Source organism: Burkholderia sp. Ac-20384, assembly GCF_017104605.1.
Classification (GTDB): Bacteria; Pseudomonadota; Gammaproteobacteria; order Burkholderiales; family Burkholderiaceae; genus Burkholderia; species Burkholderia lata.
The window spans coordinates 1-57,671 of sequence record NZ_JAAGPE010000012.1 but is presented as its reverse complement, the minus strand read 5'-3'; the positions used below and the strand labels follow the sequence as shown (position 1 = coordinate 57,671).

Here is a 57,671-nt window from a genome sequence, read left to right as displayed (position 1 = left end):
GCTATTGGTCGAATCAGATCGTCGGGCCCGGCAACAACGCGTATGGCGTCTCGACCGTCCATCCGAAGAACGGCGGGCAGTATGGCTTTTCCATTCGCTACCAGCCCGCGGGAACGGACCTGAATCTCGGTTTCTACACGATCGCGTACCACGACAAGTTCCCGCAAGTCTCGCTGAGTTCGACGGGCGGGACGATCTTCCGGTTTCCGGAAGACCGTCACATGATCGGTGTCAGCGCCAACTTCCCGGTTGGCGACTGGGCGATCGGCACCGAGCTCTCGTACCGTCCGCGAGATGCCGTTCCGCTGAATCCGGCCAGTGGATGCGTCGCGCAAGGGGGGAACTGCTGGGTCGACGAGAAGCGATTCCAGTGGCACCTGACGACCCTCTACTCGCTCCAGCCGGGCAATTCCGGTGCATTCCTCAAGCTGCTCGGCGCCCAGACCGCCACCCTGACGACCGAGACGGTGATCATTGCGTATCCCGGGCTTCACAAGAGCTATGGCGGGTCGCCGATTTCTCCGGGTGCGCTTCTGTGGGGGAATGAGTTCAATGACCTGTTCACGACCGGCGCACTCAACTCGCCGGGTAGTGCGCAGGGAACGAAATACTCCGGCGGGATCGACGTCGATTTCAACTGGGTTTACGACGGCACGGTCATTCCCGGGTGGCAGGTCAATCCGGGGATCTACCTTCGGTACGGCCTCTTCGGCAATACGCCGAACGTGAATGCCCAGTTCATGCGCGGCGTGACGGCGATGAACCTGTATGTGAATTTCATACAGAACCCGGCGAACTGGCAGGTCGCCTTGAACTACACGCGCTTCATGGGCCCGACCAACCCGCTGGCCAACCCGCTACGCGATCGAGACTTCGTGGCAATCGTCGCATCTCGCAATTTCTGAGGTCAATATGAATCAAACGCCTGTTCCCGACGCAGCCCGGCCCAGCAAGCTGCTAAGAACTCTTCATTCGCTGGAAAATACGCTGTTCGGTCACAGGCGTCTCGTTCTGGGGCTTCTGGTTCTCTTCACGGTCGTCATGGCCTGCTTCGCCGTCAAGCTTCGCATGGACGCCGGGTTCGAGAAGCAGCTTCCGCTCGGCCACGAATACACGCAGACGTTCAACGAGTATCGCGGCGACCTGCTCGGCGCCAACCGTTTGATCGTCGTCGTCAAGGCCCGCAAGGGCAGCATCTGGACGCCGGATGCATTGAAGCGCCTGTATGAAGTCACCCAGGCGGTCACGTTCCTGCCGAACGTGTCTCGCAGCAGCGTTCAATCGCTGTGGACTCCGAATTCGTTCGTCAACGAGATTACCGAAGACGGATTCCGGGCCGACCCGCTCATTCCCGGCACCGTGACGCCCGATCAGCTCGACAGCAACACGGTCGGCGCCATTTCGCGCTCGACGGCCCAGGGCGGCTTCGTCGGCAGCCTCGTGTCGCGCGACCAGAGCAGCGCAATGGTCACCGCCGACCTCAACGAGCTCGATGCCAAAGGTGAGCGGGTCGACTATGTGGCATTCGATCAGGCGCTCGAAGCGCAGTTGCGATCGAAGTTCGAGGATTCGAACTATGAAATCCAGATCATCGGTTTCGCGAAACAGATTGGCGATATCGCAAACGGCGCATCGTCCGTCCTGAAGTTCTGCGCGATCGCCCTGCTCCTGACCGCGTTGGCCGTCTACTGGTACTGCCGCTCCATTCGCCTGACGATCCTGCCGCTGACCTGCTCGCTGGTCTCGCTCGTCTGGCAGTTCGGCACGCTGCATCTCCTCGGCTACGGGCTCGACCCGTTGGGCGTGCTGGTTCCGTTCCTGGTGTTCGCGATCGGGGTTTCACACGGCGTCCAGCAGATCAACTTCATCGTTCGCGAGATTTCCCATGGGAAATCCGTGGAGCAAGCCGCTCGGTCCAGCTTCAGCGGGCTGCTGATTCCCGGCACGCTCGCCCTGGTGACCGCTTTCGTTTCCTTCGTCACGCTGATCCTGATTCCGATCCCGATGGTTCGCGAGCTCGCGATCACCGCTTCGCTCGGCGTGGCGTACAAGATCGTCACGAACCTGGTGATGCTCCCGCTGGCAGCGTCGATGCTCAAGGTCGACGGCAATTATGCAAAGAATGCGGAGCTGCATGCCGCTCGTCGTGGCCGCGTGCTCCGGGTTCTCGCAAAAGTCGCCATTCCGCGCAATGCCGCGATCATCCTGCTGGCGGCCGTCGTGGTGTTCTGCGTGGCGGCCTGGGAAAGCCGGGATCGCGTCGTCGGCACGCTGCAGGCAGGCGCGCCCGAGCTTCGCGCCGACGCCCGGTTCAACAAGGATTCGGTGTCCATTGCGTCGAGCTACGACGTCGGCCTCGACTGGATTTCCATCGTCTTCGAAGCGCCTCCCCAGTCTTGCAACAACGTGGAAGTCGGCGCCTATCAGGATCGCTTCGTCTGGTCGATGCGTGCCGTCCCCGGCGTGTTGTCGGTCGTTTCGTTCTCGTCGTTGCTGCGGCAATACAACGAGGGGTACAACGAAGGCAATCCCAAGATGTCGGCGATCCCCATCGACCCCGACAACTATTCGTCGCTGGCCGGCGAGGTGGCCCGCACGCCCGGCGTGATGCGCAAGGACTGCAGCATGACCGCGGTGAACATCTATCTGGCCGACCACAAGGCGACCACGATCACCCAGGTGATCAACGCCGCGAAGCATTTCCGCGATACGAACAAGCTGCCGGGCGTGAAGATCCGGCTCGCCTCCGGAAACGCCGGCGTGCTGGCCGCGGTCAACGACGAAATCGAGCGCAGCGAATTGCCGATGATGCTTTACGTCTATACGACCATCGTCCTGCTCGTCCTCGTCACGTACCGTGACCTGCGCGCGGTCCTCGCATGCTGCCTGCCGCTGACGATCGGCACGTTCATCGGCTACTGGTTCATGAAGGAGCTGCAGATCGGCCTGACCGTCGCCACGCTGCCCGTGATGGTGCTGGCGGTGGGCATCGGCGTCGACTATGCGTTCTATATCTACAACCGCCTGCAGCTGCATCTCGCCAACGGTGTCGGCATCGTCAAGGCGCTCGAACAATCGATCCTCGAGATCGGGACGGCCACCATCTTTACGGCCATCACGCTCGCGATCGGCGTCGCCACCTGGTCGTTCTCCGAGCTCAAGTTCCAGGCGGACATGGGCAAGCTCCTGGCGTTCATGTTCATCGTCAACATGGTCATGGCCATGACGGTTCTGCCCGCCTTTGCAGTCTGGCTCGAGCGCATCTTCCCGCGCCGCCGGCCCGCGCGCGCGCCCGGCCTGCTCGCACATTGAAGAAGAAGAGGATTCCATGACCCTGAATCGCAAGGTTCTCTCCCTGTCGGCCAGTATCGTCGTCTTCGGCGCGCTGCTGGGCGGCATGCAAAGCGCGGTATCCGCATCGGAACTCAAGCCCGTTCCGGCCGTCCAGTCCAGCATCGCGACGCAGTCCCCGGTGCTGGATGCGACGTGGGCAGGCCAGCGCGTGGTAAGTGTCGGCGCGAACGGCATCATCCTGCTGTCCGACAACCACGGCGCGACGTACCGCCAGGCAAAGGCGGTGCCCGTGAGCTCGACGCTGACATCCGTCAGTTTCATCGATGCACGGACGGGGTGGGCAGTCGGCCACTGGGGCGCGATCCTGAAGACGACCGACGGCGGCGAGACGTGGGAGGTTCAGCGTCTCGCGACGACCGAGGATCGCCCTCTGTTCGGCGTTCACTTCATCGATGCCGACCACGGCGTGGCCGTCGGGCTCTGGTCGCTGATCCTCGTCACCGATGACGGCGGCAAGACCTGGACAAAAAAGGAAGCCGTTCTCCCGAACGGCAAGAAGTCGGACCTGAATCTGTTCGGTCTTTTTTCGAACAGCAATGGCGAGATCTTTGCCACGGCCGAGAAGGGACAACTCTTCATCTCCAAGGATAAGGGCAACACCTGGGAGAACGTGGAGACCGGGTACAAGGGGTCGTTCTGGTGCGGCGTGGCGCTGCCCAATGGTGTGCTGCTGGTCGGTGGGCTGCGCGGCACGTTGATGCGAAGCGAGGACAACGGCCACACCTGGTCACGCGCGACGCTCGACACCAAGAATTCCATTACCGCGCTTGCGTCCCGAGGCTCCACGGTATTGGCCGTGGGCGTCGACGGGCTGCAGGCTCAAAGCACCGATGATGGAAAGACGTTCCAGCGCCTGAACACCCAGACCGGGACGACGTACACCGCGGCACTCCCCTCGCCTGGCGACAAGTGGCTGGTTTTTTCTCGCGACGGGGTCGTCGCGCAGTAACTGCCGGATGTTTGATTCGCGCAGCGAGCCGTGATCGTGAAACGCGGCTCGCTGTGTCGAAGCCTGCCTGACCTGAGTTGGAAGGTGGAGCCAAACGGCGATCGAGTTCTCGTACCCTGGAGAGCAACGGTAACGCGACGAATAAGCGGGATACGGACGCGCCGCCCGCCAGCATCCCTCATGACGCGCAGGGCCAATAGATTAGATCGGTGATCTGCGCAACCGCCGCAACGGCTCCGAACCGACGATCTACCGATGGCGCACCCACCTCTGCGGCATACACCTGAGCGCCGCATACACACGCGACGAACAACGGATTCGAACAACGAGCGACGCGCTCCCCCGTCAGCCGGCTTTTTGCAGGCGATAGCCGACGCCGTGCACGCATTCCAGGATGCCCGACGCCCCTGCGGCCACCAGCTTTTTGCGTAGCCGGGTCATGTGGCTGTCGACGGTGCGTGTGGATGCACTGACGTCAGCCATGCACGCATTGAGCAATTCGATGCGCGTAAATGCCCGATTCGGCAGCCTGGCCATGTGAGCCAGCAGGCGGAATTCGACGAGCGTCACGGAAACCGGCGTTTCACCGGAGGACGTCCGTATGCAAACCCTATAGCTTTCCGTGTCGACTTCGAGCGCGCCAACCCGGAGACGACGTTCAGGCGCGAGCGCACCGGAGCGGCGAAGCATCGTGAGCAATCGCGCGACGACTACATCCGGGTTGAACGGCCTGACGATGTAGTCGTCGGCGCCGGCGTGCAGTGCGCGCAACCGCTCCCCGTCCAGATCACACGCCGACATAACGACGATGGGGGTATCGCTTTGTCGTCGAAGCCTGGCCAGCATGTCCAGGGTATCCGCACACAGTTCACGGACGTCGAGAATGACCAGATCCGGCTTCAGGTTCAGTTGCGTGGCAAGCACGGCCTGGGAGGTGTTGGTCTGAAAGGTTCGAAACCCGTTGCGAGTCAGGCAGGTATCGAGCGTTGACGCCATTTCCGGTGCGTCATCCGCGATGAGTATGAGCGAGTGCATGTTTGAATTTCCGAGTCGTCGCCTTTCGTGCGCGTGAACACCTTCCGGGCAGCGTTCGACGCCGGATGGGGTCAAGGTTCGCTGGCACGACTCGACGAGTTGAAAGCAGCGTTCGGCGTGACGCATGCCGAAGCCATCGGGATAGAGGCGGGGGAAGACTATTTCCTGCACCCGGACAGGCCGGACGCCGGGCAAGGTCGATCGGCTGATGGGTTCGTTGGTTCGTTGGTTGCGGCGACGCATCGCCGCGAAGCAAGCACCGGTCTTTCTCCGGTGGTTGGCACACACAGGTCGCCACCCGGCATCCGACATCCGGGCTTCGGGTGGCGACATCGCGTTCCTCGTGCGCGCATTGCTCTTCCAGGAACAAGGATGCTTTTACGGTCGGCTGTTGGCTGCGTCGCCCGACCTCGCGGCTCAAGCGTTCGACGCCAGAAAGCTCGCGATGCCCCAGCGGCGTCCAGCCTTGCGTCAACCGGCCAGCGAGCCCTTGCATTCAGGCAGCGGACGTCGCTGCATAAACCCTGCCCGCAACGTCCGTGTCCGGTCGAGGCCATCGTGCCGGCGCATGTCGGCACGAGAGAGGGCCAGTCAAACCGCCCTTCCGGTTTTCACGCCGACATCGCAACCGGGAATCGCGAGATCCTCCGGATCAGATCCGAGGCTTTCTCCCCAATCATGATCGTCGGCGCATTCGTGTTCGCACCCACCAGCGTCGGCATGATGGAGGCATCGACCACACGCAAGCCTTCCGTTCCCCGTACGCGCAGCTCAGCGTCGACGACGGCGTGCGCGTCGTTCCCCATGCGACACGTTCCTACCGGGTGGTACACGGTGTCGGTCCGCTCGCGCAGCAACGCACGAATGTCGTCGTCCGATCGCGACCGGGACGCGAACAGGTCCTCCGTCACGAACTGGGACATGGCGGGCGCCGCCATCAACCGCCGGGTCAGCTTGTAGCCCTCGAGCAGGACCTCGAGATCATCCGCGTGCTCGAGGAATGCCGGGTCGATCAACGGCGCGTCCAGCGGATCGGCGCTTCGCAGCTTGACCGATCCACGGCTTTTCGGCCGCAGCAGGCACACGTGACACGAAATACCGTGTCCGAGCTGCACCTTCCTGCCGTGATCGCTGACGGGTCCCACGACAAAGTGCATCTGAACGTCCGGCCGCTCCAGATCGGGACGCGTCTTCAGGAAGGCGCCGCCTTCGGCGAAGTTGGTCGTCATCGTGCCGTCCCGCGACGCGCGGTATTGCCGGATGTCGCGCAACGTCTTGATCCCGCCGCGTACCGATACCCCCAGCGCGTCCAGGCTGTTCGTCTTGTAGCTGACAACGAAGTCCGGGTGATCCTGCAGGTTCTCCCCCACGCCCGGGAGATCGGAGACGGCCTTGATCCCGTGACGCTCGAGCTCGTCCTTCGGCCCGACGCCGGACAACATCAGCAACTGAGGCGATTGAAACGCGCCCGCGGAAAGGATCACCTCCTTCTTCGCCCAGACCGTCTCGACATTCCCCCCACGCGTGACCTCGACACCAACGGCCCGCTTACCGTCGAACACGATGCGCCTGACCTGCGCGCCCGTCTCCACCGTCAGGTTGCCGCGCGCCTTCATGTGCGGAAAGAGATAGGCCCGTGCCGCACTCCAGCGCTCGCCATTCTTCTGGGTCACCTGGTAGATGCCGACGCCTTCCTGCTCCGCACCGTTGAAATCGTCCGTGATGGGCAAGCCGCACTGACGTGCGGCCTCCAGCCAACGGCCCTGAAACGGATTGCCCGTCCTCAGGTCGCTGACCCACAGCGGGCCGCCGCGCCCGTGCCATTCATTGCCGAGGCGCTCGTTATGCTCGCTTCGCTTGAAATAGGGGAAGACGTCGTTCCAGGCCCAGCCTTCGTTGCCAAGCGCGGCCCAATCGTCGTAGTCGGCATGATGGCCGCGTGTGTACACCATCGCATTGATCGCCGACGATCCGCCCAACGCCTTGCCGCGCGGCTGGTAGCCGCGTCGCCCCTGCAACCCCTTTTGGGGCACCGTCTCGAACGCCCAGTTGTTCAACCGGGACGGGACCATCAGCACCAGGGCGGCCGGCACGTTGATGGGCCATCCATCGCCGGTGCCGCCGGCTTCGAAGAGGCAAAGCGTCACATCGGGGTCTTCGGTCAAACGCGAAGCCAGCACACTGCCTGCCGAGCCGCCGCCTACAACAAGATAATCGAATGAGTTCTTCACGGGTCTGTGTCCTGGATAGATGCCTGAACGCTGCACAAGCAACTACCTGATGCATCGATTCCGCCACTCACGTCGCGGCCTCACCGAGCCGTTGCGCAATCGGCTTCATTCCGTCATGCATCAGCACTGCGTGGCCGCACCGGCAGCGTTGGAGGTCATCCATCGAACCGCGTGCGGCCACGAAATGGCGAAAAGCGAAATCAAGTCGCTCCCGCCAACGTATCAATGGTGCTGCGCGCCGCCGAGTACCTTTCGAAAGCTCGCGATGCCCTTCTCGATCCACGCCTGGGCGCCCGGGGAGATCGCCCCCATGTCGAAGAACCCGTGAATCATGCCGTCGCACCGGATCGTGTCGACCTTGACGCCGCTCGCGTGGAGCAAGCGGCCATAGGCCTCGCCCTCGTCGCGCAGCGGATCGACTTCGGCGGTCAGGATGACGGCGGGCGGCAACCCGGCAAGGTCCTTCGCACGGATCGGCGCCAGTCGCGGATCCTCCCGGTCGGTACCGTCGAGCACGTAATGTCGCTCGAACCACGCGATCGTCTCGAGGTCGAGAAAGTAGCCTTCGCCGTTTTCCTTGAAGGAAGGAAAGCCGGCGCGATCCTGCGCGACCGCGGGGTAGATCAGGAACTGGGCGGACAGCGAAATGCCGTCGGCGTGCAGTTGCTGGGTCACGACCGCGGCCAGATTGCCGCCGGCGCTGTCTCCGGCCACCGCCACCACGTCGCTGCCGCCCAGCTCACCCGCGTTCGCGATGACCCATTTGGTGGCGGCAATCGCATCGTCCGCCGCGGCCGGATACGGATGCTCCGGCGCCAGCCGGTAATCCACCGAGACGACGACCGCGTTGGCGCCGCGCGCCAGCTCCCGGCAAATGTTGTCGTGCGTATCCAGATCGCCGATGACGAATCCGCCGCCATGGAGATAGACGACCGTCGGCAGATTGCGCTCCTGGGTCGGACGGTACAGCCGCGCCCGCAGCGATCCGGTCGCGCCGGGAACGGTCAGGTCTTCCACGCCGTGAACGTCGACCACGGCCTCCGGTGCGCGAACGGCGCGCGCCAGATGCTGCATCAATCCGCGAGCCTCTTCCGGGCTGGACTGCGGCAGCGGTTTCGCGCCGGACCCGGCAAGGGATTCGAGAAAACCAGCGAGGTGCAAATCGAGTGCCATAACTTCACCTTTAATCGAACGTTGCTCGGAGATCAGCGATACACGAGGACTTCGGCATCCGGGCTCAATTCCGGAATGGTCTGGCGCTCCTCCTCGTACTCGAAGTGGTGCTGCCACGGCATGCGATCGCCACGCGAGTGCATCTGGTGTTGCGACCGCATCACGTACCCGGCATTGAAGTTGTTCGGGTCCGTCCACGGCAGCCGCTGCATGTCGGCGTCTTCGGCGCGCAGGCGCGGTTCCACCGTCTTCGCCCCCACCTTGTCCATATGCGCCAGCACACGGCAGGTGAATTCGCAGACGAGATCGGCGCGCAGCGTCCAGCTCGACCGGTAGTAGCCGTAGATGAACGCCATGTTCGGGATGCCTTCGATCATCATTCCGCGATACGAGACCCGCTTGGTCATGTCGACCGGATCGCCGTCGACGTGAAACGCGATCTGGCCGAACGCGCTCATGTCGAAGCCGGTCGCCGTCACGACGATGTCCGCCTGCAGGTGCTCGCCCGACGCCAACGTGATGCCGTTTTCGTCGAACGATTCGATGGTGTCCGTCACGACGGACGCTTTCCCGTCCCGGATGGCCGTGAAGAGGTCGCCCTCGGGCACCGCCGCCACGCGCTGCTGCCACGGGCGATAGCCGGGGTTGAAGTGCTTGTCGACGTCGAACCCTTCCGGCAGCTGTTGCCGGGTCTCGTTGATCAGCCAGTCGCGAACGGCGTCCGGGTTCGCTGCGGCCAGGTTGATCAGGTCGAACGTTTGCTTCAGGTGCGCACGCCGCAGAATCTCGGAGCGCCATTCTTCGGGCAGGCTCAGTTCGCGAAGCGTCGCGTCCAGCTGGTGGGTCCAGGGAACCGCCGTGAAGAACGTCGGCGACCGTTGCAGCATCGTCACGTGCGCCGCGGTGCCGGCCATCGCCGGAATCAGCGTCGCGGCCGTCGCGCCCGAGCCGATCACGACCACGCGCTTGCCGGCATAGTCGAGGTCTTCCGGCCAGTGCTGCGGGTGAATGACCGTTCCCTTGTAGCGATCGAACCCGTTCCACTTCGGCGTAAAGCCCTGGCGATGGTCGTAGTACCCGGCCCCCAGCCACAGGAAGTCGGTGGTGATCGAGAAGTGTTCGCCCGTATCGTTGCGCGATACCTCGACCGTCCAGCGCTTCTGTTCACTTGACCAGCTCACCGTTTGAACACGATGCCCGTAGCGGATCCTCGAGCCGAGGTCATACTCGTTGATGACATCGCCCAGATAGCTGTGGATCTCGTCTGCCGTCGCGATCGAGCGGCCCTGCCACGGGCGAAAGCCGAACGCATACGTGTACAGGTCGCTGTCGGAACGCGCGCCGGGGTAGCGATGGGTCCACCACGTACCGCCGAATCCATCCATCGCTTCCAGGATGGCGAACGAGCGGTCCGGCAGGTTCATGCGGAGATGGCAAGCGGCATCGATCCCCGAGATCCCCGCCCCGATGATTAGTACCTCTACGTGCTCAGGCGAACACGAATCTGCTTGATTCTTAGTCATGAGATCCCTCCGATGACCAGTTATTGAAAATATCCGTAACGCCGCATGACTAGATCACCCGACTTGGTCATGTGACTACAGAGGAAAAATACGCCCACACGTGTATGCCAGCGACACCGCTTCAAACCAGCACGAGACAACCATCCGCGCACCCGACCGGACATGCGCGTGAGTCATTGACGTGCGCGTCCCGATTTGACCGGTCACTCCGAACATGATCAATTGACCAAGTCCAACGGTTCCCAGTCTATGCAGTCGAGGGATAATTTGAATCAGGAGTTTCCATTACACGATCGATCGCGAAGGTTGCATGCGCCATGCCCGCGCGACGATCGAAGCGTCACGCATCGCAACCGTCTTTTTCAGCAAGCCGTCGAACAAAGGAAGCAGCGCGATCCAGCAGGTATCTCGCTGCCGGGATAGCACGGGCTGCGGTGACGATGCCGTGATGGTGCCCGGGCAGATGGTGATGCTCGACCTGGCTCCCGGCGCGGGCCGCACATGACGCGTAGGCGATGCCTTCGTCACATAGCGGATCCAGCCCCACCGTCGCCATGAACATCGGCGGCTGCCGCCGCCCCTCCGCATGCAGCAGCGGGGACAGGCGTGGAAGATCAAATGGCGTGCCGGCCGGCACGTAGTGCTCCCGGAACCAGAGCATCGACTCGGCAACGAGCGGAAATCCGCCTTGAATGCGCTGATATGACGGGCGTGACGCCGTCAGGTCGGTCACGGGATAAAACAGGACCTGCCCGATGATCGCAGGTCCCGCCGCCGATGCCGCATTGGCGATGAGGGTCGCCATATTGCCGCCGGCGCTGTCGCCCGCCAGGATTACCCGGGATGCATTGATGGAGAGCGCGGAAGCGTTGGCCATCAGGTAGTCCAATGCCTGCTCGCAATCTTCGAGCGGGACCGGCCACCGGTGCTCCGGCGATAGCCGGTACTCCACCGAAGCGACGGCACACCCGCCATGCCGTGCGAGATGTCGGCAGATGCCATCATGCGTGTCCACGCTGCCGATCACCCACCCGCCGCCGTGAATGAATACGACGAGCGGGTTGCCGTCGGCACCCGCCCCGGCCGGCGGACGGTAGATCCGTACCCGGATGCTGCCGTCCGCGACGGGAACATCGATGTCTTCGTGAACAACCGCATCATCACCCGTGAGGCCGTTCAATTCGCACGCCCGCACGAAGTTCACGCGCGACTGGTCGACGGAAAAGCTGCCGTAGTGTCGTCCGCCCAGTTCGCGGAACGCCCGAACGGCATCCCGGGCATCGTCAGCCACCTCCGTCAGCGGCAACCAGTGCACTGATGTCATGTGCCTCTCCGCTCAGATCGCCGCGAACACGCTTTGATCCCATTGCGTCGCCGCGCGGTACTCGTCCACCGTGCCCGGCCAGTTGTTGATCACCTTGCCTTGTGCGTTCTTGTACCAGCTCGAGCAGCCCGCCGAAAACGCCGAGCCGGCCATCGCCGATTGCAGCTTGTCGTTGTATGCGTCGAACACGCCGCTGTCGACGCTGACTGCCTTCACGCCGGCGGAAGCCATGCCGCCGATCGCGTCGATGATGTAGTTCTGCTGGATCTCGAGCATCGACACGATGGAGTTGTGGTTCAGGTTGGTATTCGGCCCGTACAACATGAACATGTTCGGGAAGCCCGGCACGGTCATGCCCAGATAGGCTTCCGGGCCCTCTGCCCAAGCCTGGGCCAACGTGCGGTCCGTCCCGCGAACCTGCAGGCTGCCCTGGAATGCCTGGCTCTCGAACCCGGTTCCGAACACGACCACGTCGAACGGGAGCAGACGGCCGTCCCGGGTCACGATGCCCTCATCGACGAACGACTCCACCCCCGCCGTTTCCAGCGCGACGTTGTCGCGCATGAGCGCCGGATAGTAGTCGTCCGATCGCAGAATCCGCTTGCACGCGTATTCATAGTCCGGCGTCAGCTGCTCGCGCAGGACCGGGTCGGGCACCTGACGATGAAGGTGGGCCAACGCGAGACTCTTGCCTTCCAGCTGCGCGTTCGAACCCATCCGTGTCCGCTCGAACCCGGACTCGCGGAACGCGTGCAGCGATTTCCTGCTTTCTTCGAAAAGATGGGGCTCGCGCTCGTAGGTATCGAGCTGCTCCGTCGAGAAGACGATCTGGTTGCGCGGCATGATCCAGTTCGCGCTGCGCTGGAATATCGTCAGGTGATCGACCTTCGGCGCGATGAGCGGCACATACTGCACGGCGCTGGCGGCGTTGCCGATGCTTGCCACGCGCTTGCCGCTCAAGTCCACGTCGTGACGCCACTCGGCGGAGTGGAAATACTCGCCGTTGAAATCCGCCAGGCCGCGCACCGCGGGAATCATCGGGCGATTCAGCTGCCCCCAGGCCGGCACGAAGAATCGGGAGGTCATCCGGGAACCGTCGTTCAGCTCGAACCGCCAGACGCTTGCACTTGCATCCCATTCGGCACTGCGAATCTCGGTGTCGAATCGCAGGTGTTCTGCGAGGTCGAACCGCGCGGCAAGCGATTTCAAATAGTGCAGCAGCTCATTCCGGCCGGCATACATGGCGCTCACGCGCAAATGCGGATGGAAGCTGTAGCAGTACAGGTGCGATTCGGTATCGCATGCCGCGCCGGGATACGAGTTGTCCAGCCAGACGCCGCCGAGATCGGGACGCTTCTCCAGCACGACGAAGTCGTCGATGCCCGCGATCTTCATGCGAGCGGCCATGCCGAGGCCTCCGAAGCCTGCACCCAGGATAACGATCTCGTGGTGCTCAATCCTTTCTACATTGTTCACGGTGCACTCTCTCTATTTACATTACGGCGACTGCGGATTTTCTGGCGTCGGTTCAATAGGCCTGTTCATACAGGCGCAATGCGTCCGACTCCGTGACAACGACCGGATTGTTCAACAGCAAGCGCTGCTGCTTCATCGCATCGGCCGCCAGGGTCGGCAGGCTCACCTGCGTGACACCCACGTCGCGCAGACGGCGCGGCGCGCCGGATCGGTCCATCAGGTCTTCCAGGAATGCGATGAACGCCGCCGTGCGCGCCGTGGCGTCGCCCTTTCCACCCACGCTTACGACGTCTGCCAGTTCCGAATAGTGCGAAGCGGCCGCTTCGGCGTTGAATCGCAACACGGGGCCAAGCATCAATGCGTTGGACAAGCCATGCGGGATATGGAAATGGCCCCCCAACGGATACGCGAGCGCATGGACCGCGGCCACCGGGGCATTGGCGAAGGCCTGCCCCGCCAGCGTGGCGCCCAGCAGCATTGCCTCGCGTGCGTGCCGGTCGTGGCCGTTTTCGCAAGCCGGGATCAGGTTGCCCACCAGCAACCGCAGTGCCTCACGCGCAAGCGCGTCGGAGATGGCATTCTTCTTGTGCTTGCTGGTGTAGGCCTCGATGGCGTGAACCATCGCGTCGATGCCCGTCGCGGCGGTATGGCTGCGCGGCAGACCGACCGTCAATTCGGCGTCCAGGATCACTTTGTCGGCATACAGCTGACGTGCGACGATGCCCATCTTGGTTGTTTCGTTAACCGAAACGATGGAAATGTTGGTGACTTCCGACCCGGTGCCGGCCGTCGTAGGGATCTGCACCAATGGCAGGCGCGCGCCCTTCACGTTGCCGATCCCGTACATTTCCGCGAGCGACTGCTGCGAGACGGTGAGCACGGCGGCCAGTTTTGCAATGTCCATCGACGAGCCGCCGCCCAGGCCGATGACGATATCCGCCTCCGCACTGCGCGCGAACTCGACGCAGCGCGAGACCACGCTCTCCGGCGGGTCGGCCACGACCTCGTCAAAGACCGCCACACGGAATCCTTCGGCCGCCAACGACGCTTTCGCCGGCTCCAGCACACCGGCATTGTGCAGCCCCGCGTCGGTCACGATCAGGACATGACGGCGCTCCGTCCAGGCCGCCATCACCTGACCCAGGCGGCGCACACACCCCCATTCCTGGAGAATGGACGGAACAGTTTCGAAGAGCATCGATTGCGGGGACATTTCCATTGACGTTTCCTTGATGCAGACTTTGGCAGTTAGACCTGGGTGCACATGTACTTGATTTCCAGGTATTCCTCGATTCCATAACGGGAACCCTCGCGGCCCAGGCCCGATTGCTTGACTCCGCCGAACGGCGCGACCTCGTTGGAAATCACGCCGGTATTCAGGCCGACCATGCCGTACTCGAGTGCCTCGCCCACGCGCCAGATGCGGCTGTTGTCACGCGTATAGAGATAGGCGGCGAGCCCGTACTCGGTGTCGTTGGCCATCGCGATCGCTTCTGCTTCATCGTCGAAGCGGAACACCGGGCCGACGGGTCCGAAAAGCTCCTCGCGTGCGAGACGCATGGCCGGCGTCGCATCGGCAATGACGGTCGGCTCGAAAAACGTGCCCCCGAGCTGATGACCTTTCCCGCCGGTGACGATGCGTGCGCCTTTGCTTACCGCATCGTCGATCAGCTGATTCAGGTGGTCACAGGCGGACTTCTGGATCAGCGGCCCCTGCTGCACGCCCGGCTCGATGCCGTTCCCTACCTTGAGCGCCTGGACTCGCCGGGTGAGCGCCTCGACGAAGCGATCATGAATGCCTGCCTGGACAAGAAAGCGGTTGGCGCACACGCAGGTCTGACCGCTATTCCGGTATTTCGACGCCATCGCGCCTTCAATCGCTGCGTCGAGATCCGCGTCGTCGAACACGATGAAAGGTGCGTTGCCGCCGAGCTCGAGAGAGAGCCGCTTGATCGTTCCGGACGATTGGCTCATGAGCACGCGGCCCACTTCGGTCGAACCGGTGAACGAAAGCTTGCGCACCACCGGGCTCGCCGTCAGCACCGCGCCGATCTCGCGCGACGGGCCGCACACCACTTGAAGGACACCCGCCGGAATGCCCGCTCGCTCGGCGAGGACGGCAAGCGCAAGCGCCGTGAGAGGCGTCAGGTCGGCCGGGCGCACGATGATCGAACAGCCCGCCGCCAGTGCCGGCGCGACCTTGCGCGTGATCATCGCGGCCGGGAAATTCCACGGCGTGATCGCGGCACACACGCCGATCGGCTGACGGATGACGAGGATGCGTTTGTCACCTTGCGGATGAGGCATGACGTCGCCGTAGACACGCTTCGCTTCTTCGGCGAACCACTCCACGAAAGAAGCGGCATACGTGATTTCGCCGCGGGCCTCTGCCAGCGGCTTGCCCTGCTCCGACGTCATGATCAAGGCGAGGTCGTCGGCATTCGCCAGGATCAGGTCGAACCACGCGCGCAACAGCTTTGCGCGCTCGTGACTGGTCCGCTTCTGCCAGCCTTTCTGTGCAAGCGCCGACGATTCGATGGCTTGCTCAACCTCCGCAGCGCCGAGGCTGGCCACGCGGGCGAGGATGTCACCCGTGGCCGGATTCGTGACGGGAAACGAGCGACCATCCGTCCCCTCATGCCATCCCGACGCGAGCCAGGCGCGCGTCTCCAGCAAGGCGCCGTCCCGCAGCCGGGCGCGTAACGCCGAGGGGTCAATCACTTCGTTCTTCCTGCTGTGCATTTCATCCACGAGCACTGTCTCCAGAAATTCTTGTTTTTCAACCGAGGCGCTTTCAGCCAGCAGGCGAAAACGGCTCAGGTGTCGATACGCGGATGCCTGCTCCATCCCCCCAAGATTTCGCCGGACTTCAGGTGGCCGATGTGCGCCGAATTCCGCGCCGCCCCTGAAGCGTTCACACAATCTTGCTCACCGTGGGAACGTCCGCGCTCGAGCGATGACGTCCAATTGGGGATGAAACAGGCATGTAGATCATTTGACATGGTCATTTGACCATAAACCATTTTTCGCGGCAACTCAGTAGTTGCACGGGCTGTCGGTGACGCGTGGGAGATAGCCGCGCAAGGTGGTGACCGCCAGGCAAGGGGAGCGCTCGGGGCCTGCGCTGGCAACGAGAACTCGACAGATTTGCTCGGCGGCGTACTGCGTGAAGGAGACGCTGCCTGCTTTGAAAGGCAGGTAGACATTAGCCCGACCAGTGCCACGGTCCGATGAACCGGGTAAGTCAGCGCATGGAATGGACGCCTCAGTTGCCGTGCGAGCGCCGAACCAACGGTTCAAGAGATGGCAGCATGTGGCACGACACCCGCCACGATCGGGTGCCAGAGTGTGCTGGCGAGACCTTGGGCGCCACGGCAAGCAGGGCGCGCGGCGATGAATACGCCCAGGCCGATGACGGTGCGCACGGCGCGTTCGATCGGGTTTGTACGCGAAAACGCGCTCTGTCACGCCCCTTGCGGATGGCAAAGCCCCGTAATTTCAGTGTAATATCCGCGGCAGAAGACCATTTGTATTATCAATCGAAATAATGAAAACGGTCAGCCGGATTCAATCCGGCGACTGATACGGGGAAAGCTTGAACTCGCCATTCAATACCGGGGCATCCGGATCCGTTGGGCCGCACGTGCCAATTCACGTCGGCCGGATCTCTTCTTCTCTACGCCGACACTTCCCGCGCGGCCGAACCCATTCCGACTGATATCCCGCGCTGAACGGCCCGCGCCGCGTCGCTCGCCTTCGTAGCACGCGTCGATACGCCGCCATCCCGCGATTCGGACAAACGTGCGCATGCCCGCACGGCGACGTCACGTCGATCGATCAAAAGAAGAGGATTACTTATTATGACTGCGTGTACCCACTGCGGAACCGATCTGCCCGGCGGGCTCAAGTTCTGCAAGCAATGCGGAACACCGGTTGCGGCCATCCGGACCGAAGCGGCCGGCGCACCGTGCCGGAGCTGCCACGCCGTTCTGATGCCGAACCAGCGTTTCTGCAACAAATGCGGGACGCCCGTCGCATCGGCCGATGACGCCGGGGCGATCGAGGTCGAGGTGCCCGCGCCGCCGGTCGAGCCGGCATGGCAACCCGCATACGGGGCTGTGGAATCCGCTCACGAGCCGGCACACGGCGCCGTCGACGCTCAGGATACGCAAACGGACATCAGTGTCGAATCGCTGGTGGTGAACACCGCAGACACGGTATCGGATCGTGCAAACACCCCGCTGCAATCGCACGACGCTGCGGCGACCGCCACGCACATGACCGCGGCAGACCATCGCGGCGGCGCGGTCGCTGCGTCGCATGTCTCGCCTGTCATCACGGATGCCCAGCCTGCGGCAGCCGGCGCATCGGCGAACATCGAAGCAGCACTCGTCGATGACGAAACAAACGGCGTCGAAGCGGTTCTCGAACCTCACGACGCTTCAGATGCCGATGTAACGTCGGCGTCGGCCGAACCCACGCGTCCGGCATCCGGCGTGGTGCCCCGGCCGATTTCGCAGACCGCGACGACAATCGACGATACGTCGGCAAAACTCAAGATCATCGCAGCCGGCGTCGCAGTCGCCATCGCCTGCGCAGGCGGCGCATTCTGGTGGCACGGCCGCCAGGCGAGCGCACCTGCAACGCCCGAACCGGTCGCCGCATCCACGAATCCTGCCTTCACGGCCGACGCCGCATCGGGCATCACAGGATCGGGTTCCGTCACCGCCGGCGCGGTCGTTGCGACGATGCCGGCCGATGCACCGGCGTCCGCGCCGATCGATACGGCCACTGCCGCCGCAGCCATGACCTCGCCTGCCTCGGGGCCGGCCGTCGTCACGAACATCGCGACGGCTCCGGTGCCCGCGACGCCACCGGCGTCGAACGCGCCGCCAGCATCCGCGAACGCGCAGCAGCCGTCGCCCTTCGCGAAACTGCAGGACGACACGCCCTCGCCGACCGCATCCGCCGCCGTGGCGGAGGCACCGCGCAGCAAACCGCATCCGACACCGCCTGTCCGCCCGTCCACGGCGGCCAACCCTGCCGCACCCGCCGTCGATGGCCTGCTGAAACGCGCGCAGGGTGATCTGTCGCGCGGCCAGTACGACAAGGCTATCGCGACCGCGGAGAGTGTCCTTGCGATCGAGCCCGGCAACCGTCCGGCAAAGACGCTCATCGACAAGGCAAAGGCGCGGCAGATGGATGCACTGCGCAACAACAGCACACTTGAATGAAGCGCCGGAGAAGACCGACATGACAATCCAGAAAACCCTCGCCGCGGCCTGCGCGGTTACCTTGCTCGCCAGCGGCTGCGCCACCCAGAACGGCACCGGCGGGATCTCGTCCGAATCCGTGCTGCGCTGTACCGCGCTCGGCGCCGGCGGCGCGCTGGTCGGCGCGCTGATCGGCGGCACCAAGGGTGCGATCGGTGGCGCGGTCGCCGGGCTCGCCGCGTGCGCCGTGATCGAAGTCGCGACGCGGCAGACGAAGACGGCAGCCGAAGTCGATCGCGATTACCGCGCGAGCAACCGCAACAACCTGCCGCCCTACGCGAAGATCGATGCCTACACGACGGTCGTGACGCCGCGCTCCGCCGTCAAGACCGGCGAGCCGATCAAGCTGGCCTCGCAAATTCGCGCGGTATCCGGCACGAACGAGCCCGTCCAGGAAGTCAAGGAAGTCGTGACCGTCTACGCGCCGTCGGGCGAGCAGTTCAAGCGCGGCGAGAAGGTCGTCAACGCGGCGCCGGGCAGCGGCGAATTCGACAACAGCTTCACGCTGAAGCTGCCGTCCGGAGCACCGCAAGGCACGTACACGCTGAAAAGCCAGGTCTACCTGAACGGCAAGCCGGGCTCGACCCGGCAATCCAGCATCCAGCTCGCGCAGGTCGACGGCGTCACCGTCGTCGCGCTGCTCGATGCGCCCGCCGCACACTGACCGGCCCGCACCTGCAAGGAGATTCAACGATGTCAACACTCGATCAAGCCCCCGTGTCGGGGAAGTTCGGTCTGCTGCGCGCCGCCGAGGCCGTCACGAACTGGCGCGCACTCGCGATGTCCGCTTTCGCGCTCGTCGCCAGCATGCTGATGGGCATGCTCACGATCCAGGCACTCGGTCACAGCCCCGTGCTCGGCCTGCTGTTCATCATCGCGACCTTCGCGGTCTCGCTGATCGGCTATTCCGCGGTCGGCATCGTGCTGATGCGCGATGCGCAGGGCGAGTCGGTCGGATTCGTCGATGCGCTGCTGCAGGCGACGTTCAGCGTCCACCGCCTCCTCGGCATCGGCGTGCTGCTCGCGGTCGGCTGGATACTGCTGCTGCTCGCGTTGCTGATCGTGTTCCTGGTCTGCAAGATTCCGGGCGTCGGCCCGCTGCTGTACGCGATCGCGTATCCGGTCGCGGCGATCGTCGCGGGCGCGATCTTCGCCGGCATGGGGTACGTCGGCTATCCGCTCGCTGCGCCCGCCATCTGGCAAGGCAACTCGACGCTGCAGACCGCCGCCCGCCTGCTGCAGATCGGCCGCCGCCAGTTGCTTGGCGTGATCGTCCGGATGTTCGGGCTGCTGCTGCTCGTCGGCGTCCTGTCCGCAATCGTGTTCGGCATTCTCGGCGCGGGCGCCGCGATCGCGTCGTCGATCTCGGCGGCAACCGGCACCAGCCCGTTGGGCGGCCTGATGGGCACGCTCGGCGGCTTGGGCGGCCTCGGCCGGCACGCCAGCGCCTACGGCCTTGGCGCAGATGCGGCAGGCGGCGGATTCGACTACCGCAGCATGGCCTATCTGGGCGCGTACGGCTTCGGCAACGGCCTGCTGTTTGCGATCGGTCTCGTGATTCCGTTCCTGACGTTCGTCAACGGCACGTGCCTCATCTATCTGCAGACGGTCAGCGGCGTCGATTTCTCCGCAACGGAAGAGAAACTGAGCCAGCACGTCGCGGACGCGAAGCGCCACGCCGAACAGGCACGCGAGCGCGCCGCCGATCACCTCGCGAAAGCACGCGACTCGCACGCCGCCGGCACGGCGAGCGCAGCGGGGACGGCATCGCTGCCGGCGTCGAATACGGAATCGCCTGCCGCGGACGCAGCCACGGCGTGCTCGCAGTGCCACAAGCCGATGGCCGCCGATGACCTGTTCTGCGGCGAATGCGGTGCGCGCCGTCACGCTTGACGGCTGCATGATCGCGCGTCGAAGCGCGGCTCGTGGTCAAGTATCGCCGCGAGCCGCGGGCTTCGGGCAGACAACAGGCACGTACCGGCAACTGAAGTAGTCGTTCCCGGTCTCTGCGGCGGGTTCTCGTACCACCTCGGCCGTGAAATGCGGTGTGCTGTCCGGGGCGGAGATCTGCACCGATCATTGAGCGCCGGCTCGCTCCCCCGCACGGCCTCGACTTCCACCACCTTTCAGCGCCGCTTGCCCGCATCCCGGTCAAGCCGGCGCAACCCGTCGAGCCGCTCCGCGATCCTCGCCTCGACGCCACGCGGTGCCGGCTCGTACCAATACGGTTCCCGCATGCCGTCCGGCAGGTAGCTTTCGCCTGCCGCGTAGCCGTCACGCTCGTCGTGAGGATTCCGGTACGCATGCCCGAGCGCTTGCGTCAATTCGGCACGCACGTCGCGCAGATGCGCCGGCACGTCGCGAGGCCGGTCCTGCCGCACGAAGGCCCGCGCCTGCATCAGCGCCATCCCGCCGGCATTGCTTTTCGCCGCGCACGCGAGATACAGCACGGCCTGCGCGAGCGCGAGATCGCCTTCGGGTGCGCCGAGCCGATCGCTGGTCTTGGCCGCATCGTCGGCGATCCGCAACCCGGTCGGGTCGGCCAGCCCGATGTCGTCGTACGCGATCGCAACGATCCGGCGTGCGAGGTAGCGGCGGTCGGTGCCGCCGTCCAGCATCCGGCACAGCCAGTACAGCGCGGCGTCCGGGTTCGAGCCGCGCACCGACTTGTGCAGCGCCGAAATCTGATCGTAGAAATGCTCGCCGCCCTTGTCGAAGCGACGCGCACCGGTCGTTGTGGCGCGCTCGACGAAACGGCCGTCGATCGTCGTCACCCCCGCCGAGGCTGACGCTGTCCGCACCTGTTCGAGCAGGTTCAGGAAGCGTCGCGCATCGCCGTCCGCCTGGTCGATCAGCTTGCCGAGCGCATCGTCGTCGAACGAAAGCGTGCCGAGTGCGGTCTCGTGCGCACGTGCAAACAGCGCGCGCAATGCGTCGTCGCCCAGCGGCTTCAGCACGTACACCCGTGCGCGTGAAAGCAGTGCGCGATTGACTTCGAAACTCGGGTTTTCGGTCGTCGCGCCGATGAACACGACGGCGCCGGACGTGACGGACGGCAGCAGCGCGCCCTGCTGCGTTTCGTTGAAGCGGTGGATTTCGTCGACGAACACGATCGTCCGGCGCCCGGCTTCGTCGAACAGCTGCTGCGCACGAGCCGTGACGGCGCGAATGTCCTTGACGCCGCCGAGCACCGCGGACAGCGCGGCGAACTCGCAGTCGAACGCCTGCGCGGTCAGCCGCGCAAGCGTCGTCTTGCCGACGCCGGGCGGCCCCCAGAAAATCATCGAATGCGGCTTGCCCGATTCGAACGCTCGGCGCAGCGGCATGCCCGCGCCGAGCAGATGCGCCTGCCCGATCACGTCGTCGAGCGACGTGGGGCGCAGCGCATCCGCCAGCGGACGGTGCGGTTCAGCGGAAAACAGGTCGGACATGGGCATTGGTGGGCACGCGCATCCGGCGGCAGGCGTTGCCGCCGGATGCGCGGATTATGACAGCGATGCGGCAAGGGCGTCGGGTGGCGACACGTTGCCGTCGAGCATGCGGATACTGCACCCGTCGTTGCCGCTCGCCGCGCCCCCGCCATGCTCGCAATCAGAACCGCTTGTTGATCCCCAGAACCGCACCGACTGTCGTACCCGGTACGCCGTACAGCGCATTGTCGATCGACAGGCCGAGGCGCTCATGACCGTGATTGTTGGCCGCCCCGATCTCCGCATACAGCGATGTCGATTTCGACAGGAAGTATCGCGCGGTCAACGCCCCGACAAGGCCATGGTTGGCCGAATCATGCGGATCCCGGACATACCACAAGCCAGAGTTGAGATTCAGCTGCGGGAGCACGTAGCAGTCGAACCCCACGTTCCATACGTTGTTGCCGCCCCCGCTCGCGACACCGTTGGCGACGGTTGTCGGGACCTTGTAGCTGGTAAACGAGCCCTTCGCCGTAAATGCGCCGAAGTTGTAGAGCACGCCGATCATGCGGCCGGAGAACGGCTGCTGGAACGTTGTCAATCCGGCGTTGTTCTTTCCTTCGCTGGAGTCGTACATCGCCGCATTCACGACCAGCCCGCTGTACTGGTATCGAACGGCGACCGAATACTGCTGCCCCGCGCGGAAATCCCCGGGCATCCCGCCGGGCGCATACATGATGCTGGTGGAGAAGCCGGCGAACTGCGGGCTCGTATAGGTGACGGCGTTCGGATTGAACGTGCCGGAAAACGTCTGGTCGGCGTACACCGAAAACGCGGTGACGAACTGTCCGGCGTTGCGCGGATCCGACTCATAGATCGCGAGCACGAATGGCGAATACTGCACGCCGGCCTTCAACTGGCCGAATGCGCCATCGAGCGCGAGCCACGCCTGGCGACCGAAGAAATTGCCGTTGCTGTTGTCGAAACCGCCATTGACGAGGCTGACGCCGCTCTCCAGCTTGAACGTCATCTTCATCCCGCCGCCCAGGTCCTCCTTCCCCTGCAAACCGAACGAGGACGGCTCGAGCCCCGCGTTGATGAGACTGAACTGCTTGCCCGCGTTGCCTTGGGCCGTCGAACCCAGCGTCTTGTTCGTGAACAGAAGACCGACATCCAGCGTTCCGTAAAGAGTGACGCTGCTCTGTGCGCATGCGCAAGCAGGCAGCATCGCGATACCGAACGCGAACAGCTTCTGCGTCGACGAAAGGTGACGATCTCCGAACCATTTAATCATTTTGATATCCGAAATAAATCGGTTATGTAAGGTGAAGCCGAATCGATGTACATCCCGTCCTGCTTCCTGCCGCCTGCCGTCGCCCTGCCGGTCAGGCACGGGCCACGCATCGGCGGCCCGATTTCCGTCGCACGGCCGATGGCCGGCGTTCACGGGGCCGGCCGCGATGGCCCGCCCCGCTCTCTGCGCTCAAGCGGTGGCACATGGCCTGGCGCGGCAATCATCCGCGACGTCGTCTCCGCGACTTCGGCCAGTGCCGCCCTGCGTCATGCGAGCAGCTTCTTCCCCATCGCCTGAAGCTCCTCGAGAATGTGCGGCGGCGTCGTGCGATAGGCGCCAGCGACCGCTTCCGACTTGGTCAGGCCGATGCTCCGTCTCAGGTCGACCATCGACTCCGCCAGCTTCACCATGGCCGCGGGGCCGACGATCACGGGCACGCCCGTCCCTCGCACCTCGGTGTAGCCGGCGAGCGCAAGCAGCGCGCCGCCGGGATTGCAACCGCACAGCACGGTATCGGCACCGTCCCGCACGCATGCCTGCGCGGCTTCGTCGAACATCTCGATCCATCGATCCGGCTTGCCGTTCGCGGCATCGACGATCGCGGGCCAGCACGACGGATCGAGCGCCCGCACCGGCTGGTTCCGGATGGCCCGGTGCTCCCAGCCATGGAGCCGGATGTGCGCTTCGAACGGCTCGATGAAGGCGGGCGCGATCGTCACCCAAGCAAACTTCTTGCCGACCAGCTGCGCCATCAGCATCGTCGACTCCGCACCGCCCAGCACCGGCATCCTGACCGCCTGCCGGCATTCCTGCGAATACGCATCGATGATGCAGACGCCCGCCAGCGCGGCGTCGAAGCCCTCCTTCTCCGCATCGACGACCTTGTTCACCACCTGAACCTTCGTGACGGCGCGCGGATAAAGCAGGTTGTTCGCAAACGACCGCGGCGCGTCCTCCATGTAGCGCAGCGTGATCTCGGTGTCCGGCCGCGCAATCTGCTGCGCGAACTTCAGCATCGCGCCATAGGTCTCGCGCACGCCGCCGAAGTCCGCGTCGTTCGAACGGTTTTCCGCCTGCCATACCATCCTGATTCCCATACGTGTCTCCTCCTTGGATCAACCTGCCGGGCGATCGGCGATCGCCCGGGCCTACAGATCGAGCACCAGCCGTGCCGATTTCGAACGCGAGCAGCACGGCATCAATCGATCGTTGTCCGCCCGCTCCGCGGGCGTGAGGCACATGTCGCGATGATCCGGCTCGCCGGCCAGTACGCGCGTCTCGCACGTACGGCATACGCCCTGCTCGCATGAGGTCTCGATCTCGATCCCCACCCTCGCGAGCGCCTGGACGATCGACTCGTCCGCTTCGACCGTCACCACCTGCCCCGAACTCGCCACCTCGACCTCGAAGCGCTCGCAGTCGGCCGCCACGCGTTCGCCGGCCGCAAAGAACTCGTAGTGCAGCTGCGCTTCCGGCCAGCCGGCCGCGCGGGCCGCGCCCAGCACGGCGTCCATGAATCCGGTCGGCCCGCACACGTACAGGTGCGTTCCGCTCTCCGGCCGTGCGAGCCGGGCGGCGATATCGAATGCCGGGGTATCCGGTTGATCGTCGAAATGGAACTGCACGTGGCGCGCATACGTTGCGCGGGAAATACGATCGAGAAATGCGGTGCGTGCACGCGATCGCGAGCAGTAGTGCATCTCGAACGGCGCCCCGATCGCTGCCAGCCGCTCCGCCATGCAGAGAATCGGCGTCACGCCGATGCCGCCTGCCATCAACAGGCTGCGCGTCGCATCGTGCGCGAGCGGGAAATTGTTTTTCGGAACACTGATCGCGAGCGCGTCGCCGACTTGCACCAAATCGTGCATGCCCGCCGATCCGCCGCGCGAGTTCGGGTCGCGCAGTATCGAGATCTGATAGCGATGCCCTTCTTCGGGCGCGTTGCAGAGCGAATACTGTCGCGTCGGCCCGCCCGGTACCGCCACGTCGATATGCGAGCCGGCCGAAAACGCCGGCATCGGCCGGCCGTCCGTGCTGACCAGCTCGAAACTGCAAATGCCGACGGCTTCCTCACGTTTCGCCGCCACGCGGACTGTCAGCCCGCTCACCCCACTCGTCATGCCTCCTCCTGGAACGGCGAGCGCGAACACGCGCCCGTCCGGCGCGGCCAGTGACCGCCACCTTCGGGGCCGAGCCGGCCCGCCACTTCACCCTGATTTTTCTTGCCCGATTGACGATGCGATCCGGCAACCGGTCGGCCGACGATGCGACGCCACGCGCTCGCCGGCCGCCTCGCCCCCTCGCCCGATCCGTTGCCGTTGCCGTTGCCGTTGCCGTTGCCGTTGGCGTTGGCGCTGGCGCTGGCGCTGGCGCTGGCGAGATCGACGAGATCGGCGCCTTTCCGGTCAGTCGAGCGCGCCCTTCGCCGTCGGCGCCGCCGACCATTTGACGACCTGCTCGATCCCGTGACGGCACAGGACCTCGCTCTCGTTGAAGTAGATGACCGGCTTCGCACCGGACGCCATGCCGACCTGCATGCTCTCGATGTTGCCCAGGTCCTCGAGCATCGAATCGGTGATATGGGACGTGAAATGCTCGAGCTGCAGGCGCTCGCGGACCGTCGTCGCCTTCTTGTAGTAGAAGCGCGCCTCCCAGACGGTCGTCGACGCCGACGTCGGCCAGAACTCGTGCGTCCAGAACTGATTGGCCGAGATCTGCAGGTGCCAGTTCGGGAAGAACCAGTTGACGTCGCTCGCCCAGTGCTCGTGCTTCGTCGGGTTCACGCCCTTGTGCTCGACGACCGAGTTGACCTGCCCCGCCTTGCGGGTGCCCGTCACCGAATGGTCGGCCGAGAACAGCCATTGCGCGACCTTCGATTTCGCGAACGGCTGCGCGATCGGGTTGAGCCACCACGACATCGAGCGATGCGGGCCGTGAAGCCGGACGCTGATCGGCCTGCCGAACGGGTTCTGTTGCCCGATGTAGAACGGCGCCAGCGTCTTCGGGTGGATCGATGCCACGTGATAGGCCTCGCTGAAATTCTCGGCGACAGCCTTCCAGTTCGCGTTGAATTCTCCACGCAGCACGATCGGGTGATCCGGGTTCTGGTACTCGATGCCGGTGAGCGCGTCGGCAATCGGCCCGAGGAATTCCGCGAGGCTGACTTCCGGTTCCGTCGCGAGGTTGATGAAGATCCAGCCTTCCCAGATCTCGAGGGCAACCGGCGTCAGCCCGCATTTCTTCTTGTCGAGGCCGAAGAACCCGGATTCGTCGGGCACATGCGCCAGTTGCCCGGCATTGTCGTATCCCCAGCTGTGGTATCGGCACACGAAGCGCTTCGCATTGCCGGACGCGCGGTGCTCGACGATGTTCGCGCGGTGTGCGCAGACGTTGTGAAATGCGCGAATCGTGCCGTCTTCCGAGCGCGCGACGATGACCGATGCGTTCAGCACCGCAAGCTGCTTCACGAAGAAATCGCCCGGCTTCGGGATGCGCTCGGCGCGTCCGACCATCAGCCACGCGCGACGAAAGATCCGCTCGCGCTCGACTTCGTACTGTGCGGCATCGGTATAAATCGACGTCGGCACGGCGCCGGTTTCCAGGCCAACCGATTCGGTAAAGCTTCCGTTGAAATCCATCGGATTATTCATTTGCATTCCTTCATTTTTTGTGCAGCGCGATTCCCGTCGATGACGGCCTGGAGTCATCCGTGAGGCTGGAAGCCCGTCACGATCTGCAGTGCATGTTGCGGCGGTGCATGCTTGATACCGGGCGCCTGGTGCATCTCGACCGCAACGGATGCGTGGCACAGTGAAAGCAGCAGGCGAAACAGGTTCCCGGCCGGCTCCGGCATGTCGTCCAGCGGGAACTGCTCCAGGTAGGCGGTCGCCTCCTCCGCCCGCGCGAACATCGCGTCGTAGAACCTGACGATCTCGTCATACGGCATCGCAGCCCGGCGTATCCATCGTTCGTGCGACGTCGGCGTGCTCCATGCGGCCAGGAACGGCTCGAGATCCTCGAAACCTTTCGGCAATTGGCCCGAATCGGGTGCTGCATCGTGATTCATCACACTCCTCCTTGTTCTGTCTTCGCTGATTCAAGAATGATTGCTGCCCGGCATCGATGATCGACGCCGGCACTTCACCACGGATTCCTAAATATTTAATAGATTCATGACTCGCCCGGGCAACACCGAACGATGCTGGCGTTGCCGTCGAATCAGCGCATCACCCGCCGATGTTTTCCTTGAAGACCGGGCTGACCGTGTCGAAGCTCGCGAACTTCAGGTAGGTCGTCTTCCACTCGCTGGCGATTCTCGCGAACCGGAACGCGTATGTTCCCGAGAGCAGTTGCAGCACGCCGTCGTCGGTTTGCCGGTAATAGATCACGTCGGTCTTCGCCGTCGCGCGGTCGCCGTCGATATCGATCAGCGGATTGGTGATGTGGTGGTGGCACTTCGGCACTTCGCGCCACACCTTGTGGACGAGTTGCCGAATCCCGTCGATGCCGGTGGTCTGCCCGCGCGGCAGTTCGTACACGCCGTCGTCGGCCCAGATGCTCATGAAGGTGGCTTCGTCCTTCTTGTCGATGCCGTGGCAGTACTTCGACATCAACGTCGTGATCTCGTGGCCGTCGACGAGTCGACCGATCTTCGCCTCGAGGCTCATATCCTTGCTTGCCATTCCGCTGTCTCCTGATCTGTACTTTTGTGTGTCGCTCAGGCTTCGGCATGCATGCCGAAGCCGGTCAGCCGGCGTCCGATGCCCGACTTCCGCAGGCTTGCCTGATCGAACACACCATGATGTTATTTTTTGCCGGGCTCGCGGGCATTGCTCAATAGTCCGCTTCTATTTTCCGATCGTACGAATTTCCGCCCTGTCCGCATCAGGAGGCGCCCCCAGGTTGCCCGGGAACAGTCGCGACCTGCCCGCGGCCTGCGCGCTGCGCGCCGCCTGACAGAGCGAGGGGGAATGGCGCCGGCAGAATCCGGCGCGACGAGTGCCGTCGCGACTTCGACGGCCATGCATCGCCGCACCGGTGCGCTACGGCTGCCGGCGATATTGCGTCGGCGAACAACACATCGTTCGCTTGAATGCCGTGCAAAAGGCACTCTCGGATTCGTAGCCGAGGGAGAACGCAATCGACGCAATGGTGTCGTCGCCGCTGCGCAGCCGGTTCGCCGCCGTCAGCATGCGCCAGCGCGTCAGGTAATGGATCGTCGTGGCGCCCACCAGATCCTTGAAGCGTTGCGCGAAGATCGTCCGCGACAGCCCGGCGACGCGCGCCAGCTCCTCCAGCGTCCAGTGATGGGCCGGATTCGAGTGAATCGCGCCGATGGCCGCACCGATGCGCCGGTCGGATAGCGCCATGAACCATCCGTCCGCCGCGCCGTCAGGCGACGTCATCAGGTGAAGCCGCAGCACCTGCACGAGCATCAGGTGCATCAGGTGATTCGACACCAGTGCGCCACCAGGCTGCGGATCGCGCAGCTCGGAGGTCAACTGGTCGAGCGACCAGCGCAGCACCTCTGCCTGGCTGGACGTCCGGGGCGTGCTGATGAGCGGCGGCAGTGCGTCGAACGGCATCGCGGCATGCCGGTCGGAAAACCCGAAGAACCCGCTGATCAGCAGGACTTCGCCGCCGCCGTTATGAACGGCGATGCCTTCGCGCGCAACCGCCTCCATCACGGCCGTCGAGTCTTGCGGTTCGAGTGCGAGGTCGGTGGACAACACGATCCTGCGTCCGCGGTTCAGCAGGAAGCAATCCCCTTTCTCGAAGCGGATGGGCGCCTCCACGCCGTCGATGATCGCCCAGCAGCCGCCTTGCAGCACGGCGGCGAACTTGATGCCCTCATATTCGGGAAACGCGAACGACCACGCGCCGGCGGCATCGAGCCCGGCGTGGAACTGGCTGCCGGGCTTCAGCAGCGAAAGAATGTCCGATAGCGGGTCCATGGGGAATGCCGTCCGCTGCATCGAGTCAGCCCATCCATCGCACGACGGTTTCAATCCCGCACCGGCCGGTGAAACGCGGGCCAGCGTTGCATCACAAGTTCCCGCGACGCACCGTACGCATAGCAACTGTCGATCTTGAGCGGCTTGCCGCCGGCATCGGTCGCATCCAGCAACGTTTGCGAGCGCAACGGATTGACGGCCTGAATGGCCGCCGTCGCGAGCGGCATCAGGATTTCCCGCAGATGCGTGCAGGTGTCGCCGGGCGGCAGGCGCTTGCGTACTTCGCCGCTCCAGCCCGCGCCGATGCGCAGCCCGACGAGGGCCTGCAGCGATTCGCCGCCGCCCGGACACTCGCGGTACGGGTACGCGCGAATGAACGTGCTGACCGCTCGCACGATCATGTCGAGATCGAATACGACCCGCACGCCGATATCGTGGATCGGCGCGTTCGCCGGCACCACGCGCAGGCCGCTCGGCGGGGTGAAGTCGCGCGGCTTGCGATCCGTGACCTGTCCTTCGACTTCGAACAGGCCGTCGCTGCGCCGGAACGCCTCGAACGCGATATGCCTCGCATGGAGCGGCTCGCGGGTCACGTCCGGCGTCGATGGTGTGGTCGACTCGATGCTCATGATTGCCTCCATTGCCGGCCCGCCTCATGCGACGCCCGGGCGAATGCGTGCGCCAGCGCGCGACTGCCCTGGGCGCCGTCCCACAGCAGCGCGGCCAGTTGCGTGCCGGTGGCCGCCGATGCCGGGGCCCGCGACGCGAGGCCGTCGCCCTTCGCGAGGATCTGGTCGACGGTCAGCGGCCGCGCGGGTGTGCCGACGCTGTCGATCACGATCGCCGAGCGTGCCGCGCCGTCCTCGAAACGAATCGCCGCGCCGCTGGCGAATCGCGTCGGGTAATACTGCGTCAGCGCTTCGCTGAGTTCGAAGCGCACGAGCCCAGCGATTCGCCGGATCTGCGGATCGTCGAGAAACGCGTCGTCGTAGACGTCGTAGCGATACGGGCCGTAAGCGAGCGTCGCGCCCACGATATACGGGCAACTGTACTGCGCGGCCATCGTCGACGTCGGCCGCGCGAGCATGTGCTGATCGGCGATCAGTTGCGGGCCGCTGATGACGATCTCGCGCAGGCCGGCGGTCGGCACGCTGAAGTTGTCGGTCAGCTCGCCAAGCGCGTCGATGGTCGAATGGAACAGGCGACAACACGCGTACGGCTTGAAGCTGATCTCGTGGATCTGCAACTGCGCCGAGGGCACGACCGCTTGCAGCGGGCCACCGAACAACGCGGCCAGCCCGTAGACGCCTTCGACCGCGAGCCGCGGCGCCGTAACCGCATCCATCTGCGCGAACGCCGCGGCCAGTACGCCATTACGGGCCGCGAAGCCCGCATGAACCCGCTTCACCTCGCCGCCGGATGCTTCCGCGGAAAACTGCATCGATCCGCTCGCCTGCGACAGCGCGTGGCCCCATGCGCGAATCAGCAACGCATCGGTCACCGGCTCGCCGCGTTGAAAGGCGTACAGCGCCGCGCACGCCGTGGCGGCGCCGAATGTCCCGAAGATCGCCGTCGGGTGGAAACCGCGATGCACGGTCTCGAGGCCGCCCGCCGCGATGCCGACCAGCGCCATCGCCTCGTAGCCCGCTGCCACAGCACGGAACAACTGTGCCTGCGACGCGTCGATGTCCGCCGCCACGGCGAGTGCCGCGGGAATGACGGCCGCGCCCGGATGGCTCAGCGTAGCGTTATGCGTGTCGTCGAGTTCGTAGCTGTGCGATGCCGTGCCATGCACCAATGCGGCAACGGAGGCCTCCGCCGTCCATTCGCAACCCGGCACGGGGCTCGCGCCGGTGTTCGCGAAGCGGCGCGTCCACTCCGCGATCTGGCCGGTCCACGGCCGGGTCACACCCCATTGCGACACGACGAAATTGTCGAGGAATAGCCGCCGCAATGCTTCAGTGTCGGCGGCGGTCAGGTGCCCGTTCGCAACCTGCGCGACATGGGCGGCGATCGTTGCGGTGACGTCGGTTGATACGGGGGCCGACGCAACGGCGCCGCGCTCGAACTTCATTGCCTGTCTCCTGCCGTGACGTGCCGGTCGATCGCTTCACGCTGCGGCGTCGAGTGCGTTGCCCGATGCGCGAAGGAATGCGGGTGGCGCGCCACGCAAATGTATTGTGGCCGGCGATGTGAAATCCGCGCCGGATATGCAGCGAACTGCGCGTTGTCAGGATGATTCGTGCGTCGCGGCGAAGTCAATTCGAGCGGCGCGAGCATTCCGTACTTTGGAAACATGGCCGCGTCGATCCGGGCACCGGCATTCATCGACAAACCGCACGCGATGCCGATTTGTACGATCTAGCAATAAAAGCGGACGCAGCCGCATGCCCCGTTCGGCACCCGTCACTTACGATGCCATGCGGCGCATTTGTCCGGCGACGCGACAACCGCCCCGGAATCCGGTCGACGGGTTCCCGATCGAGATCGGCCCGGGATCCGCGTTCGACGCATTCAGACACGACATTCGGAACAAGCGATCACCGGCACCGGGCGAATTCATCGCGTTCGTCGGTTGCTTCGCGTCAGCCCCAACGCAATAAAAAAACCCAGGAGACATCATGCAGATAACGTTGAACGGCAAGGTTGCCGTCGTGACCGGCGCAGCCCAGGGCATCGGCCGCGCCATTGCGAAGCAGCTCGCGGAATGCGGCGCCGACGTCGTCGTGAACGACATCGACGAGCAGCGGATCGCGGCGGCCGTCGCGGCCATCAAGGCCGAGATTCCCGGTGCGAAGGTGCGCGGCGCGGCGGCCGATCTTTCAACCGCTGCCGGTTGCGACCGGCTCGTCACACAAGTGCCCGACTGCGACATCCTCGTCAACAACGCGGCCATTTTCGAAACCGCCGATTTCTTCGACATTCCGGACGCCGCCTGGCAACGGTATTTCGACGTCAACCTGATGTCCGGCATCCGCCTGTCGCGCGCCTACCTGCCGGCGATGGGCAAACGCGACTGGGGCCGCGTCGTGTTCATCAGTTCAGAGTGCGGGATCAGCACGCCGCCCGACATGCTGCACTACACGATGACCAAGACCGCGCTGCTCGGTATCTCGCGCGGCCTCGCGAAGCGCATGGCCGGCACGGGCGTCACGGTGAACGCGGTGCTGCCGGGGCCGACGTTGAGCGAAGGCGTCCAGACCTTCCTCGAAGCGGAGATCCGTCGCACCGGCAAGACCATCGAGGAACAGGGCGCGGAGCTGGTCAATGCGCTGCGCCCGTCCTCGATCACGCGTCGCTTCCAGTCGGTCGATGAAGTGGCCAACCTCGTGCTCTACACCTGCTCTCCGCTCGCGTCGGCCACCACGGGCGCGGCCTTGCGCGCGGACGGCGGCGTGGCCGACACGCCCATCTGAGCACGCAACTGCGTCGCGGGCTCGGCACCGGTCGCGACACGCGGACCGGCATCGAGCCGAGCCACGACGCAACGTATCGACGCTGCGACAGCGGCAAGCGACGGCCGGCCCCGGTGTTTGCGTTCGAGCCGAAGCCTCGCAGCAGATATTCCCGAACGACGTACGACTTATCCGGAGTATCGAATGTTGAATGAATCGCTCGCCACGACAGATCATGCGCCGCTCAGGCGCCATGAACATCTGTACATCGACGGTGCGTGGGTCAAGCCGATCGACGGCGAACTGGCCGAGAGCATCGATCCGGCGACCGGCCGGCCCTGGGCAATCGCGCCGATGGGCGGGCCCCAGGACATCGATCGAGCGGTCGAAGCGGCGCGCAGGGCATTCCACGGCACCTGGCGCAGCACGCCGGGGCATGTCCGCGCGGCACTGCTGCGCCGCCTGGCGGAATTGTTCAGCGCGGCGATCCCCGAGCTGGCGGTCATCGAATCACGCGACAACGGCAATCTCGTCCGCGAACATCGCGCGAGCCTCACCGCGCAAGTGCAGTGGTACCAGTGGTTCGCATCGCTCGCGGACAAGGCGCAAGGCGCGACCATCCCGATCGACGACAGTGTCCATGCGTTTACGACGCGCGTCCCGATCGGCGTCGTGGGCGCGATAATTCCGTGGAATGCGCCGCTTCTCGCTACCTGCCTCAAAGTCGGTGCGGCGCTCGCGGCCGGTTGCACCGTCGTCGTGAAGCCCGCCGAGCAGACCCCGGTATCGGCACTCGAGCTCGCGCGGCTGGTTCACGAAGCGGGCTTTCCGCCGGGCGTGTTCAACGTCGTGCCCGGCTATGGGCGTACCGCCGGCGCGCATCTGGTCAGGCATCCCGACGTCAACAAGATCTCGTTCACGGGCGCCAGCCAGACGGCGAAGCACATGGTGCGCGACGGGGCCGACAACCTGAAGCGCTTCACGTTCGAACTCGGCGGCAAGGCGCCGCATATCCTCTTCGCGGATGCCGATCTCGACAACGCGATCAACGCCGCCACCGCATCGGCCTGGCGGCTCACCGGCCAGAGCTGCGCACTTGGCTCGCGCGTGCTGGTCGAGCGGCCGATCTACGATCGCGTCGTCGAAGCGTTCCGAACCCGCGCGAAAGCGGTGCGCGTCGGCCTGCCCTCGATCGACTCGAATCACATGGGTCCGCAGTCGCACGAAACGCAGTTGGCCAAGACGCTGTCCTACGTCGACGCCGGCAAGCAGGACGGCGCCGAGCTGGTTGCTGGTGGCCGACGGATCACCACGCCGGAGCTTGCCGCGGGTTATTTCGTCGAGCCAACAGTGTTTGCTGGCGTGACCAACCAGATGCGGATCGCACGCGAGGAAATCTTCGGGCCGATCGCCTCGCTGATTCCGTTCGACGGCGAGGACGAGGCCATCGCGATCGCAAACGACACGCCGTACGGGCTGACTGCGGGCCTCTGGACGCGCGACGTCGGACGGGCTCATCGCGTATCGAACCGCATCGACGCCGGCATGGTCTGGGTCAACACCTACTCGTTCCTGCGCTGGTCGACGCCTTACGGCGGGTTCAAGGCCAGCGGCTGGGGGCGTGAGAACGGCATCGATGCGCTCGATCCGTATCTGGAAACGCGGACCACCGTGATCAGTACGACGGGGCAGTTTCCGAATCTGTACGAGGATTGAGCAGGTTCATGCGATGAAGGCATGCCCCGCCGCCGAGCGGCTGGGGCTGTCGCAGCATCATCGCGCCGGGGCCGTGCATTCGCCACGAGCCGCGGCACAATTTCCCCGTCATTCCTGTCGCCCCTTTTTGCGGCGAATCGCGATTTGCCGCGCGAGATCACGCTGACGCCTCGCGCGATATCCTGCATCGACGATTTTTTTCAACGTCGCAGTGCTTGTCATTTTCTCCGACTCGATCCGCACACCACATCAAGTCAATCACGCATGCCGCGCAGGTTGCACCTCCGTGCGCCATCGTTGCCGCATTGCCGACACCTGAGATTCAGGCCGGCATTTTTATTTTCGATCATCGACTTCCGTACCAGAACGCGATCCGGTTGCGCCCGCAACCGATGACGTATCGCGTCTGAACGATCGAGCGCTGCACGCATGCTCAAAACTATCGACGCCTGAACCCGCATCGCTGCGCGTGCCGCATCGGAATATTCATTCGTCAAATGCTTGGTTCATCACGCATCGCGGCGTTGCTATCTTCGAGCGCTGCTCCGGTGCCGCGATGCATTTCAGAAGGCGTCGACGACGCTCGCCCAGCGTCTCGACAACCCGTGACGCCACGCCCGGACATTGCCCGTCGACGAACCCGGAAGGCGATGCGATACGCGATGGCAATGCGCATGTTCCGCACACACCGGACCACCACCCATTCACAAACCGAACAGACCGTCAGGAAGGAAACGTCATGTCACGCCAGATGCACCTCGTAGCGATTCTCTCGACCGGACCCGCGCTCCATCACCACGGCATGTGGCGCCATCCGACGACGGAGAACCGTTTTCTCGATCCCGACTGGTGGGCACGGATGGGCAAGCTGTTCGAGGATGCGTGCTTCGACGCCGTGTTCTGCGGCGACTCGCAGAGCTTCCACAACGAAACCACGATCGCGAAGGGCGGGCAACTGAGCTTTCTCGATCCGCTGCCGGTCGCGATGCTGATTGCGCAGGCCACGCGTCATCTCGGCATCGGCGTCACGGTATCGAGCAGCTTCTTCGAAGCCTATGGCGTGGCGCGTGCACTCGGCACGCTCGATCTGCTGAGCGGCGGACGGATCGCATGGAACGTCGTAACCTCGACGTCGCAGGAAGAGGCCCGGCGCTACGGCCGCGACCTGCTCCCGCGCGACCAGCGCTATGATCGCGCCGACGAAATGCTCGAAGCATGCTTCCGGCTGTGGGACAGCATCGCACCGGACGCATTCATCGTGGACAAGGCGAGCGGCCGGTTCATGGATGCGTCGAAGGTCAGATCGTTCGACTATGCCGGCCGATACGTGCAGACGAAAGGGCCGCTGACGGTACCGCCGAGCCCTCAGGGCCGCCCCGTCATCATGCAGGCCGGTTCGTCGGAGCGCGGCCGCCAGTGCGCCGCACGCTGGGCCGAAATAGTCTTCACGTTGCAGCACGCACTGCCGGACATGCAGGCGTTCTACACGGACCTGAAGCGCCGCCTGCCGCAGTACGGCCGACGCGAAAGCGATTGCGCGATCCTGACGTCGGTGGACCCGATCATCGGCGAAACCGAAAACATCGCGCGCGAGAAGCAGGCCTACATCAACAGTCTCGTCGACGAGGAGCTTGCGGTCAGCCTCGCATCGGCGCATCTCGGCATCGACTTCACGCACTTCCCGATGGACAGGCCGCTTCAGGACATCGAACTCGACTCGGGCTCGCGCGGCGCATTCGACATCATGCTCAGTGCATCGAAGGCCGGCAACCTGACGCTGGGCGAGGCATGCCGGCTGTACGCGACGAGCGAGTTGTGCCCGCAACTGGTCGGCACCGCCGAACAGGTCGCCGACCGGATGCAGCAGATGTTCGAGCAGCGCGGCTGCGACGGCTTCATCGTGACGCCGGTCGCGATGCCCGCGTCGTTCGAGGATTTCAACCGGTCGGTCGTGCCGATTCTTCAAGAGCGCGGGCTGTTCCGTACCGAATATCCCGGCACCACGCTTCGCGCGTCGCTGGCGCAATAGCCGACAGCCGATCTCGACATTCGCCGCCGGCAGCCGACAGCGCCTGCCCGCTCGTGCCCATGCGCGCACGGCCGGCGCATGGCGCCCGGTTGAGCCGGCGCGCTCCGCCTCATCGCCTTTTCCTTCCAGCCGACACCATGACAATCGCCCGATGGGTCTGCCTGTCGCTCGTATCCGCGTGCACCGCCGACCTGGCGCACGCGGACGGTTCCGTCACGCTCTACGGCGTGCTCGACGAATCTATTCAGTACGTTCGCAACACCGGTGGCCAGCGCACGCAGATCGGCCTGCAGCACAACAACTGGCTGGTCTCGCGGCTCGGCCTGAAGGGCAGCGAGGATATCGGCGGCGGCAACAGCGTCATCTTCCGGCTCGAAAGCGGCTTCAACATGAACACCGGCGCGCTCGGCGGCAGCAACCAGCTATTCGGGCGCGCGGCCTATGTCGGCATCAACAGCACGCGCTACGGTGAACTGACGTTCGGCCAGCACTTGCTGCTGCTCAATGCGCTCGTCGGGCCGATTCAGGGCAACTGGTATTTCGGCTTTTCCGCCGCACCTGGAGACGTCGATCTGGCCGACGGCGCGATCAAGATGAGCAACGCGGTCCAGTGGCTCAGCCCGGTGTGGTCGGGGCTCCAGATCGGCGCGACGTACGCGTTCGGCAACCACGCCGGCGGCGCCGGCTCCGACCAGTCGTATGCCGCGGCGTTCAACTATACGTCCGGGCCGCTCAGGATCGCGGCCGGCTACGTCCACGCGGACAACGGCAATCCGCTGGTGTCGGCGCGCGGAACCGGCAATGCGTCCGCCGTCTTTTTCTCTCCGGCGAACTCGGCCTATTCGAGCGCCCGCGCCTACGACGTCGTGCGCGCCGGCATCGCCTACGACGTCGGCCCTGTCACGCTCGGCGGCTACTACAGCCTGTCGGACTATCACCCCGACTCATGGTCGTCGTTCCGGCACCCGGAGATCTACAACAACGTCTCGCTCTACGCGTACTGGAAGATGTCGCCCGCATGGTCGAGCGAGATCGGCGTGGACTACATGCGCTCGCACGGCGATTCGTCCGCAATCTATCGAACCGTCGTCGTATCCGCCGGCTACAGCCTGTCCAAGACGACAGATCTCTATGCAGCGATCGGCTACGGACGGGCATTCGGACAAAACGGCAACGGCGAGGCGCGCGCGGCCATCGGCGACGACTGGCCTGCCGCCGGCGGCGCATCGCAAGCACTCGCTTTCATCGGAATCAATCACCGGTTCTGATCGGCGCTCGATTGTTTCATCAGGATAGCGGCGGACTTACCGTCGTACCGGAACCGTTTATCAACCGCCTCGCACATCCGCATCGCGTGACGGGGCATTCATCGAAGGCAGTCAACATGAACTGGATCAACAGAAAATCCCTGGCTGCGGCTTGGATCGCCGCGCTACTCGGCATCGGCTCCACTCACCCCGCGCAAGCAGCCCAGGTTGTGCGCGTGGGGATCATGTCGGGCGGAGACGACGAAGTCTGGCGGGTAGTTGCCGCCAATGCGGAAAAGCGGGGCCTGACAATCAAGGTGACGCAGTTCTCCGACTACACGCTGCCCAACGAAGCGCTGGCGACACATGACCTCGACGCCAATTCATTCCAGCACGTCCCGTACCTCGATGCGCAGAAACAGGCGCGTCATTACGCGATCGTGCCGGTCGGCTTCACCTATGTCGGGCCGATCGGGTTCTATTCACGGAAGGTGAAGCGCGTGCAGGACCTGCCCGACGGCGCGACGATCGGCGTGCCCAACGATCCGAGCAACGAGACGCGCGCGCTCCGGCTTCTGCAGGCACTTGGCCTCATCACGTTACGGACCGGTTCAGGTGCCCTGCCGACGATACGCGACATCGACCGCAATCCGAAGCACATCCGGATTCGCGAGCTCGACGCGGGCATCGTGGGGCGTGCGATCGACGATCTCGATGCCGCCGTCATCAATACGGACTGGGCGATCAAGACAGGCATCCGCATTCCGCAGGAGCGCATCGCCCAGGAAAACGTGGCCGGCAATCCGTATCGCAACGTCATCGCCGTCAATGCTAGCGATGCGAATGCATCGTGGGTTCGTGCGCTCGTCGAGAGCTATCAGCAACCCAACGTGGCGGCAAAGATCATCGGCGTCTATCACGGCGAGGCGTTGCCCGCATGGTCCGGCGCACTGCAACCGTGAACGCGAATCGAGCCCGGATCGTCGGCGCGACAGGACCGGGGCGCCGCGCGGGGCGGCCGCAGTCGGGTGCGCGCCGTGTCGCAGGCGGCTCGCACTCAGACAGGTCGACATGGCAAGGACGTGCTTGACCGATGAACCCGACCAGCCCGACGCGGGCAGCCCCATCGATCATCAGTCGCGCGCATCCGGCGACTGTGCGACACGCATGTTCACGCCATCACCACGCTGCAAACACGTCCTGCGCGATCCCGAAGCCCGTGCTCATCCCCGCCCCGCTCGTCACGACGACGACGCGCGTAGCGTCGTCCGGTGCCTCGATCACGCAATCGGCATCGGCCGCCGACGGATAGCTGCCGGTCCAGCGTTCGACGATGTCCAGTTCCGGCATCTCGAGCGTCTCGTGCAGCAGGCGCAGGATCTGCGCATCGATCTCCTGCGTCGCAAACGGTAGCGGTGCAGCGCCGTATTCATGCGAATCGCCCACCACGAGGCTGCCGTCGGCGCTCTGCACCGCGATCAGGTGGATACCGTATCCGAGGCACACGGGCTCTTCCGCCTTCAGGCGCGTGCGCAATGCGTCGGCGGCCGGCAGCGCCGCGAAACCCGAGTAACGCAGCAGGCTGAGGTCGCTCATCACCGCGGCGCGCAGCGCCAGCGGGCGGCGCGGCCGCACGCGCAGCATCTGCAACTGGCACAGCCGCACCTTGTGCCGCGCGAACCAGTCGCCATACAGGTGACGGCTGTCCGCATTGCCGCAGACGATCACGCGCTCCGCGTGCACCACGCCGCGCGACGTACGCACGGTCGGCGTGCGCACCTCGTGCACCATCTCGCCGTAGCGGAACCGCACGCCGAAGCGTTCCGCCAGCCAGGCGGCCAGCTGCGGGATCGCGGTACGCGGCTCGATGCGCAATTCATGCGGGCTGTGCAGCACGCCTTGCGCGCCGTCCAGCCGCAGCTCCGGTGCAACGGCCGCCGCTTCGCCGGGCGTCATGACCCGGCAGCCGTCGGCCATGCCGGTCTGCATGAAGGCATCGATCAGGTGCATCGCCTCGGGGCGACGCGCAATCAGGTGCAGGCCCTTGTGCAGCACGTCGATGCCGGCTTGCGGTGCGACGTCCGCCCAGACCTCGCGGCTCGCCCGCGCACGCCGCCAGCTGTGTTCGGCGTGCTGCCCGGTGACGGTAATGAAGCCGAAATTGCGGATCGACGCGCCCACGCAGGCGGCGTCGCGTTCGATCACGCAGACGCGCAGCCCCTTGAGTGCCGCCGTATAGGCATGGGCGAGGCCGACGATACCGGCGCCGACGACGACCACGTCATAAGAATCTGCCGCTGCGATAGCGTTCACGATTGCACTTTCCTTCTGTCGAGATGACACGCGCCGCCCCTTCGGGGCGAGCGCATCGGTTGCTGCTGGCCGCGTCCCATGGACGTATTCCCGGGTGCGAGGCGAACGAACCCGTTCGCTCCCGGGACTGGCGCCCGATTCCACACTATCGCGACGCGAGATGACATCCAAATGAAAAACCACAAAAAAGCATGAATTGGCATATTTTGCCATTTCACGACACGGAGGAAGTTTACGTCGAACCGTCGGCTCGCTGTGTTCGCACGCGCTCCAATCACGTTGATCGATTCCACCGTCGACATAGGGATAACCGGTCGAAAAGCAGTGACTGTATCGCTCGAACACGATTCGCTCGCCCATCGGAACAGCAATCCATGCAACACACCCGCAGCCGTGTCACGCATCCGAAGCGAATCTCCGTCGCCCGCAACGCGACGTGGCAATTTCAGCCAATTCATGCTCTTTTGTGGTTTTTCATGTGTATGTCACCAAGGGCCGCAACACTGCCGTGTCTCCGGAAATCGCGTCATCGGGAATCCGGCCGACGGACACAACGAAGGGTCGACTGAATCGCCGCGAGCGCTCGTATCGACCTTTCAATTGATTCACAGTCCTTAATTAAACAAGCACCGCTCTCGCATGAAAAATTCAACGATGAAGAAGTTCGCACTGTCCGCTCTCTCGCTGTCGCTGCTGGGTGTCGCCGGCGTGGCGCACGCACAGTCGAACGTCGCGCTGTACGGCGTGATCGACACGTCGATCACGTACGTTCACGGCAACAGCGGCACCGGCAACAATCTGTGGCAAATGGGCAGCGGCAACCTGTCGGGCAGCCGCTGGGGCATGAAGGGCAGCGAGGATCTGGGCGGCGGCCTGAAGACCGTGTTCCAGCTCGAAAGCGGCTTCAATTCGGGCACGGGCCGCCTCGGCCAGGGCAGCCGCATGTTCGGCCGCCAGGCGTTCGTCGGCCTGCAGAGCAGCCAGTACGGCACCGTCACGCTGGGCCGCCAGTACGACCCGATCGTCGACCTGGTTCAGGGTGTCACCGGCGACAACTATTTCGGCGGCATCTTCGCGACGCCCGGCGACGTCGACAACAACGACAACAGCCTGCGCGTGAGCAACACGGTCAAGTACACGTCGCCGGTGCTGTCCGGCCTGCAGGTCGAGGCGATGTACGGTTTCGGCGGTGTCGCCGGCTCGACGGGCTCGGGCCTGACGTACGCAATCGCAGCCGCGTACAACAACGGCCCGCTGGGCATCGCCGGCGGCTACTTCTACACCAACAACGTGAACGGCGCCGCACGCGCCACGGGCTGGAGCGGTTCGTCCGACGCGATCTTCGACGGCCCGATCAACAGCGGCTACCTGAGCGCGAAGAGCATCGGCATCGCGCAGGTCGCGGGGCAGTATGCGATCGGCCCGGTCACGCTCGGCCTCGGCTACAGCAACGCGCAGTACCGGCGCGACGGCGATTCGCTCGCCGGCTTCGCCAACACGCAGAAGTACAACACCGGTCGCGCGTTCGTCACGTACCAGGCATCGGCGCCGCTGCTGCTCGGTATCGGCTATGCGTACACGAAGGCGAGCGGCAACGTCGACGCGAAGTATCACCAGGTGTCGCTGGGCGCCGACTATTCGCTGTCGAAGCGCACCGACATCTATCTGATCGGCGCGTACCAGCATGCGAGCGGCCAGCAGCAGGTCGTGAATGCGAGCGGGCAACTGGTCACGCAGGATGCGCAGGCATCGATCGGTTCGTACGGCTATGCCGGCACGAAGTCGCAGGAAATCGTCGCACTGGGCATGCGTCACAAGTTCTGATCGCGACGCCGGACGGTCCTGGGTGCCGGCGTGCATCCGGGGCCGCCCGGCGGCCTCACGCGCGACCTTGCTTCCCCTTGGGTCCGCGCTTCGCATCGCCCTGTCTGGCGATCATTGCCCTCGCGGTTTCCTCGCCGACTTCGTCACGGCAGATACACGCACGTCACGACGCAATGACCGACGGCAAGTCGCCCGCCAGCAGTTGCTGCGGCACCTGGCTGAACGCGTAGCGCCCGGTAGCCGGCTGCAGGTCGAACACCCAGACGATGTCGAAGCGATCGCCCGGCCACTTCGACGGCACCGGTCCGTTCGACAACGGCAGATGGGCGGCGATCGCGGGGATGTCCTCGTGCTGCCAGCAGATCAGCACGACGCCCTGGCTGCGCTGCGCCGCCGTCGCGACGTCGGCCTCCTGCCCTTTCGTATAGGTCGTGTCGAGCTCGAGCGGTATGCGCTGGCTCAGCGGCGTGACCGTCTCGGTCGGCCGCCGGCTCTTCGCATGCGGCGCGACGCCCGCCGCGAACAGCACGCCCGGCTTCGCGAGCGCCGCGCTCTGCAGCGGGCCTCGCGCGGGATCGAACAACGCAACCAGCGCGCCGGCGCGTTGCCAGCCCAGCGGAATCAGGCTCTCCTTGTCCTGCTCCCCATTCGCGTTCACGCCGTACGGCTTGCCGTTGTCGTCCGGCTTTTCCGCATGACGAATGATCATGATTTTCTTGGCGATGGGCGCAGTCACAGTGATCGATTCCTTTCGTGGACAGGTTCACGCAGATGAAAAAAGCCACGCCCGTAGCGGCGTTGCGATCCGTGTCACTGTGATAGCAATGGATCCATGCGAACGCAAGCGAATTCCATGCACGAGCCCGCGCCGTACGGAGCCGAAACCCGGTCAAAGGGATTCGCAATACATCGTTCTGCGGCGTCATGCGCGCTACACGCGCGTCGTGGCGTCGTGATCGAGCGACTCGCGCATCAGCCGGCTCCGCGCGATTCGTTCGAGCACGTCGCGATGCCAGTGTCGTCATCACTTCACTGCCGAAGCGATCGCGCTCGGCGAGACACGACACGATCCTGCAGACATCCTCCGACAGGGATGCCAGACCATCCACGTTGACGCAAAACATCGCGAGCGTGTGAACGCGCGAAATGGCCGCCGATTCGCCCGACAGAAATCGGCGTCGCGGGCGGCCCGTTCCGCGGCTACCACGCGACGCTCGACCGCGATGAGGCGGTCAGGACCGACGCGCGCGCGGCAGGCACGTCCGCTTCGCCATGAAGAAGCCCGTCATCCGCGCCCCGCCGCTCACTCGAACCGGCAAGCCACGCGCGGCAGCGCCGAGAGCGTGTCGCTCGACAGTTTCAGAATGCCGTCGAAATTGGCCTGATTGTCCGCCGGGCAGAAATCCGCGAGTTTCATGCCGTCCGGACGCGTGTACTCGACATTGAACACGGCCTTGTTCAGTGCGATGAAGCTCGCGTAGTCGCCGCACTCGTGGAATCGGTTGCATTGCTCGTTGAGCGCCCAGTCGGCCACTTTCGCCATCGCGGTGGCGATACCCGAGCCGTTCTTGAGGCCCATCGACATCCCGCGATCGTGCGCGGCGGCGATCAGCGCCGTGTTGTATCGCAGCTGATCGTCACGCGTCAGCGGAAAGCCGGTTTCCTGGCGATAGCTGTCGTCGAGGTCCGGCTCGATGCCGTCGCAGCCCTTTTGCTTCGCCTGGTCGAGCCGCGCCAGCATCAGGGGCATCAGGATCGCGGTCTGGCGAATGTCCAGCCAGCGCTCGTGATCCTCATATCCTTCGACGGGGTTGCCGAGCACGCTGTCCGGAAACTTGCCGGCGTCTCCTCGGGTGTCTTCCCGCCCGCCCACCTCCATGTAGCAGACGACATAGATGCCCTTCGCCTTCAGGCGCCGGATCGTGCCCGCATCGGTCAGCTCCATGTCGACGTCGAACATCTTGCGCGGGTTGTTCACGCCGTCCAGCACCGTCTCGTTGATCCGGTTGCCGTCGATCTGCCATTGCCAGCTCGTGCCCGGCACGAGCGGCTTCCACGCGGCGGCCTGCGCCGCACGCGCCGAAGCGGCCGCAAACGCGCTGCCGGGCACGGACGAATCGGAGTCGCCTCCGCACGCCGCAAGCAGCAGCATCAGCACGAATGAAGCGAACGATCTTGCGGACATGGCGAATCCTTTGCCTGTTGGCGGCTTGTCAGGATGCGAGGGTGTGGGGAAGACGCGTGCAGCGAAATGCGGGCGAGGCATCTGCCGATGCTGCAGTGGTACGGGAATGCGCGAGATACGTGCGGATGGTAGGCGGGAACACCACGCCCATCTGTTCCGATTTGTCGATTTTTGTCGGCATCGCGGACGGTGGCAGGCCGTCAACCTCGCGATGACCGGGAACTGCCGAAGCGCGTCGGCCGCGGCCGGAAAATTGAAGGTTTTATAGGAACGCCACTAATTCATAAAAAGTAAAAATAAAACAAGCGCGTTTCGTAAAGCAATAATTGGAACCGATGTCACACGAAAATTTATTTACACCAATCCAATCACTCGACCGAATTATTCAATCTCGGAGCAGCAATTCTCGCGCTCCAGTTTTATTTCTTGATCGCTTTTTCAGGCGACCTGAGACACCCAGCCTCTAGACCAGCCACAGAAGCGACTCTCATCCATCCGCCCTCCAACTCCACTCTCATTTTCGACAACCATCACCTTCATCATTCAAATGAAATCAACAATGGTTATGCCGATTAAATTTGTTTGACAATTAAACGTAATGCTAATTAAAGTCGTCGCCGACGATGCGCAGGTCGCCACCCGACTGGCGCAGCCATCAACCATCACCAGGGCAAGCAACGCGATGAATTCAATTGGCAGCAACATGGCAGGCAGGAATAGCGTCAAGCCCGACGACAGCGGCCACCGGCAATTGCGGATACGTCGCGGAACGGTGTCGGACACATCACGCATCTGCGCGCTGTTCGAACGGGAATATGGCGACTCTTCGCATCCCTGTCTCGATGCGGGCTACGTGAGGAGCGCCGTATCGAACAAGTCGGAGCTGTGGTTTGTGGCCGAAGAGGAGACGCAAGCCGCGATCGGTTGCATGAGCGTCAGCTACAACGCACAGAATCGCTCGTGGGAATACGGTCGCGCAATGATTTCCCGGCACCATCGTCACCTGGGCGTACTGTCGGCGCTGATGCAATCCGCGATCGACACGATGCCGGCCGCGGATCATGACCTGGCATTCGCGATTGCCCGCACCGATATCGCGCTGCGCGCGTTGCAGCGTCATGTCGATGGCGTCGTGGTCGGACACGACGGGTCGCCCGACAGCGCGCATGGCGTGCGTGAACATCACGTCGTCGCGATCGAAAAATTCCGCTCGCCGCGCTTCAGGCATTGCCTGCCGCGCTCTCCGATATTCCGCGAGTCCGAGGTTCTGCGCAGCGCGATCTTCGAACCGCTCGGTCTCGCGGGTACGCCGGAACCCTACCCCGATACCTGCTTCTGGGGGCATGGGGACGATTGCTCGGATGGCTTCACGTTTCGCGCCGACGAGCGGGCCGATGCGATCTATCTCTGCCAGCATGCCGGCGGCCCGTTCATGACCGAGCGCGATGTCGCAGCCGATCTGCTTCGCTTCCTGAAACGGCGCAGCACGACGACCTATGTGGGCGCGATCGTGCTCGCCGACAAGCTGACACTGGTCAAGGCGATGCTTGAAGCCGGATTCCGCATCACGGCCTATCTGCCGGCGTGGCACTGGAGCCGCGGCGCGCGCTACGACTGCCTGCTGCTCGCCCGGCGAGATAGCGGCTTCGCGAGCAAGAACGGACTCGACGAACACATCGACATGCTCGATGCCGCCTACCGCGAGATCGGCCAACGCATCCTGTCCGTCTGACACCTCCCCAATCCATCCACTCAATCGAGGTAGTACATGACCAAAGACGAATGGCGCGCGGTCAAGGCGACATTGCCGAACGGCCCCACGGGATACGTCACGCTCGCGCTGTGGCTCGCCGATATCGCATTGCTTGGCGCTGCGTGGATGCTTTGGCTTGCCGGCGGGCTCGGACGTCCCGCGGCACTCGTCCTCGCGATGCTCGCGCTGATTCACCTCTATCTGATCATGCACGAGGCACTCCATAACGCCGCATCGCGTTCGCACGGTTGCAACGAGGCCATCGGACATCTCTGCGGATGGATCATCGGCTTGCCGTACCTGCCGCGGCGCAGGACGCATCTGGGCCATCACGCGTGGACCGCGCATCCGTCACGGGATCCGGAGAATCGCAAGATGATCCAGAAGTTCTCCGTGATGACGGAACGCGGCGCACGTACGCTCGAATTCATCTGGCGGCACTGGATCCCGATGATGGCGTTCAATCATTTCCTGAGCCACTGGATTACGCCGTTCCTGCAACGCGATACGCCGGCGAACCGCGCGAAATCGAACACCGAGATTGCATTCAGCGCGGTCTACCTGGCCGGTTATGCGGCGGTCGGCGCGCTGGCGTATCGCGCGGGTGTGCTCGGCAGCCTCATCGCGTTCTCGACGATCCTGTGGATCGTGTTGCTGATGGCCGTCGAACTGCTCAACCTTCCGCATCACGCCGAGATCCCGCTGCTGGCCGACGACGCGGCACGCCCGCCGCTCTGGGAGCAGGACGTGGTCTCGCACAGCTGCGCCAACGTGCCCGTCTGGTCACGCTGGGTGATCCTGAATTTCAATCTTCACGTCGCCCATCATGCGTATCCGTGGTTGCCGTGGTATGACCTGCCTCGCGCGCAACGGCACCTCGATGCGGTCTCGGCCGCCGAGGTGCCGCGCCAGACCCACGAGTGGTCCTTCGCCTTGACCAAGCGACGCCGGCCGCTGCTCGAACTGATGGGGCATTTCTTCGACAAGCGTGGCGCGTCGTCCGGGGGCGGACGCTGACCCTCCGCCCCGACGATTCAATCCGGCGAGTGTCGGCGGCCCGGCCGTCGACACTCGAGCGCACGATCCGGAGGGGTCACCGGTTGACCTTGATGATTTCAGCGGCAGTTGCCGTTCAACGGAGGCATTCGGCCATTCCTCCGGTTGCCGCTCGCGGAAACCGGAGACCACGGGAAACCGCATCGCAATGATGCGGACGGCCCACGTGGTCTCCTCCCTCGCCCATCTTCGTTCATTGGCCGGGCGCGAGGTCGTTGGCAAACCGGTTCGTATAACCGAGCGTACCGACACCGCCGATGGAGTTGCACGTCGACGATGCGGCGCCGGGCGGACAATCGACGTCACGGTCGAACGACCAGAAGTGGACACCCACGAGACCATTCTGTTTCACGAACTGCGCCACGGTGTCCGCGTCCGCCGGCGTGAAGGTCTCGCCGGCCACATCGTTGCCGCCGATCATCGGCGTCAGCTCGATCTGGCTGTACGGCACACCCCAGTGGTCATGCAGGTTCATTGCCGCCTGGATCGCCGACTGCCCCATCTGGCACGTGCCGTTCGCTACCACGCAGTTCCCCGCACTCGCCGACCCGTAGTCCATCGTCATCAGGTCGATGGTGTAGTTCTTCAGGCCGGCCGCCTGAATCGCCTGCATGACCCAATCGCCATATACGTTGAAGCTGTCGGGTGCGCTGGCGCCCCACGAGCTGGCCGTGGTCGCACCCTGCTGGGAAGGCGCCAGTGTCGCCAGCGTAAAGCTGAAGCGCAGGCCGGGATAATTCTGCTGGGCGACTGCCACACGCTGGACGAGATCGTTGATCACCTGTTGCGTCTGCCCGCCCTCGATGTCGAAATCGATCCCGATCAGGTTGCTCGACGCATAACGATTGATGAAGGCCGTCATGCCCGCATCCGTCCCGCACGTGAACATGCCGGCCGCGCCGCCGGTGGAAATCACGTAATTCACATTGGCCGCGGTGAAAAGCGGTACATTGGCGGCCGCCATCGCGCCGCCGTCGACGCCCGCCCAGTTCTCGCTGCCGCATTCACCGGTCGCGAACGCGAGCGTCAGCGTACGCACACCGGTTGGCAACACCGACAGCACCGGGCTCAACTGGCCTGTGACGTTCGTCGAGATGACGTTCGTGTTCCAGTTCATCGAAATCGTCGCGTCCTTGTACGGGCTATAGACGAAGGCCGGCGCCGTGCCGGTACTCGTCCCGCCCGCCGCGGCAGCGCCGCCGCCGGCGCCGAAAAACGACCCTGCCAGCAGAAGCGCCAGCGCGCCCCTCAAGGTCGATCGCTTCATGAATCCGGTTTGGTTGCTCTTCATTTTCATGCCCTCATCGTGTTTGACGCATGACCGGCACCGGTCTTTCACGCAAACCGTGCCGGAGCATATTTCAGGAAGATGCGCTCCGCCCACACGGGCGTAACGGAAACCCGCCACGCGCCATGACGGCGAGCGCCAGCATTATTGATACGCACTACCGATCAAATATCGCCATCAAATCAACCCTGGCGTCCCCCGGTGACCAGATCCTGGCCTTTCAGCGCCGTGTAACTGCCCGCGGCGCCGCATCTGGTTCGTGGCGCCCCCTTTCGATTGACAAAGCTCCGCCCAGGTCGAATTCAGAAGAAATCAACCTTACAAATTGCCATTCGATGAAAAATTTCTATACTGATCCTGCTTTTTATATCAACGACGGAAAACGCTAAGACTTCGGCCAATACTGATGAAACATGTCATCCCCCACTTTCGTTCGGGACCGGATGCCCTTAACAACGCGATGCAAGCGGTATCGTGAAGTTGTCACGCCGGCCCGCGATGGCGGGTCTGCCGCAAGGCGGAAAATGTAGTAAAGCTTCAATCCGGCGCGCTTGCGTTGCTTTGTTATACTACATAATCATCAGGCAGCAACCCTGTAATCGATTATTTCCATCAATATCGAAATCCGAAATATTCACGCGATCGCATTTCCATATTGAAATTGTCGCCATTCGATAATTCAAACAGATATCTCGCAGCCATTTGGCCGATTGTTCAAATCGGCGAAATTAAGGCGACATGTTTTTGCCGCATCGTTTTGACGGTCGACCCGTCATCACGTGACGTTGCCGTTCCCGCCCTTGATGCATCCACCGAACCCGGAGGCCGAACATGACCGTCAATGCCGCCACCCAAACGTCGACCCGCACCGCCCAAGTCGTCACCCGGGTGTATGCGAGGCTCCTGCTGGTCGGCTTCGCGCTGGTGCCTGCGTATCTGATCGCCTACCTGTACTTCTTCCAGGACCCGTCGCTGAAATTCGAGAATCACGCCTTTCACGAACTGGCGATTGCGGCCGCCACGCTCGAAGGCGCGTTCGTCACGTACGTCTGCTGGCGCTGCTATCGCCTGTCGGGCGAGCCGTTGCTGCGCTGGCTGACGCTGGGCTTTCTGGGCTTTTCGCTCGTCTATGCGTTGCATGGCGCGTTCACCGGCATGGCGCATCACAATATCTGGCTGTTCCTGCTGTACGGGCCGGCGTCGCGCCTGACCATGTCGATCCTGATCTTCGTCGGGCAACTCACCTATAGCCGCAAGGCCGACAGCGCGGCAACCCGCGCCGATCCCCGCATCTGGTTACCCTGGCTCGCGCTGTTCGGGCTCGTCGACGTTGCGGTCGCCGTGATCGCCTACTCTCCCATGGCCGGCAACCTGTGGGTACGCCTGTCGATGGAGGGCGGCGCACTGCTGCTCTCGGTCGTGAACGTCGTCGCGCTGGTCGTGCGCCGCATCCGCTCGCCGCTGATGACGATCTACGGCATCTCGGTCACGTCGTTCGCGCTCTCGTCGCTCGCCTTCATCCTCGGGCGGCCGTGGAATCACATGTGGTGGCTGGCGCATGCGATTTTCGCGGCCGGCTTCTTCCTGCTCAGTTTCGGCGTGGTGCAGGCCTTTCAAACGACCCGTTCGTTTTCGAAGATCTACAGCCAGGCGGAACTGTTTGCCCGGTTGCGGGAAGCGATGGCCAGGACCGAGCGCGCGCTGCAGGCGCTGCAACGGACCAACGAAAAGCTCGAGCACCTGGCGGCCACGGACCCGCTCACGGGCGCGACCAACCGGCGGCAATTCATTGAAAGCGTGGAAGCGGAAATCAACCGCGCCAAGCGCAACGGCGCACCGTTCTCGTTGCTCGCGCTCGACCTCGACCACTTCAAGGCGATCAACGACAGTTACGGGCATCAGGCGGGCGACCAGGTATTGCAACGCTTCGTCGACAAATGCGTCGATGCGATCCGGCCGTACGATGGCGTCGCGCGGGTGGGCGGAGAGGAATTCATGGTGCTGCTGCCACAAGCCGCGCTGGACACCGCCCAGTCGATCGGCGAGCGCATCCGCGCGGCGATCGCGGGCGCGCCGTTCGAGGCAGGCATCGGCGAACCGATCAAGGTCACCGTGAGCGTCGGCGCGTCCGAATTCGGTCGGGATGGCGAAACGATCGACGCGATCCTGCGCAAGGCGGACGAACGCCTGTACCGCGCGAAGCATCTCGGTCGCAACCAGGTGGTCGCCGGATAACCGGTTGCCGTGCCGGTACGGCCCACCGCGTCCGTGCCGGACGTTCTTCAATCGATGACGCCCCGGGCGTCGCCCGGCGCGTCATGTCGCGGCCGTATCAGAACGGGCTGCGTGTCGTATCGCCGTTGGTGAACGTCGCGTCGACGACCTGATAGAACGCCATCGCCGTATCCGCGACCTCCCACACCGCCAGGATGACGTGGTAACCGCTACGCATCGGCAACCGGCACTGGTGAATGGTCGGCTGCTGCGGCACCAGGTTCGCGTTCGGATCCCAGTAGGGCTGGCCGGGATTCTGGATCGTGCAGAACGGCGTGGGCTCGAACTGCGCGCGCGTCAGCTTTTCCGACGGGTTCCAGTCGGCGCGCGTAATGAAGTAGTTCCAGCGACGCGTCTTGTGCACGGCGCTGAATTCCCATTTGAAATTCTGCAACGCGCCCGGCCGTAGCGGGATCTTCTGCCAGCGGCCCGGCGACTGCTCGTTCAGCACGGGCAGCGGGCCATTCGTGCTGGCGCCGGCGATTTCGCCGTCCGCCGGCGGTGCGGCATTCTTCGCGTCGGCCGGCGCAAACGGATCGGACAGGCCGCTTTGCGTCGCGGGGAAGAACTTGCCGTTCTCCATCGCGTTCGCGTGCCACGCGTCGACAGGGCAATCCGGATTCTGGCCTTGCGTGCACAGCACGATGCGCGAAGGCGGTTCGGTCAAACGGCCGTGCGCGTGAGCACCGGCCGCCGCGACCAGCAGCGCCATGCCGGCCAACGAGCGTGGCATCACGGAAGCAGCCACTCTGCGGATGATCTTGTTCATGAGCCCTCATGCGATTGATGTCGGAATGGATATGCGCACGTCGAGCCTGCCGCAAGATCCCGGGCAGAGAGGCCTGTCGACACGTCGTCGCACACACGGATCGGCAAAAGCGGCGGTCAAATGAAACCGCGGCAAGCGATGATTCATCGTCACGCTTTCTGACAAATCACTTTCACCGAATCGAACCTTATCGACAAAAATCGGAAAAATAAATGTCTCTCATGGATCGTTTTTTAATTCGAATCAAACACTTGAATCATTTTTCATTCCAACCGGATTGGGCTCGACTTCAAATGCGAAATGGAATGAACCGCCCATTCATCGAGAACAGCATTCCCGATTGCTCCGCAGGCGGCCTGGCGCATCGGACCGTCTGTCGCCGTTACTCCTGAATCGGCAACGCCAGCCGCCAGTTCAGGTTCCGGCGCGCACTCGATTCGCAACGCGTGTAGAAAAAATCGGTCAGATAGATGCGCGGACGAACGAGCAGCCAGCGAAGAATCGACCGTTCATGAAGGTCATAAGCCCGGTCGTCAAGATCGGGGCGCTCGGCCCGGAGCAGGCGGCCGTCTTCGCGAAATCGGCTGCGAGACGCACCCAGCACGGCCAGGTCGATGTCGCACACGAAACGGGTATCCAGTTCCGCTGCGATTCCGACGTGGGTCGTCGCGAGAATCATCGCGCAGATCCGGTCGCACGCGCCGATTCGCCCCGCCGCCAGGTGCCGGAACCAGTCGGCGCTGCGCTGCTCGTTGTTCTTCGCGCCCGGGACGTAAATCACGTCGTGGAACCAGAGCGCGAGTTCGACCGCATCCGGATCGGGCATCGCGCCGCGCGCGAGGTCGACATGACGCAGGCAGCGTTTCACGTGAGCGAGCGTGTGGTAATGCCGCATCGGCTCCGCATAGCCTTCCGCCAGCAAGCGATAGACCTCCTCGGCATGGATCCCGCCGCTGCCCGACCACAACGCAACGAACCGCTCCTGCATCTGGTTCACGTTCGCTCCTTGGCCGGTGGCGGCTGCACAGGCTCGCCCCACGCCGCCGTTACCGCCATGCACTCAGAGAAATTCCCTGCGAATGTCGATGCTCGACCGCTGCCCGATGTTCCCGTAGTGATGCGCGAGCCATGCATCGGCTTCGCGTCGTCCGTGGTCATGCAGCTCGCTCAGGAATCCCCAGTCCGCGTTGTACTTGCTCGATACGCTCAACGCGCTCAACGCGTCGTCGGCGCGGATGGAATGGATCAGCATTTCCTTCATCTCGCCGCGCTTGATCGTGCCCTGCTGGATCAGGTCGGTGACGAACGCGATCGCGCGCATCTCGCGCATCAGCGACGAGTTGAAACTGATCTCGCTGATGCGGTTCAGGATCTCCGCGGCCGTGATGGGCACCCCGCGGCGCACGAGCGGATTGATGTGCACGATCACGACGTCGCGCGTCGCGCAATTGTAGATAAGCGGATAGATGGCCGGATTGCCCATGTAGCCGCCATCCCAGTAGTACTCGCCATCGATCGCGACCGCCTGGAACAGTGTCGGCACGCATGCCGATGCCAGCACCGCGTCGGCACATACATCCTCGCCGGTGAAGATGCGGATCTTCCCCGTCTCGACGTTGGTGGCACAGAGATACAACCGGATCGGGCAGTGCTTGCGCAGCGCGTCGAAGTCGACCTGGCTCTCGAGCACTTCGCGCAGCGGATTCAGGTTGTTCGGATTGAACTGATACGGCGAGAACACGCGCAGCATCATGTCGGTGAAGGCATAAAGCGGCGAATGATCGAGCCCGAAGCTGTGCGTCCCCTTCAGCCACGGCACCCAGCGCAACGGGTTGTAGCGCTCCGCCGATCGCGCGACCGCCTGCCAGAAGTCGTGCAGCGCCTCGCGCGCACCGTCCTCACCTCCTTTCAGCAGCCCGCAGGCGAGCACGGCAGCGTTCATCGCGCCGGCACTGGTTGCACAGACACCCTCGATGTCGAGCCTGCCGTCTTCGAGCAGACGATCGAGCACGCCCCAGGTGAATGCGCCGTGCATCCCGCCACCCTGCAGCGCCAGCGTGATCGGTTTGCGCGGACCATCGTGGCGGCGTCTCGCGTGCGTGGTTGTCATGCCCGTCTCCTCGAGCAGCGGCAGTTCGCGGACGGCACGTGGTCACACGATGCGTCGTCGACCGCCGCAGGTCCATTCATCCTGCGTACGCGCCCAATGCGTCCAGCAGCGCTTTTGCCTCTTGCAGGTCGCTTGTATCGAAGCCTTCCGTGAAGCATGCGTATACGTCGGACAGCACTTGCCTGGCCTCGTCGGCCTGTCCCTGTCGCTGCAATAACCGGGCGAGGTCCGACGCTGCCCGCAGTTCCAGCGCCCTGGCACCCTGCCGGCGCGCGCGCGCAATCGCTCTGTGAAAGCAGTCGATGGCTTCGTCGTCGCGTTCAGGCGCCGTGGCGGCCGTGCCGGCCAGACAGATTCCCGTGAGCCGGTACAGCTCGGCCTCGTAGCAATGCTCGCCGGATTTTTCGACGATCGCCATCGCCTCATCCAGCATGCCCCGTGCGGCCTTCTCGTCATCCGCGCGCCAGTAGCTGTCGGCGAGCAATGCGAGGGCATAAGGACGTTGATCCTCGCCGCCGGCAGCCCGCTGCGCGTCGAGGCCCAGCCGCATCTGTGCAATGCCGTCCTGGAGGCGTCCTTGCACGCTCGTCGCCCAGCCTCGCAGCAGCGTCCCCCACGCGAGCCAGTACGGCAATCCGTGCTCGGTCGACACCGCAATGACCGCTTCCGCGCGCTCGGCGGCCAGCGTCGGCTCGCGCCGCAGTTGATGCAGATGCGCCGTGTAGGTCAGGCTGAACGCCAGAGAGGGCCCATGAGCGAGCTTCTGCGCGAGCGCAAGCGCTTCGACGCTGCGTGTGAGCGCCTGGTCGGGATACCCCTGAATCCACAACGTCAGCATGAGGAAACAAAGTGCCCGGATGCCGGGATCCACCCCGTGTGCGAACGCGTGTGCCTGATGCTGATCCGGATCGTAGAGCACGAGCGCCTGTTCCGCGTGGGTGCGGGTAGCGCCGAAATCGCCCAAAAAAAACAGGCACGAACCCAGCGCGCTATGCGCCTCGATGAGCAGGCCCGGATCGTTCGCCTCCCGCGCCGTCGTGAGCATCTGCATGCCCAGTTCCAGGCCGAGCGCATGCTCGCCGCGCACCCCGTGATGTATCCGCAATCCCAATTGCGTCGCGAAGCGTTGCGATGCCTCTCCGGTGCGCTCGCACAATTCGAGTGCGCGCCTGTAGGCCTCGCCCACCTCGTTCGCGCCATACCCGCGCACATCCATCAAGACGGGCCCGAGGGAAAGCAGCAGTGCCAACTCCGAATGCGCGCGCATCGGTGTGTCGGGCAAGCCCTTCAACAACGCCAGCGCTGCGCCGAGATGATTCATCGCATCGTGATGGGCCGCATGGCGCAACGCCTGCTGAGCCGCGCGATGCAGGTATTCGACCGCCTTGGGAACGTTACCGCTCTGACTGTAGTGATGCGCAAGTTCGCTGCAGTAATCGGCGATGCGTGTCGGGAACAGCACCTCGATCGCCTGCGCGGTGCGCTCGTGCAGCGTGGTACGCCGCTCCGTGAGCAACGAGCGCCCTGCCACCTCCTGGGTCAGCGCGTGCTTGAACGAGTAATTGACTTCGGGAAAGGCGGGGCACTCGTAGATGAACTCCGCCGCCTCCAGATGCGCGAGGAGCCGCCGCAGTTCGTCGTCCCGCGCCGTCTCCTCGCCGCAAATGCGCCGGATCAGGCTGAACGGAAACTCGTGGCCGATCACCGCGAGCGCCTGCAGCAGTTCCTTTTCGTCGATCGGAAGCCGGTCGATCCGGGCCGCGAGCACGCCCTGCACGGTGGTGGGTATGTGCAGCGTGGCCGGCGTCTCCACGATGCGATAGCGCCCGGCCTCGCCGAGCAGCGACCGCTCCTCGACGAGCGTCTGGACCACTTCCTCCATGAAAAACGGGTTGCCCTCCGTCTTCTCCAGGATGAGCTGTTTCAGCGGCACGAGCGTGCGATCCTCGCCGAGCAGCGCCGCGAGCAGTCCTTGCGCATCGGCAGGGCCAAGCGGTTCGAGCCGCAGGGTGCTTCCATGCGCCGCACGAGCCCACGCGGGCTGATACTCGGGCCGGTAGTTCACCAGAAGCAGGATGCGCGCATCCGGCACGTGGTCGATCAGGTAGGTGAGGAAGGCTTCCGTTTCACGGTCCAGCCATTGCAGATCCTCGAACAGCAGATGGACCGGCTGGTTCCGGCTCTCTCGCGCGAGAAGCTGCCTGATCGCGTCGAAGGTACGTTCGCGCCGGATCTGCGGATCCATCTCGACGAGTACCGGCCCACCTTCGCCAATGCCGAGCAAATAGAGGACGTACGGCACGAGGTCCTCGAAACTGCGCTCGAGCGTGAGCGCCTTGCCGATCACCTTTTCCCGGCAGCGCCGCTCGTCGTCCTGTGTCGTGATCTGAAAATAATTCTTCAGGAGTTCAATCAGCGGCAAATTGGAATACGCCTTGCCGTGCGATACGGAAAACGTCTCCAGCACCAGCGCGCCGCGCCGCGAACGCTCCTTGAACTCGTGGAACAGGCGAGACTTGCCGACGCCGGCGTCCCCCGCCACGCCGACCACGCGCCCCTGTCCGGCGCTCACGGTCTCCCGCGCCCGGTTCAGGTGGTCCATTTCCGTTTCGCGGCCGACGAAGCGCGCGAGACCGCGATGCGCCGCCAACTGCAGGCGCGTGCGCAACGCACCCAGGCCCAGCACCTCGTAGACGCGCAGCGGCGCGGGAATACCCTTGAGCTGCGTCGCCCCCAGCGCCTTGAACTCGAAATAGCCTTCGGCCAGCTTGTGGGTGGATTCGCTGACGAGAATCGACGTCGGTGCCGCGATGCCCTCGATCCGCGACGCGATGTGGATCGTATGCCCGAGCGGATCGTATTCGGTGTGCAGGTCGTCGGTGCGGATCGAACGAACGACGACCTCGCCGGTGTGAACGCCGACGCGAATCTGCAGAGGAATGCCTTCCTGCAGACGAATGCGATCGCCATGCTGCCGCATCGCCTGCTGCATGCGCAATGCAGCGAAAAGCGCGCGCTGCGCGTGGTCTTCGTGGGCAATCGGTGCGCCGAACAGCGCGAGGATGCCATCGCCGAGCGATTTGGCGACGTACCCTTCGTAGTAATGGACCGCTTCCATCATCAGCTCGACCACGGGCACGATCAGGCGATGCGCCACTTCGGGATCGAGATCGTGGATCAACGCGGTCGACCCGGCCATGTCGGCAAACAGCGCGGTCACGGTCTTGCGCTCACCGGCGGGTTCGCCGCGCGCGGCCATGGCCGCGTGTTCGGCACGGATGCGCTCGGCAAGATGATCGGGCGTGTAATGAACGGGAGTGGGCGGCGGCTCCCGGCCCGATGACCGGGACGGCGGCGAGGCCGCCGTGGGTGCGGCCAGCGACGTCCCGCAGTTGCTGCAGAAGCGGGCCACCGGCGCTACGTCGTGTCCGCAATGCGGACACGTGCGGGACAGCACGGCCTGGCATTCCTGGCAGAACCTCGCACCGGGAGGATTCTCGGAACCGCATAGGGTGCAGCGCATAAAACCCTCTTCCAGCCAAGGGTCGACATCAAAATATTATGCGCCACTCGTCGCGGATATTCAGGTTGACTATGTGATTTCGCATGCCGACTGGCGTCGCGTACGCGGCAAATCCGGGCGCGCCATCGTCGGCAGAATCTCCGTTCAAGACGCCGGTTGCGCCGGTTGCGCCTTGCGCCCGTTCATCCGCCTGCGCGCCATTCGTGCGCCCGCCGCTCGCGATGCGCCGGCCGCGCAGCCACCCGCGCCGATCGGCGGGAACCTCGTCGATTCGCTCCCCTTTCCCGCAAGACATGTCGATGCCGTCATGCAGCGCCGGGATGTCCTTACGACGCGCGTTGCAACCCGAGCTTCCGTGAAAACCCGCGGTCCGCTGCCTGCACCGCGAATCGACGCCGCCATGCACGGCACTCATGCCGCGCATGAAAACTAATCGATTGTTGGCATCCCGGATCGACGCCGACAATCCGCACCATGCCCCCTCGTTTGCGGTTCGGGCCACTCACCCTCCCAATCGGCACACCACGATCCATGAACCATCCAGCCACCGTTTCCTCCATCGCCGGGGCCCGCAAGGCCACGGCAGCGCCCTGTCATGCCCGCCCCCGCACGTGCGGCGAAGCGCTCGTCGACCTCCTCGAACGCCACGGCGTCGAATGCGTGTTCGGCATTCCCGGCGTGCATACCGTCGAGCTCTATCGCGGCCTCGCCGCCTCGTCGATCCGTCACGTGACGCCGCGCCACGAACAGGGGGCCGGCTTCATGGCCGACGGCTATGCACGCGTCACGGGCCGGCCGGGCGTGTGCTTCATCATCACCGGGCCGGGGATGACCAATATCGCGACCGCGATGGCACAGGCGTACGCGGATTCGATCCCGATGCTGGTGATCTCGAGCGTCAACGCGCGACGCGAACTCGGCAGCGGCGACGGCCGCCTGCACGAGCTGCCGTCCCAGCGCGACGTGTTCGCGGGACTCACCGCGTTCTCGCACACGCTGCTCGATGCCGCCGACCTGCCGCAAGTCCTCGCGCGCGCATTCGCGGTCTTCGCCAGCGCGCGGCCGCGGCCCGTGCATATCGAAATTCCGCTCGACGTGATCGTGATGCCGGCGCCCGCGCTGTCCGACGTGCCGCCCGCGCTGCCTGCGCGGCCCGCCCCGGATGCGAATGCCCTCGCGGCGGCCGCCGACCG

Annotated in this window: 46 protein-coding genes (1 of these 46 running past the window's edge); 17 read left to right on the top strand and 29 right to left on the bottom strand. The window is 64.2% G+C overall.

Translation table 11 applies throughout. From position 1 onward, the window contains the following. The 3 genes in view from G3O00_RS04140 to G3O00_RS04130 are tightly spaced (at most 16 nt apart) and all read left to right on the top strand, a layout consistent with a single transcriptional unit that may run on beyond the window. Positions 1–905, top strand: partial view of a DUF1302 family protein gene (locus G3O00_RS04140; RefSeq protein ID WP_206142167.1) — the 3' portion only. The gene continues 802 nt to the left of window position 1, outside the view; only the last 905 of its 1,707 coding nucleotides appear in the window; its start codon lies beyond the left edge, outside the window; the stop codon is at positions 903–905. Positions 906–912: 7 nt separating this feature from the next. After that, positions 913–3,312 (top strand): MMPL family transporter, encoded by a 2,400-nt coding sequence (locus G3O00_RS04135; protein WP_206142166.1) that lies wholly within the window; start codon positions 913–915, stop codon positions 3,310–3,312. A 16-nt stretch (positions 3,313–3,328) separates the two neighbouring features. Next, entirely contained in the window at positions 3,329–4,303 is a 975-nt protein-coding gene (locus G3O00_RS04130; protein ID WP_206142165.1) for a YCF48-related protein, read from the top strand. 345 nt (positions 4,304–4,648) lie between these two features. Here G3O00_RS04130 and G3O00_RS04125 read toward each other — a convergent pair whose 3' ends face one another. The 8 genes from G3O00_RS04125 to G3O00_RS04090 form a co-directional block, all read right to left on the bottom strand. Continuing rightward, positions 4,649–5,338 (bottom strand): response regulator transcription factor, encoded by a 690-nt coding sequence (locus G3O00_RS04125; RefSeq protein ID WP_206142179.1) that lies wholly within the window; start codon positions 5,336–5,338, stop codon positions 4,649–4,651. 611 nt (positions 5,339–5,949) lie between these two features. Further along, entirely contained in the window at positions 5,950–7,569 is a 1,620-nt protein-coding gene (locus G3O00_RS04120) for a GMC family oxidoreductase N-terminal domain-containing protein (protein ID WP_206142164.1), read from the bottom strand. A 222-nt stretch (positions 7,570–7,791) separates the two neighbouring features. Then, a complete protein-coding gene (locus G3O00_RS04115; RefSeq protein WP_206142163.1) occupies positions 7,792–8,742 on the bottom strand; it encodes an alpha/beta hydrolase in 951 nt (316 codons plus the stop codon). A 32-nt stretch (positions 8,743–8,774) separates the two neighbouring features. Beyond that, positions 8,775–10,265 (bottom strand): NAD(P)/FAD-dependent oxidoreductase, encoded by a 1,491-nt coding sequence (locus G3O00_RS04110; RefSeq protein WP_206142162.1) that lies wholly within the window; start codon positions 10,263–10,265, stop codon positions 8,775–8,777. A 340-nt stretch (positions 10,266–10,605) separates the two neighbouring features. After that, positions 10,606–11,589, bottom strand: a complete 984-nt coding sequence (locus G3O00_RS04105) for an alpha/beta hydrolase (RefSeq protein WP_206142161.1) — start codon at positions 11,587–11,589, stop codon at positions 10,606–10,608. Positions 11,590–11,601: 12 nt separating this feature from the next. Next, on the bottom strand, positions 11,602–13,065 hold the full coding sequence (locus G3O00_RS04100; protein WP_206142160.1) for an NAD(P)/FAD-dependent oxidoreductase: 1,464 nt from the start codon (positions 13,063–13,065) through the stop codon (positions 11,602–11,604). A 52-nt stretch (positions 13,066–13,117) separates the two neighbouring features. After that, a complete protein-coding gene (locus G3O00_RS04095) occupies positions 13,118–14,284 on the bottom strand; it encodes an iron-containing alcohol dehydrogenase (RefSeq protein WP_206142159.1) in 1,167 nt (388 codons plus the stop codon). Between the two features lie 29 nt (positions 14,285–14,313). Next, positions 14,314–15,807 carry an NAD-dependent succinate-semialdehyde dehydrogenase gene (locus G3O00_RS04090; protein ID WP_206142178.1) on the bottom strand — a complete coding sequence of 498 codons (1,494 nt, stop codon included), beginning with the start codon at positions 15,805–15,807 and terminating at the stop codon, positions 14,314–14,316. A 1,118-nt stretch (positions 15,808–16,925) separates the two neighbouring features. On the opposite strand from G3O00_RS04090, the gene G3O00_RS04085 reads away from it, so the two are divergent. Genes G3O00_RS04085 through G3O00_RS04075 form a run of 3 tightly spaced genes read left to right on the top strand, consistent with a single transcriptional unit; the run spans position 16,926 to position 20,231 of the window. Next, positions 16,926–18,299 carry a zinc ribbon domain-containing protein gene (locus G3O00_RS04085; protein ID WP_206142158.1) on the top strand — a complete coding sequence of 458 codons (1,374 nt, stop codon included), beginning with the start codon at positions 16,926–16,928 and terminating at the stop codon, positions 18,297–18,299. A gap of 19 nt (positions 18,300–18,318) precedes the next feature. Continuing rightward, positions 18,319–19,002, top strand: coding sequence for a hypothetical protein (locus tag G3O00_RS04080; RefSeq protein ID WP_241024933.1), 684 nt, complete (start codon positions 18,319–18,321; stop codon positions 19,000–19,002). 29 nt (positions 19,003–19,031) lie between these two features. Next, on the top strand, positions 19,032–20,231 hold the full coding sequence (locus tag G3O00_RS04075) for a zinc ribbon domain-containing protein (RefSeq protein WP_206142156.1): 1,200 nt from the start codon (positions 19,032–19,034) through the stop codon (positions 20,229–20,231). 233 nt (positions 20,232–20,464) lie between these two features. Here G3O00_RS04075 and G3O00_RS04070 read toward each other — a convergent pair whose 3' ends face one another. The 11 genes from G3O00_RS04070 to G3O00_RS04020 all read right to left on the bottom strand — a co-directional run bounded on the left by G3O00_RS04070 (position 20,465) and on the right by G3O00_RS04020 (position 31,324). Further along, complete coding sequence (locus G3O00_RS04070) at positions 20,465–21,769, bottom strand: replication-associated recombination protein A (RefSeq protein WP_206142155.1); 1,305 nt, start codon at positions 21,767–21,769, stop codon at positions 20,465–20,467. A gap of 160 nt (positions 21,770–21,929) precedes the next feature. After that, a complete protein-coding gene (locus G3O00_RS04065; RefSeq protein ID WP_346778952.1) occupies positions 21,930–23,195 on the bottom strand; it encodes a porin in 1,266 nt (421 codons plus the stop codon). A gap of 113 nt (positions 23,196–23,308) precedes the next feature. After that, positions 23,309–24,139: an aspartate/glutamate racemase family protein gene (locus tag G3O00_RS04060; RefSeq protein ID WP_206142154.1), complete on the bottom strand. Its 831-nt coding sequence runs from the start codon at positions 24,137–24,139 to the stop codon at positions 23,309–23,311. 51 nt (positions 24,140–24,190) lie between these two features. After that, on the bottom strand, positions 24,191–25,162 hold the full coding sequence (locus tag G3O00_RS04055) for a PDR/VanB family oxidoreductase (RefSeq protein ID WP_206142153.1): 972 nt from the start codon (positions 25,160–25,162) through the stop codon (positions 24,191–24,193). 285 nt (positions 25,163–25,447) lie between these two features. Beyond that, on the bottom strand, positions 25,448–26,692 hold the full coding sequence (locus G3O00_RS04050; RefSeq protein ID WP_174933024.1) for an aromatic ring-hydroxylating dioxygenase subunit alpha: 1,245 nt from the start codon (positions 26,690–26,692) through the stop codon (positions 25,448–25,450). A 53-nt stretch (positions 26,693–26,745) separates the two neighbouring features. Continuing rightward, entirely contained in the window at positions 26,746–27,108 is a 363-nt protein-coding gene (locus tag G3O00_RS04045) for a hypothetical protein (protein WP_174933026.1), read from the bottom strand. A 160-nt stretch (positions 27,109–27,268) separates the two neighbouring features. Beyond that, entirely contained in the window at positions 27,269–27,724 is a 456-nt protein-coding gene (locus G3O00_RS04040) for a nuclear transport factor 2 family protein (protein ID WP_206142152.1), read from the bottom strand. A gap of 360 nt (positions 27,725–28,084) precedes the next feature. Then, on the bottom strand, positions 28,085–28,996 hold the full coding sequence (locus G3O00_RS04035) for an AraC family transcriptional regulator (protein WP_174933030.1): 912 nt from the start codon (positions 28,994–28,996) through the stop codon (positions 28,085–28,087). 50 nt (positions 28,997–29,046) lie between these two features. Then, complete coding sequence (locus tag G3O00_RS04030; RefSeq protein WP_241024932.1) at positions 29,047–29,625, bottom strand: DUF2889 domain-containing protein; 579 nt, start codon at positions 29,623–29,625, stop codon at positions 29,047–29,049. Beyond that, entirely contained in the window at positions 29,622–31,070 is a 1,449-nt protein-coding gene (locus G3O00_RS04025; protein WP_206142149.1) for an MmgE/PrpD family protein, read from the bottom strand. The genes G3O00_RS04030 and G3O00_RS04025 overlap by 4 nt, the downstream gene beginning before the upstream one ends. Beyond that, positions 31,067–31,324, bottom strand: a complete 258-nt coding sequence (locus G3O00_RS04020; protein ID WP_206142148.1) for a hypothetical protein — start codon at positions 31,322–31,324, stop codon at positions 31,067–31,069. Before G3O00_RS04020 ends, G3O00_RS04025 begins: the two co-directional genes overlap by 4 nt. A gap of 293 nt (positions 31,325–31,617) precedes the next feature. Between G3O00_RS04020 and G3O00_RS04015 the strand changes: the two genes are divergently transcribed. The 5 genes from G3O00_RS04015 to G3O00_RS03995 all read left to right on the top strand — a co-directional run bounded on the left by G3O00_RS04015 (position 31,618) and on the right by G3O00_RS03995 (position 38,345). Continuing rightward, on the top strand, positions 31,618–32,412 hold the full coding sequence (locus G3O00_RS04015; RefSeq protein ID WP_206142147.1) for an SDR family oxidoreductase: 795 nt from the start codon (positions 31,618–31,620) through the stop codon (positions 32,410–32,412). Between the two features lie 183 nt (positions 32,413–32,595). Then, the gene (locus G3O00_RS04010) at positions 32,596–34,107 is read left to right on the top strand and encodes an aldehyde dehydrogenase (protein ID WP_206142146.1); all 1,512 of its coding nucleotides are present in this window, start codon (positions 32,596–32,598) and stop codon (positions 34,105–34,107) included. A gap of 739 nt (positions 34,108–34,846) precedes the next feature. Continuing rightward, positions 34,847–36,136, top strand: a complete 1,290-nt coding sequence (locus G3O00_RS04005; protein WP_206142145.1) for an LLM class flavin-dependent oxidoreductase — start codon at positions 34,847–34,849, stop codon at positions 36,134–36,136. A 137-nt stretch (positions 36,137–36,273) separates the two neighbouring features. Beyond that, positions 36,274–37,404: a porin gene (locus tag G3O00_RS04000; protein WP_206142144.1), complete on the top strand. Its 1,131-nt coding sequence runs from the start codon at positions 36,274–36,276 to the stop codon at positions 37,402–37,404. Positions 37,405–37,520: 116 nt separating this feature from the next. Continuing rightward, on the top strand, positions 37,521–38,345 hold the full coding sequence (locus tag G3O00_RS03995) for a MetQ/NlpA family lipoprotein (protein WP_174933038.1): 825 nt from the start codon (positions 37,521–37,523) through the stop codon (positions 38,343–38,345). A gap of 217 nt (positions 38,346–38,562) precedes the next feature. Here G3O00_RS03995 and G3O00_RS03990 read toward each other — a convergent pair whose 3' ends face one another. After that, positions 38,563–39,696, bottom strand: a complete 1,134-nt coding sequence (locus G3O00_RS03990; protein ID WP_346778951.1) for a TIGR03364 family FAD-dependent oxidoreductase — start codon at positions 39,694–39,696, stop codon at positions 38,563–38,565. Positions 39,697–40,350: 654 nt separating this feature from the next. On the opposite strand from G3O00_RS03990, the gene G3O00_RS03985 reads away from it, so the two are divergent. Beyond that, the gene (locus tag G3O00_RS03985) at positions 40,351–41,520 is read left to right on the top strand and encodes a porin (RefSeq protein ID WP_174933042.1); all 1,170 of its coding nucleotides are present in this window, start codon (positions 40,351–40,353) and stop codon (positions 41,518–41,520) included. Positions 41,521–41,683: 163 nt separating this feature from the next. On the opposite strand, the gene G3O00_RS03980 is transcribed toward G3O00_RS03985, so the two are convergent. The 3 genes from G3O00_RS03980 to G3O00_RS03970 form a co-directional block, all read right to left on the bottom strand. After that, on the bottom strand, positions 41,684–42,256 hold the full coding sequence (locus tag G3O00_RS03980; RefSeq protein ID WP_206142142.1) for a hypothetical protein: 573 nt from the start codon (positions 42,254–42,256) through the stop codon (positions 41,684–41,686). Positions 42,257–42,823: 567 nt separating this feature from the next. After that, on the bottom strand, positions 42,824–43,705 hold the full coding sequence (locus G3O00_RS03975) for an endo alpha-1,4 polygalactosaminidase (RefSeq protein ID WP_206142141.1): 882 nt from the start codon (positions 43,703–43,705) through the stop codon (positions 42,824–42,826). 543 nt (positions 43,706–44,248) lie between these two features. Beyond that, the gene (locus tag G3O00_RS03970) at positions 44,249–44,497 is read right to left on the bottom strand and encodes a hypothetical protein (protein WP_206142181.1); all 249 of its coding nucleotides are present in this window, start codon (positions 44,495–44,497) and stop codon (positions 44,249–44,251) included. Here G3O00_RS03970 and G3O00_RS03965 point away from each other — a divergent pair. Further along, positions 44,388–45,437 carry a GNAT family N-acetyltransferase gene (locus G3O00_RS03965; RefSeq protein ID WP_206142140.1) on the top strand — a complete coding sequence of 350 codons (1,050 nt, stop codon included), beginning with the start codon at positions 44,388–44,390 and terminating at the stop codon, positions 45,435–45,437. The genes G3O00_RS03970 and G3O00_RS03965 overlap by 110 nt on opposite strands. 36 nt (positions 45,438–45,473) lie before the next feature. Next, positions 45,474–46,475 carry a fatty acid desaturase gene (locus tag G3O00_RS03960; RefSeq protein ID WP_206142139.1) on the top strand — a complete coding sequence of 334 codons (1,002 nt, stop codon included), beginning with the start codon at positions 45,474–45,476 and terminating at the stop codon, positions 46,473–46,475. 232 nt (positions 46,476–46,707) lie between these two features. On the opposite strand, the gene G3O00_RS03955 is transcribed toward G3O00_RS03960, so the two are convergent. Continuing rightward, complete coding sequence (locus G3O00_RS03955) at positions 46,708–47,805, bottom strand: chitinase (RefSeq protein WP_206142176.1); 1,098 nt, start codon at positions 47,803–47,805, stop codon at positions 46,708–46,710. 122 nt (positions 47,806–47,927) lie between these two features. Here G3O00_RS03955 and G3O00_RS03950 point away from each other — a divergent pair, with 122 nt between their 5' ends. Both G3O00_RS03950 and G3O00_RS03945 read left to right on the top strand, forming a co-directional pair. Continuing rightward, complete coding sequence (locus G3O00_RS03950; RefSeq protein WP_206142138.1) at positions 47,928–48,191, top strand: hypothetical protein; 264 nt, start codon at positions 47,928–47,930, stop codon at positions 48,189–48,191. Positions 48,192–48,633: 442 nt separating this feature from the next. Then, complete coding sequence (locus tag G3O00_RS03945) at positions 48,634–50,037, top strand: GGDEF domain-containing protein (RefSeq protein WP_206142137.1); 1,404 nt, start codon at positions 48,634–48,636, stop codon at positions 50,035–50,037. 97 nt (positions 50,038–50,134) lie between these two features. Here G3O00_RS03945 and G3O00_RS03940 read toward each other — a convergent pair whose 3' ends face one another. From G3O00_RS03940 to G3O00_RS03920, 5 genes are all read right to left on the bottom strand, one after another. After that, on the bottom strand, positions 50,135–50,809 hold the full coding sequence (locus G3O00_RS03940) for a lytic polysaccharide monooxygenase (RefSeq protein WP_206142175.1): 675 nt from the start codon (positions 50,807–50,809) through the stop codon (positions 50,135–50,137). A gap of 418 nt (positions 50,810–51,227) precedes the next feature. Continuing rightward, the gene (locus G3O00_RS03935; protein WP_346778950.1) at positions 51,228–51,842 is read right to left on the bottom strand and encodes a hypothetical protein; all 615 of its coding nucleotides are present in this window, start codon (positions 51,840–51,842) and stop codon (positions 51,228–51,230) included. A gap of 63 nt (positions 51,843–51,905) precedes the next feature. After that, complete coding sequence (locus G3O00_RS03930; protein WP_206142136.1) at positions 51,906–52,955, bottom strand: patatin-like phospholipase family protein; 1,050 nt, start codon at positions 52,953–52,955, stop codon at positions 51,906–51,908. 76 nt (positions 52,956–53,031) lie between these two features. Continuing rightward, positions 53,032–56,478 (bottom strand): adenylate/guanylate cyclase domain-containing protein, encoded by a 3,447-nt coding sequence (locus G3O00_RS03925; RefSeq protein WP_206142135.1) that lies wholly within the window; start codon positions 56,476–56,478, stop codon positions 53,032–53,034. Between the two features lie 28 nt (positions 56,479–56,506). Further along, positions 56,507–56,980 carry a hypothetical protein gene (locus G3O00_RS03920; protein ID WP_206142134.1) on the bottom strand — a complete coding sequence of 158 codons (474 nt, stop codon included), beginning with the start codon at positions 56,978–56,980 and terminating at the stop codon, positions 56,507–56,509. Between the two features lie 29 nt (positions 56,981–57,009). Here G3O00_RS03920 and G3O00_RS03915 point away from each other — a divergent pair. Beyond that, a partial coding sequence (locus tag G3O00_RS03915; protein WP_277399248.1) for a thiamine pyrophosphate-binding protein occupies positions 57,010–57,671 on the top strand: 662 nt, incomplete at its 3' end.

Coding starts and splice junctions, on each gene's coding strand:
- G3O00_RS04040 (WP_206142152.1), bottom strand. CDS start 27,724: ATGGCAAGCAAGGATATGAGCCTCGAGGCGAAGATCGGTCGACTCGTC.
- G3O00_RS04110 (WP_206142162.1), bottom strand. CDS start 10,265: ATGACTAAGAATCAAGCAGATTCGTGTTCGCCTGAGCACGTAGAGGTA.
- G3O00_RS04010 (WP_206142146.1), top strand. CDS start 32,596: ATGTTGAATGAATCGCTCGCCACGACAGATCATGCGCCGCTCAGGCGC.
- G3O00_RS04005 (WP_206142145.1), top strand. CDS start 34,847: ATGTCACGCCAGATGCACCTCGTAGCGATTCTCTCGACCGGACCCGCG.
- G3O00_RS03945 (WP_206142137.1), top strand. CDS start 48,634: ATGACCGTCAATGCCGCCACCCAAACGTCGACCCGCACCGCCCAAGTC.
- G3O00_RS04130 (WP_206142165.1), top strand. CDS start 3,329: ATGACCCTGAATCGCAAGGTTCTCTCCCTGTCGGCCAGTATCGTCGTC.
- G3O00_RS04085 (WP_206142158.1), top strand. CDS start 16,926: ATGACTGCGTGTACCCACTGCGGAACCGATCTGCCCGGCGGGCTCAAG.
- G3O00_RS04025 (WP_206142149.1), bottom strand. CDS start 31,070: ATGAAGTTCGAGCGCGGCGCCGTTGCGTCGGCCCCCGTATCAACCGAC.
- G3O00_RS03950 (WP_206142138.1), top strand. CDS start 47,928: ATGACGGCGAGCGCCAGCATTATTGATACGCACTACCGATCAAATATC.
- G3O00_RS04090 (WP_206142178.1), bottom strand. CDS start 15,807: ATGCACAGCAGGAAGAACGAAGTGATTGACCCCTCGGCGTTACGCGCC.
- G3O00_RS03970 (WP_206142181.1), bottom strand. CDS start 44,497: ATGCGTGATGTGTCCGACACCGTTCCGCGACGTATCCGCAATTGCCGG.
- G3O00_RS04125 (WP_206142179.1), bottom strand. CDS start 5,338: ATGCACTCGCTCATACTCATCGCGGATGACGCACCGGAAATGGCGTCA.
- G3O00_RS04135 (WP_206142166.1), top strand. CDS start 913: ATGAATCAAACGCCTGTTCCCGACGCAGCCCGGCCCAGCAAGCTGCTA.
- G3O00_RS03940 (WP_206142175.1), bottom strand. CDS start 50,809: ATGCCACGCTCGTTGGCCGGCATGGCGCTGCTGGTCGCGGCGGCCGGT.
- G3O00_RS04060 (WP_206142154.1), bottom strand. CDS start 24,139: ATGGGAATCAGGATGGTATGGCAGGCGGAAAACCGTTCGAACGACGCG.
- G3O00_RS04070 (WP_206142155.1), bottom strand. CDS start 21,769: ATGTCCGACCTGTTTTCCGCTGAACCGCACCGTCCGCTGGCGGATGCG.
- G3O00_RS04115 (WP_206142163.1), bottom strand. CDS start 8,742: ATGGCACTCGATTTGCACCTCGCTGGTTTTCTCGAATCCCTTGCCGGG.
- G3O00_RS04050 (WP_174933024.1), bottom strand. CDS start 26,692: ATGAATAATCCGATGGATTTCAACGGAAGCTTTACCGAATCGGTTGGC.
- G3O00_RS04055 (WP_206142153.1), bottom strand. CDS start 25,162: ATGACGAGTGGGGTGAGCGGGCTGACAGTCCGCGTGGCGGCGAAACGT.
- G3O00_RS04000 (WP_206142144.1), top strand. CDS start 36,274: ATGACAATCGCCCGATGGGTCTGCCTGTCGCTCGTATCCGCGTGCACC.
- G3O00_RS03975 (WP_206142141.1), bottom strand. CDS start 43,705: ATGTCCGCAAGATCGTTCGCTTCATTCGTGCTGATGCTGCTGCTTGCG.
- G3O00_RS03925 (WP_206142135.1), bottom strand. CDS start 56,478: ATGCGCTGCACCCTATGCGGTTCCGAGAATCCTCCCGGTGCGAGGTTC.
- G3O00_RS04075 (WP_206142156.1), top strand. CDS start 19,032: ATGTCAACACTCGATCAAGCCCCCGTGTCGGGGAAGTTCGGTCTGCTG.
- G3O00_RS04080 (WP_241024933.1), top strand. CDS start 18,319: ATGACAATCCAGAAAACCCTCGCCGCGGCCTGCGCGGTTACCTTGCTC.
- G3O00_RS03995 (WP_174933038.1), top strand. CDS start 37,521: ATGAACTGGATCAACAGAAAATCCCTGGCTGCGGCTTGGATCGCCGCG.
- G3O00_RS04045 (WP_174933026.1), bottom strand. CDS start 27,108: ATGAATCACGATGCAGCACCCGATTCGGGCCAATTGCCGAAAGGTTTC.
- G3O00_RS04095 (WP_206142159.1), bottom strand. CDS start 14,284: ATGGAAATGTCCCCGCAATCGATGCTCTTCGAAACTGTTCCGTCCATT.
- G3O00_RS03985 (WP_174933042.1), top strand. CDS start 40,351: ATGAAGAAGTTCGCACTGTCCGCTCTCTCGCTGTCGCTGCTGGGTGTC.
- G3O00_RS04030 (WP_241024932.1), bottom strand. CDS start 29,625: ATGAGCATCGAGTCGACCACACCATCGACGCCGGACGTGACCCGCGAG.
- G3O00_RS04035 (WP_174933030.1), bottom strand. CDS start 28,996: ATGGACCCGCTATCGGACATTCTTTCGCTGCTGAAGCCCGGCAGCCAG.
- G3O00_RS03965 (WP_206142140.1), top strand. CDS start 44,388: ATGAATTCAATTGGCAGCAACATGGCAGGCAGGAATAGCGTCAAGCCC.
- G3O00_RS04015 (WP_206142147.1), top strand. CDS start 31,618: ATGCAGATAACGTTGAACGGCAAGGTTGCCGTCGTGACCGGCGCAGCC.
- G3O00_RS04105 (WP_206142161.1), bottom strand. CDS start 11,589: ATGACATCAGTGCACTGGTTGCCGCTGACGGAGGTGGCTGACGATGCC.
- G3O00_RS03955 (WP_206142176.1), bottom strand. CDS start 47,805: ATGAAGAGCAACCAAACCGGATTCATGAAGCGATCGACCTTGAGGGGC.
- G3O00_RS04020 (WP_206142148.1), bottom strand. CDS start 31,324: ATGAATGCCGGTGCCCGGATCGACGCGGCCATGTTTCCAAAGTACGGA.
- G3O00_RS03930 (WP_206142136.1), bottom strand. CDS start 52,955: ATGACAACCACGCACGCGAGACGCCGCCACGATGGTCCGCGCAAACCG.
- G3O00_RS03960 (WP_206142139.1), top strand. CDS start 45,474: ATGACCAAAGACGAATGGCGCGCGGTCAAGGCGACATTGCCGAACGGC.